General features: G+C 61.3%; 64 protein-coding genes and 2 tRNA genes (2 of these 66 cut by a window edge). 41 read left to right on the top strand and 25 right to left on the bottom strand.

Annotated features, from left to right (window positions below; genetic code table 11):
* The 4 genes in view from DH08_RS08240 to tgt are tightly spaced (each overlapping or abutting the next) and all read left to right on the top strand, a layout consistent with a single transcriptional unit that may run on beyond the window.
* Positions 1-170, top strand: partial view of a DMT family transporter gene (locus tag DH08_RS08240; RefSeq protein WP_192178847.1) — the end only. The gene continues 280 nt to the left of window position 1, outside the view; 170 of the gene's 450 nt are visible here — the last part of the coding sequence; the start codon falls outside the window, past its left edge; the stop codon is at positions 168-170.
* Positions 170-1258: a tRNA preQ1(34) S-adenosylmethionine ribosyltransferase-isomerase QueA gene (queA, locus tag DH08_RS08235; RefSeq protein WP_192178846.1), complete on the top strand. Its 1089-nt coding sequence runs from the start codon at positions 170-172 to the stop codon at positions 1256-1258. Before DH08_RS08240 ends, queA begins: the two co-directional genes overlap by 1 nt.
* Positions 1248-1517, top strand: coding sequence for a hypothetical protein (locus DH08_RS08230; protein WP_192178845.1), 270 nt, complete (start codon positions 1248-1250; stop codon positions 1515-1517). Before queA ends, DH08_RS08230 begins: the two co-directional genes overlap by 11 nt.
* Positions 1510-2640, top strand: a complete 1131-nt coding sequence (tgt, locus tag DH08_RS08225; RefSeq protein ID WP_192178844.1) for a tRNA guanosine(34) transglycosylase Tgt — start codon at positions 1510-1512, stop codon at positions 2638-2640. Before DH08_RS08230 ends, tgt begins: the two co-directional genes overlap by 8 nt.
* A 6-nt stretch (positions 2641-2646) precedes the next feature.
* On the opposite strand, the gene DH08_RS08220 is transcribed toward tgt, so the two are convergent.
* A complete protein-coding gene (locus DH08_RS08220; protein WP_192178843.1) occupies positions 2647-3066 on the bottom strand; it encodes a DUF4864 domain-containing protein in 420 nt (139 codons plus the stop codon).
* 208 nt (positions 3067-3274) lie between these two features.
* Between DH08_RS08220 and DH08_RS08215 the strand changes: the two genes are divergently transcribed.
* The 15 genes from DH08_RS08215 (at position 3275) to glpK (ending at position 19583) form a co-directional block, all read left to right on the top strand.
* Positions 3275-3511 carry an Lrp/AsnC family transcriptional regulator gene (locus tag DH08_RS08215; RefSeq protein WP_192178842.1) on the top strand — a complete coding sequence of 79 codons (237 nt, stop codon included), beginning with the start codon at positions 3275-3277 and terminating at the stop codon, positions 3509-3511.
* Between the two features lie 169 nt (positions 3512-3680).
* Entirely contained in the window at positions 3681-5093 is a 1413-nt protein-coding gene (locus DH08_RS08210) for a circularly permuted type 2 ATP-grasp protein (protein ID WP_192178841.1), read from the top strand.
* Positions 5094-5229: 136 nt separating this feature from the next.
* Positions 5230-6171 carry an alpha-E domain-containing protein gene (locus DH08_RS08205; RefSeq protein ID WP_192178840.1) on the top strand — a complete coding sequence of 314 codons (942 nt, stop codon included), beginning with the start codon at positions 5230-5232 and terminating at the stop codon, positions 6169-6171.
* Between the two features lie 44 nt (positions 6172-6215).
* Positions 6216-7010 carry a transglutaminase family protein gene (locus DH08_RS08200; protein ID WP_192178839.1) on the top strand — a complete coding sequence of 265 codons (795 nt, stop codon included), beginning with the start codon at positions 6216-6218 and terminating at the stop codon, positions 7008-7010.
* A 30-nt stretch (positions 7011-7040) separates the two neighbouring features.
* Positions 7041-7772, top strand: coding sequence for a proteasome-type protease (locus DH08_RS08195; RefSeq protein ID WP_192178838.1), 732 nt, complete (start codon positions 7041-7043; stop codon positions 7770-7772).
* Positions 7773-7877: 105 nt separating this feature from the next.
* Positions 7878-9290, top strand: coding sequence for a pyridoxal phosphate-dependent decarboxylase family protein (locus DH08_RS08190; RefSeq protein ID WP_192178837.1), 1413 nt, complete (start codon positions 7878-7880; stop codon positions 9288-9290).
* Between the two features lie 125 nt (positions 9291-9415).
* Positions 9416-10183 carry a DeoR/GlpR family DNA-binding transcription regulator gene (locus tag DH08_RS08185; RefSeq protein WP_006202078.1) on the top strand — a complete coding sequence of 256 codons (768 nt, stop codon included), beginning with the start codon at positions 9416-9418 and terminating at the stop codon, positions 10181-10183.
* 138 nt (positions 10184-10321) lie between these two features.
* Entirely contained in the window at positions 10322-11848 is a 1527-nt protein-coding gene (gene glpD / locus DH08_RS08180; RefSeq protein ID WP_192178836.1) for a glycerol-3-phosphate dehydrogenase, read from the top strand.
* A gap of 39 nt (positions 11849-11887) precedes the next feature.
* On the top strand, positions 11888-12967 hold the full coding sequence (locus DH08_RS08175) for an ABC transporter ATP-binding protein (RefSeq protein ID WP_192178835.1): 1080 nt from the start codon (positions 11888-11890) through the stop codon (positions 12965-12967).
* Positions 12968-12978: 11 nt separating this feature from the next.
* Positions 12979-14046, top strand: a complete 1068-nt coding sequence (locus DH08_RS08170) for an ABC transporter ATP-binding protein (RefSeq protein ID WP_192178834.1) — start codon at positions 12979-12981, stop codon at positions 14044-14046.
* Positions 14047-14913, top strand: a complete 867-nt coding sequence (locus DH08_RS08165) for a carbohydrate ABC transporter permease (RefSeq protein ID WP_192178833.1) — start codon at positions 14047-14049, stop codon at positions 14911-14913. It begins immediately after the preceding gene.
* 3 nt (positions 14914-14916) lie between these two features.
* Positions 14917-15840 carry a carbohydrate ABC transporter permease gene (locus DH08_RS08160; RefSeq protein WP_192178832.1) on the top strand — a complete coding sequence of 308 codons (924 nt, stop codon included), beginning with the start codon at positions 14917-14919 and terminating at the stop codon, positions 15838-15840.
* Between the two features lie 67 nt (positions 15841-15907).
* Positions 15908-16189 (top strand): DUF2160 domain-containing protein, encoded by a 282-nt coding sequence (locus DH08_RS08155; protein ID WP_192178831.1) that lies wholly within the window; start codon positions 15908-15910, stop codon positions 16187-16189.
* A gap of 78 nt (positions 16190-16267) precedes the next feature.
* Entirely contained in the window at positions 16268-17992 is a 1725-nt protein-coding gene (locus DH08_RS08150; RefSeq protein WP_192178830.1) for an ABC transporter substrate-binding protein, read from the top strand.
* A gap of 97 nt (positions 17993-18089) precedes the next feature.
* Positions 18090-19583 (top strand): glycerol kinase GlpK, encoded by a 1494-nt coding sequence (gene glpK, locus DH08_RS08145; RefSeq protein WP_192178829.1) that lies wholly within the window; start codon positions 18090-18092, stop codon positions 19581-19583.
* A 74-nt stretch (positions 19584-19657) separates the two neighbouring features.
* Here the strand turns inward: glpK and DH08_RS08140 are convergent, their stop codons facing one another.
* Entirely contained in the window at positions 19658-20116 is a 459-nt protein-coding gene (locus DH08_RS08140; protein WP_192178828.1) for a BA14K family protein, read from the bottom strand.
* A 304-nt stretch (positions 20117-20420) separates the two neighbouring features.
* On the opposite strand from DH08_RS08140, the gene DH08_RS08135 reads away from it, so the two are divergent.
* Positions 20421-20496: transfer RNA gene (locus DH08_RS08135), tRNA-Lys, on the top strand.
* A 146-nt stretch (positions 20497-20642) separates the two neighbouring features.
* Here the strand turns inward: DH08_RS08135 and DH08_RS08130 are convergent.
* Both DH08_RS08130 and DH08_RS08125 read right to left on the bottom strand, forming a co-directional pair.
* On the bottom strand, positions 20643-21236 hold the full coding sequence (locus DH08_RS08130) for a hypothetical protein (protein ID WP_192178827.1): 594 nt from the start codon (positions 21234-21236) through the stop codon (positions 20643-20645).
* The gene (locus DH08_RS08125; RefSeq protein ID WP_192178826.1) at positions 21233-21643 is read right to left on the bottom strand and encodes a hypothetical protein; all 411 of its coding nucleotides are present in this window, start codon (positions 21641-21643) and stop codon (positions 21233-21235) included. Before DH08_RS08125 ends, DH08_RS08130 begins: the two co-directional genes overlap by 4 nt.
* An 89-nt stretch (positions 21644-21732) precedes the next feature.
* Here DH08_RS08125 and DH08_RS08120 point away from each other — a divergent pair, with 89 nt between their 5' ends.
* The 4 genes from DH08_RS08120 to DH08_RS08105 all read left to right on the top strand — a co-directional run bounded on the left by DH08_RS08120 (position 21733) and on the right by DH08_RS08105 (position 24570).
* Positions 21733-21954, top strand: coding sequence for a helix-turn-helix domain-containing protein (locus tag DH08_RS08120; RefSeq protein WP_192178825.1), 222 nt, complete (start codon positions 21733-21735; stop codon positions 21952-21954).
* 164 nt (positions 21955-22118) lie between these two features.
* Positions 22119-22409: a hypothetical protein gene (locus tag DH08_RS08115; protein WP_192178824.1), complete on the top strand. Its 291-nt coding sequence runs from the start codon at positions 22119-22121 to the stop codon at positions 22407-22409.
* A gap of 1362 nt (positions 22410-23771) precedes the next feature.
* On the top strand, positions 23772-23999 hold the full coding sequence (locus tag DH08_RS08110; RefSeq protein ID WP_192178823.1) for a hypothetical protein: 228 nt from the start codon (positions 23772-23774) through the stop codon (positions 23997-23999).
* 331 nt (positions 24000-24330) lie between these two features.
* Positions 24331-24570 carry a hypothetical protein gene (locus tag DH08_RS08105; protein ID WP_192178822.1) on the top strand — a complete coding sequence of 80 codons (240 nt, stop codon included), beginning with the start codon at positions 24331-24333 and terminating at the stop codon, positions 24568-24570.
* Between the two features lie 322 nt (positions 24571-24892).
* Here DH08_RS08105 and DH08_RS08100 read toward each other — a convergent pair whose 3' ends face one another.
* Positions 24893-25075 carry a hypothetical protein gene (locus DH08_RS08100; protein WP_192178821.1) on the bottom strand — a complete coding sequence of 61 codons (183 nt, stop codon included), beginning with the start codon at positions 25073-25075 and terminating at the stop codon, positions 24893-24895.
* A 1231-nt stretch (positions 25076-26306) separates the two neighbouring features.
* On the opposite strand from DH08_RS08100, the gene DH08_RS08095 reads away from it, so the two are divergent.
* Positions 26307-26543: a hypothetical protein gene (locus DH08_RS08095; protein ID WP_192178820.1), complete on the top strand. Its 237-nt coding sequence runs from the start codon at positions 26307-26309 to the stop codon at positions 26541-26543.
* A gap of 260 nt (positions 26544-26803) precedes the next feature.
* On the opposite strand, the gene DH08_RS08090 is transcribed toward DH08_RS08095, so the two are convergent.
* The 15 genes from DH08_RS08090 to DH08_RS08020 form a co-directional block, all read right to left on the bottom strand.
* Positions 26804-27019 (bottom strand): DUF768 domain-containing protein, encoded by a 216-nt coding sequence (locus tag DH08_RS08090; protein ID WP_192178819.1) that lies wholly within the window; start codon positions 27017-27019, stop codon positions 26804-26806.
* Between the two features lie 1251 nt (positions 27020-28270).
* Positions 28271-29563 (bottom strand): DUF2460 domain-containing protein, encoded by a 1293-nt coding sequence (locus DH08_RS08085; protein ID WP_192178818.1) that lies wholly within the window; start codon positions 29561-29563, stop codon positions 28271-28273.
* Positions 29560-29952, bottom strand: a complete 393-nt coding sequence (locus tag DH08_RS08080; RefSeq protein ID WP_192178817.1) for a hypothetical protein — start codon at positions 29950-29952, stop codon at positions 29560-29562. The genes DH08_RS08085 and DH08_RS08080 overlap by 4 nt, the downstream gene beginning before the upstream one ends.
* Positions 29945-30358 (bottom strand): hypothetical protein, encoded by a 414-nt coding sequence (locus DH08_RS08075; RefSeq protein WP_192178816.1) that lies wholly within the window; start codon positions 30356-30358, stop codon positions 29945-29947. The genes DH08_RS08080 and DH08_RS08075 overlap by 8 nt, the downstream gene beginning before the upstream one ends.
* A 152-nt stretch (positions 30359-30510) precedes the next feature.
* A complete protein-coding gene (locus tag DH08_RS08070; RefSeq protein WP_192178815.1) occupies positions 30511-30762 on the bottom strand; it encodes a hypothetical protein in 252 nt (83 codons plus the stop codon).
* Positions 30759-31583 carry a hypothetical protein gene (locus DH08_RS08065; RefSeq protein ID WP_192178814.1) on the bottom strand — a complete coding sequence of 275 codons (825 nt, stop codon included), beginning with the start codon at positions 31581-31583 and terminating at the stop codon, positions 30759-30761. The genes DH08_RS08070 and DH08_RS08065 overlap by 4 nt, the downstream gene beginning before the upstream one ends.
* Complete coding sequence (locus DH08_RS08060) at positions 31580-32209, bottom strand: ATP-dependent Clp protease proteolytic subunit (protein ID WP_192178813.1); 630 nt, start codon at positions 32207-32209, stop codon at positions 31580-31582. The genes DH08_RS08065 and DH08_RS08060 overlap by 4 nt, the downstream gene beginning before the upstream one ends.
* The gene (locus DH08_RS08055; protein WP_192178812.1) at positions 32209-32805 is read right to left on the bottom strand and encodes a hypothetical protein; all 597 of its coding nucleotides are present in this window, start codon (positions 32803-32805) and stop codon (positions 32209-32211) included. The genes DH08_RS08060 and DH08_RS08055 overlap by 1 nt, the downstream gene beginning before the upstream one ends.
* Positions 32806-32815: 10 nt before the next feature.
* Positions 32816-33046, bottom strand: coding sequence for a hypothetical protein (locus DH08_RS08050; RefSeq protein WP_192178811.1), 231 nt, complete (start codon positions 33044-33046; stop codon positions 32816-32818).
* Positions 33036-33806 (bottom strand): helix-turn-helix domain-containing protein, encoded by a 771-nt coding sequence (locus DH08_RS08045; RefSeq protein WP_192178810.1) that lies wholly within the window; start codon positions 33804-33806, stop codon positions 33036-33038. The genes DH08_RS08050 and DH08_RS08045 overlap by 11 nt, the downstream gene beginning before the upstream one ends.
* A complete protein-coding gene (locus DH08_RS08040) occupies positions 33803-34678 on the bottom strand; it encodes a hypothetical protein (protein ID WP_192178809.1) in 876 nt (291 codons plus the stop codon). Before DH08_RS08040 ends, DH08_RS08045 begins: the two co-directional genes overlap by 4 nt.
* Complete coding sequence (locus tag DH08_RS36830; RefSeq protein WP_282595028.1) at positions 34675-35328, bottom strand: HNH endonuclease signature motif containing protein; 654 nt, start codon at positions 35326-35328, stop codon at positions 34675-34677. Before DH08_RS36830 ends, DH08_RS08040 begins: the two co-directional genes overlap by 4 nt.
* 63 nt (positions 35329-35391) lie before the next feature.
* Entirely contained in the window at positions 35392-35592 is a 201-nt protein-coding gene (locus tag DH08_RS08030; protein WP_192178807.1) for a helix-turn-helix transcriptional regulator, read from the bottom strand.
* Between the two features lie 65 nt (positions 35593-35657).
* Complete coding sequence (locus DH08_RS08025; RefSeq protein ID WP_192178806.1) at positions 35658-36194, bottom strand: hypothetical protein; 537 nt, start codon at positions 36192-36194, stop codon at positions 35658-35660.
* Positions 36191-37396 carry a tyrosine-type recombinase/integrase gene (locus tag DH08_RS08020; protein ID WP_192178805.1) on the bottom strand — a complete coding sequence of 402 codons (1206 nt, stop codon included), beginning with the start codon at positions 37394-37396 and terminating at the stop codon, positions 36191-36193. The genes DH08_RS08025 and DH08_RS08020 overlap by 4 nt, the downstream gene beginning before the upstream one ends.
* 128 nt (positions 37397-37524) lie before the next feature.
* On the opposite strand from DH08_RS08020, the gene DH08_RS08015 reads away from it, so the two are divergent.
* The 8 genes from DH08_RS08015 to DH08_RS07980 all read left to right on the top strand — a co-directional run bounded on the left by DH08_RS08015 (position 37525) and on the right by DH08_RS07980 (position 45361).
* Positions 37525-37591, top strand: a tRNA-Lys gene (locus tag DH08_RS08015).
* A 211-nt stretch (positions 37592-37802) separates the two neighbouring features.
* Positions 37803-37997: a hypothetical protein gene (locus DH08_RS08010; RefSeq protein WP_192178804.1), complete on the top strand. Its 195-nt coding sequence runs from the start codon at positions 37803-37805 to the stop codon at positions 37995-37997.
* Between the two features lie 689 nt (positions 37998-38686).
* Positions 38687-39829, top strand: a complete 1143-nt coding sequence (locus DH08_RS08005) for a hypothetical protein (protein ID WP_192178803.1) — start codon at positions 38687-38689, stop codon at positions 39827-39829.
* Between the two features lie 366 nt (positions 39830-40195).
* A complete protein-coding gene (locus DH08_RS08000) occupies positions 40196-41416 on the top strand; it encodes a glycosyltransferase family 2 protein (RefSeq protein WP_192178802.1) in 1221 nt (406 codons plus the stop codon).
* Between the two features lie 43 nt (positions 41417-41459).
* Positions 41460-42410, top strand: coding sequence for a glycosyltransferase (locus DH08_RS07995; RefSeq protein WP_345892368.1), 951 nt, complete (start codon positions 41460-41462; stop codon positions 42408-42410).
* Between the two features lie 19 nt (positions 42411-42429).
* Positions 42430-42927, top strand: a complete 498-nt coding sequence (locus DH08_RS07990) for a GtrA family protein (protein WP_192178801.1) — start codon at positions 42430-42432, stop codon at positions 42925-42927.
* Positions 42928-43004: 77 nt separating this feature from the next.
* Entirely contained in the window at positions 43005-43553 is a 549-nt protein-coding gene (locus DH08_RS07985) for a methyltransferase (RefSeq protein ID WP_192178800.1), read from the top strand.
* Between the two features lie 107 nt (positions 43554-43660).
* Positions 43661-45361: an ArnT family glycosyltransferase gene (locus DH08_RS07980; protein WP_192178799.1), complete on the top strand. Its 1701-nt coding sequence runs from the start codon at positions 43661-43663 to the stop codon at positions 45359-45361.
* Positions 45362-45533: 172 nt separating this feature from the next.
* Here DH08_RS07980 and dprA read toward each other — a convergent pair whose 3' ends face one another.
* From dprA to DH08_RS07960, 4 genes are read right to left on the bottom strand one after another with little or no spacing between them, the layout of a single operon-like run.
* Positions 45534-46670, bottom strand: coding sequence for a DNA-processing protein DprA (gene dprA, locus DH08_RS07975; RefSeq protein WP_192178798.1), 1137 nt, complete (start codon positions 46668-46670; stop codon positions 45534-45536).
* Positions 46667-47254: a glycerol-3-phosphate 1-O-acyltransferase PlsY gene (gene plsY / locus DH08_RS07970; protein WP_192178797.1), complete on the bottom strand. Its 588-nt coding sequence runs from the start codon at positions 47252-47254 to the stop codon at positions 46667-46669. The genes dprA and plsY overlap by 4 nt, the downstream gene beginning before the upstream one ends.
* A 57-nt stretch (positions 47255-47311) precedes the next feature.
* Complete coding sequence (locus DH08_RS07965; protein ID WP_192178796.1) at positions 47312-48598, bottom strand: dihydroorotase; 1287 nt, start codon at positions 48596-48598, stop codon at positions 47312-47314.
* Positions 48595-49560 (bottom strand): aspartate carbamoyltransferase catalytic subunit, encoded by a 966-nt coding sequence (locus DH08_RS07960; protein ID WP_192178795.1) that lies wholly within the window; start codon positions 49558-49560, stop codon positions 48595-48597. The genes DH08_RS07965 and DH08_RS07960 overlap by 4 nt, the downstream gene beginning before the upstream one ends.
* A gap of 117 nt (positions 49561-49677) precedes the next feature.
* On the opposite strand from DH08_RS07960, the gene DH08_RS07955 reads away from it, so the two are divergent.
* The 3 genes from DH08_RS07955 (at position 49678) to DH08_RS07945 (ending at position 52407) form a co-directional block, all read left to right on the top strand.
* Positions 49678-51348, top strand: a complete 1671-nt coding sequence (locus DH08_RS07955) for a DNA alkylation response protein (protein ID WP_210328572.1) — start codon at positions 49678-49680, stop codon at positions 51346-51348.
* A 157-nt stretch (positions 51349-51505) separates the two neighbouring features.
* On the top strand, positions 51506-52066 hold the full coding sequence (locus DH08_RS07950) for a hypothetical protein (protein WP_192178793.1): 561 nt from the start codon (positions 51506-51508) through the stop codon (positions 52064-52066).
* Positions 52066-52407 carry a DUF6105 family protein gene (locus DH08_RS07945; RefSeq protein ID WP_192178792.1) on the top strand — a complete coding sequence of 114 codons (342 nt, stop codon included), beginning with the start codon at positions 52066-52068 and terminating at the stop codon, positions 52405-52407. Before DH08_RS07950 ends, DH08_RS07945 begins: the two co-directional genes overlap by 1 nt.
* Here the strand turns inward: DH08_RS07945 and ruvX are convergent.
* A complete protein-coding gene (ruvX, locus tag DH08_RS07940; RefSeq protein ID WP_192178791.1) occupies positions 52325-52831 on the bottom strand; it encodes a Holliday junction resolvase RuvX in 507 nt (168 codons plus the stop codon). The two genes, DH08_RS07945 and ruvX, sit on opposite strands and share 83 nt — an antisense overlap.
* 117 nt (positions 52832-52948) lie before the next feature.
* Here ruvX and DH08_RS07935 point away from each other — a divergent pair, with 117 nt between their 5' ends.
* The 5 genes from DH08_RS07935 to DH08_RS07915 all read left to right on the top strand — a co-directional run.
* Positions 52949-53656: a metal-dependent hydrolase gene (locus DH08_RS07935; protein ID WP_192178790.1), complete on the top strand. Its 708-nt coding sequence runs from the start codon at positions 52949-52951 to the stop codon at positions 53654-53656.
* Positions 53657-53692: 36 nt separating this feature from the next.
* A complete protein-coding gene (locus tag DH08_RS07930) occupies positions 53693-54109 on the top strand; it encodes a hypothetical protein (protein ID WP_192178789.1) in 417 nt (138 codons plus the stop codon).
* 88 nt (positions 54110-54197) lie between these two features.
* Positions 54198-54485: an Asp-tRNA(Asn)/Glu-tRNA(Gln) amidotransferase subunit GatC gene (gene gatC, locus DH08_RS07925; protein WP_006202114.1), complete on the top strand. Its 288-nt coding sequence runs from the start codon at positions 54198-54200 to the stop codon at positions 54483-54485.
* A gap of 6 nt (positions 54486-54491) precedes the next feature.
* Complete coding sequence (locus tag DH08_RS07920) at positions 54492-54950, top strand: GNAT family N-acetyltransferase (protein WP_192179053.1); 459 nt, start codon at positions 54492-54494, stop codon at positions 54948-54950.
* A protein-coding gene (locus DH08_RS07915) for an amidase (protein WP_192178788.1) crosses the window boundary here: on the top strand, positions 54950-55013 show its beginning. 1502 nt of this gene lie beyond the right edge of the window; 64 of the gene's 1566 nt are visible here — the first part of the coding sequence; it begins with the start codon at positions 54950-54952; the stop codon falls past the right edge of the window. The genes DH08_RS07920 and DH08_RS07915 overlap by 1 nt, the downstream gene beginning before the upstream one ends.

The raw sequence follows: 55013 nt of genomic DNA, 5'->3' as shown, positions 1-55013 counted from the left end.
GCATCGGCGCCGCCGCCCTGATGGCGTTCCTGGTCGCCGGGCAGTTGCTGGCCGGCATGCTCATCGACCGCGCCGGCTTCCTTGGCGTCGCCGTGCGCGAGATTTCGCTCGGCCGTGTCGCCGGTGCGGTTCTGCTGCTGGCCGGAGCGCTGCTTATCCGGCTTTACTGATGCGCGTCGATCTCTTCGATTTTGAATTGCCGGAGGAGCGTATCGCGCTGCGACCAGCCGAGCCGCGCGACAGCGCGCGCATGCTGGTGGTCAGGCCCGTCGAGGGGCTTAATGACCGGACGGTGCGCGACCTGCCATCGTTTCTCGAAGCCGGCGACGTGCTGGTCTTCAACGACACCAAGGTCATTCCGGCGCAGCTGAAAGGCATCAGGCGGCGCGGCGAAGCGCAGGCGCAGGTCGAGGCCACGCTGCACATGCGGGTGGCGCCGGACCGCTGGCGGGCCTTCATGCGGCCGGGCAAGCGCATCGCTGCCGGCGACCGCATCCATTTCGGCCATGACGGCAATTCCTGCTTCCTCGGCCAGCTCGACGCCACGGTGATCGAGAAGGGCGAGGCCGGCGAGGTGCTGCTCGGCTTCGATCTTTCCGGCGCTTTCCTCGACGAGGCGCTGCACGCCGTCGGCCATATCCCGCTGCCGCCCTATATCGCCTCCAAGCGCGACGACGACGAGCGCGACCGCAGCGACTACCAGACCATCTATGCCAGGGAGGAGGGCGCGGTCGCCGCACCCACCGCCGGCCTGCATTTCACGCCGGAGCTGTTTGCAGCACTCGATGCCAAAGGCATCGAACGCCGCTTCGTCACCTTGCATGTCGGCGCCGGCACCTTCCTGCCGGTCAAGGCCGAAGACACCGCCGACCACAAGATGCATGCCGAGACCGGCTCGGTCGGCCACGAGACCGCCGAGGCGCTCAACGCGGCGAAGGCGAGGGGCGGACGCATCATCGCCGTCGGCACGACCTCGCTGCGCCTGCTGGAGAGTGCTGCGCGCGCGGATGGCACGCTCGTCGCATGGTCCGGCCCGACCGACATCTTCATCACCCCCGGCTACCGCTTCAGGACCGCCGACATGCTGATGACCAATTTCCATCTGCCGCGCTCGACGCTGTTCATGCTGGTTTCGGCCTTCTCCGGCCTCGAAACGATGCGCGCAGCCTATGCGCATGCCATCGAGAGCCGTTACAGATTCTACTCCTACGGAGATGCGAGCCTGCTTTACCGAGCGGAGACGAGCGATGGACGATGATCTCGATGGAATGGACCGCGACGCCCTGATCGCGGAAGTGAAGAAATTGCGCGCCGGCATTCGCCAGCATCGCGATGCCACCGGCCATGACCTCTGTTGGCATCATCCGGATCTGTGGGATCTTTTGCCGGAAAAGACCGAACCGGCGATTGCCGTGCCGCCCTGGCCAAAATTCATGCGCGGCTGCATCCGCTACCGGCAGTCGCTGGACAAACAGGCACCCGGCGCGCCGATGCACGACAAGGAATTCAATGGCTGAGGCTTTCTCCTTCAACGTGCTGGCGGCGGACGGCAAGGCGCGGTGCGGCGTGATCGATATGCCGCGCGGCGAGATCCGCACGCCGGCCTTCATGCCGGTCGGCACCGGCGGCACCGTCAAGACCATGTATATGGACCAGGTGCGCGACCTCGGCGCCGACATCATCCTGGGCAATACCTATCACCTGATGCTGCGGCCCGGCGCCGAGCGCGTGGCGCGGCTCGGCGGCCTGCATGAATTTGCCCGCTGGCCGCATCCGATCCTGACCGACAGCGGCGGTTTTCAGGTGATGTCGCTGTCGAAGCTCAGGAAGCTCACCGAAAAAGGCGTCACCTTCCGCTCGCATATCGACGGCGCCGCCTATGAGATGTCGCCCGAACGTTCGATCGAGATCCAGGGGCTGCTCGATTCCGACATCCAGATGCAGCTCGACGAATGCACGGCGCTGCCGGCCAAGGAGAAGGAGATCGAGCGCGCCATGGAACTGTCGCTACGCTGGGCCGATCGCTGCAAGACGGCGTTCGGCGACCAGCCGGGCAAGGCGATGTTCGGCATCGTCCAGGGAGGTGACGTGCCCTCGCTCAGGGTGCGCTCGGCGCAAGCGCTGAAGGCGATGGAGCTGAAGGGCTATGCCGTCGGCGGCCTGGCCGTGGGTGAGCCGCAAGCGGTGATGCTCGACATGCTCGACATCACCTGCGCCGAACTGCCTAAAGACAAGCCGCGCTATCTGATGGGCGTCGGCACGCCGGACGACATATTGAAATCGGTGGCGCGCGGCATCGACATGTTCGATTGCGTGATGCCGACCCGCGCCGGCCGCCACGGCCTCGCCTATACCAGGCGCGGCAAGGTCAATCTGCGCAATGCCCGCCATGCCGACGATCCGCGCCCGCTCGACGAGGAGAGCGATTGCCCGGCCGCGCGCGACTACTCACGCGCCTATCTGCATCATCTGGTGCGCTCGCAGGAGGCGCTGGGTGCGATGCTGCTGACCTGGAACAATCTATCCTACTACCAGAAGCTGATGCAGGACATTCGCGCCGCGATCGAAGCCGGCGCCTTCGAAGCGCGCGCGACGGAGATTTCCGAAGGCTGGGCGCGGGGCGATATTCCGACGATGTGACCGGGCTCAGGTGCTGACTGAGGTCGACGCGCGCAGGCTGCAGCCGGTGATCTGGAAGCTGCCGTCCGGCTGCTGCTCCAGCGTATAGACCGCCTCGTAGTCCTTGCCGTCCGGCCCGACGATCAGCACTTGCTGGACGATCGAGGTCGGACCCGTCTGCTGCACCTTGCCGAAGGAATAGTTCAGTGGCTGGCGCACCGGCGCGTAGCCATTGGTCACCATGTTCATGAAGGTGTCGACGGTCGGGAATATCCGCTTCACATTCGGCGCAGCGTAGCTGTAGGCGGTGGCGCCGTCATTGGCGATGAAGGCTTTCAGTTGGCTGTCGATGACCGTCTGCGCCGCCTTGATCTCGGCATCGCCGGCAAACGCCGAAGACACTAGAAGGAACGGAACGACTGCGAATGCCAGTAAGGTGCGGCGCATGGCCTGCCTCCGGTGTCCCCAGGGAAATCGCTGTTCGAAGACGACACACTATACCATACGCATTGCAGCGCTCCGTGGTTTCAACAAGGGCGGAACAATCGCAACGATACGCCAGCGGCGGCAGCCTGAGCGCCCAAATGCTTGAAAGCCGGGCGGCAGTCTGCCACAAGGGCCGCTTATTCGCGCAGAGACTAAGCAGGACCGGGCAATGAAGGCGTTTTTCGTGCAGATAAAGTGCGACCTGGGCAAGGCCTATGAGGTTGCCAGCGCGCTCGCCGATGCCGAGATCGCCTCGGAAATCTATTCGACCGCCGGCAATTACGATCTGCTCGCCAAATTCTACGTCGAGGACGAAGAGGACATCGGCCACTTCGTCAACGAGAAGGTGCAGATTCTGCCCGGAATCAAGGACACGTTCACCGTCGTTACCTTCCGGGCCTTCTGACCGAATCGAGGCTTGCCCGGGCGCAAGGCAGAGCCTGACCCGGCCCTGTCGGCGCTGCCTTAATCTTAGGCAGTTCTGACATACTGACCGCCGGCGTGCCCCAAATCACCGATTGCGCTTGATTTTCTCCGGCGACGCCAGTGAAATGGCGTCACAGGGGAGTATGCGATTGGCAGCGTTCGACGAAATGCTTCCGGAAGTTTCCGGATTGAGAAAACCGTATTCGGCTTACGACCGCTGGCTGAAGGAGCAGGATCCGGCCAGACTTACCGAGAAAATGCAGGATGCCGAGCGCGTCTTCCGCAAAACCGGCATCACCTTCGCCGTCTACGGCGAACAGGAAGCCTCCGAGCGGCTGATCCCCTTCGACATCGTTCCGCGCATCATCTCGGGCAATGAATGGCGCCGGCTGACGCAAGGCATCGAGCAGCGCGTGCAAGCGCTCAACGCTTTCCTCGACGATATCTATCACCGCCAGGAAATCCTGCGCGCCGGCCGAGTGCCCCGGGAGTTGGTGGCCAAGAACGAGGCCTTCCTGCCGGAAATGATCGGGGTCAGGCCGCCGGCCGGCGTCTACACCCACATTATCGGCGTCGACATCGTCCGCATCTCAGAGAACGAATTCTACGTGCTGGAGGACAATGCCCGCACGCCCTCCGGCGTCTCCTACATGCTGGAAAACCGCGAGACGATGATGCAGCTCTTCCCCGAGCTGTTCCAGCAGATCAAGGTGCGGCCGGTGGAAAACTATCCGCAGCTGCTGCGCCAGTCGCTGGCGGCGGTGCGACCGCAGAGCACCAAGGGCACCCCGACCATCGCCGTGCTGACGCCCGGCAGCTACAACTCCGCCTATTTCGAACACGCCTTCCTGGCCGACCAGATGGGCGTGCAATTGGTCGAAGGGCAGGATCTGCGCGTCGTCGACGGCCATGTCGCGATGCGCACGACCGAAGGCTACAAGCAGATCGACGTGCTCTACCGCAGGGTTGACGATTCTTTCCTCGACCCGCTGACTTTCCGTCCCGACTCGGCCCTTGGCGTGCCCGGCATCATGGATGTCTACCGCGCCGGCAACATCACCATCGCCAATGCGCCGGGGACCGGCATCGCCGACGACAAGGCGATCTATTCCTACATGCCCGAGATCGTCGAATTCTATACCGGCCGCAAGGCGATCCTCGGCAACATCCCGACCTGGCGCTGTTCGGAGGCGGACAGCCTGAAATATGTGCTCGAGCACATCCACGAACTGGTGATCAAGGAAGTGCACGGCTCCGGCGGCTACGGCATGCTGGTCGGACCGGCGGCGACCAAGAGGGAATGCCAGGATTTCGCCAAGAAACTCCAGGCCAAGCCGTCTAACTACATCGCCCAGCCGACGCTGGCGTTGTCGACCTGCCCGATCCTGACCGAAAAGGGCCTGTCGCCGCGCCATGTCGACCTCAGGCCCTATGTGCTGGTCTCCGACCGCATCCAGATCGTGCCCGGCGGATTGACGCGTGTGGCGCTGAAGGAAGGTTCGCTGGTCGTGAATTCCTCGCAAGGTGGCGGGACGAAGGATACGTGGGTGCTGGATGATTGAGATGAGTGAGTAGAAATAGTGAGTAGTCAGTAGGCAGTAGTAGAGGGACAGCGCAATGCCATATTCCATCGATATTCAAGCACATACTATTCACTATTCACTATTCACTACTCACTAGCCCGAAGGGCCTCTCCCCATGCTTCTCGGCCGCACCGCCAACGGGCTCTACTGGATGAACCGCTACATCGAGCGGGCGGAAAACATGGCCCGCCTGGTCGATGCCGGCCTGCGCATGGCGCTGACGCGCACCCAGAATGCCTCGGAAGAGTGGAATTCGGTGCTGCTCAGTGCCGGCGCGGACGTTGCCTTCACTCAAAAATACCAGGACTACACGGCAGCCAATGTCGCCGATTTCCTTTTGCGCGACACTTCGAACCCGTCGAGCACGATGTCGGCGATCGAGACGGCGCGCAACAATGCCCGCATGGTGCGCACGGCGCTGACCCGCGAAACCTGGGAAAGCATCAACGAAGCCTGGATGTCGCTGAAGCGCATGCTGGCGAGACCCATCGACGAACGCGACCTGCCAAGTGTTCTCGATGCGATCAAGCGCGAGACGGCGCTGATCCGCGGCTCGTTCTACGGCACCATGCTGCGCAACGAGATCTTCGATTTCTCGCAGCTCGGCACCTATGTCGAACGCGCCGACAACACGGCGCGCATCCTCGACGTGAAATACTACGTGCTGCTGCCGTCGATCTCCTGGGTCGGCTCGACGCTCGACAATTATCAATGGGAATCGATCCTGCGTTCGGTCTCGGCGCACCGCTCCTATCGCTGGGTCTACGAAGCCGACTACAAGCCGACCAACATCGCCGACTATCTGATCCTCAATGTCCGCATGCCGCGCTCGCTGACCTTCTGCTACCGCTTCCTCGCCGAACATCTGAAATTCCTCGGCGACGACTATGGCGAACGCCATGCCTGCCATGCGACCGCCGACAAGACCCAGGCCATGCTGAGGGCGGGCTCCATCAAGGATATATTCGACGCCGGCCTGCATGAATTCCTGGCCAATTTCATTCGCGACAACACCAGGCTCGGCGACGAGATCGCGCAGGATTACAAATTCTACTGAGCACGATCCCGCAAGATCATGCTCGCAAATGGAAAATGACGCCCATGCGGCTGAAGATCACCCACCGGACCGAATACAGCTACGACGCGCCGGTTCAGTATCTGCTGCAGCGCCTGCGCTTGCTTCCGCTCAGCGGGCACACGCAGACCGTGCTGTCGTGGGAACTGAGGATCGACGGCGCGCGCGAGGAAGTGCGCTTCACCGACCATTTCGGCAATGACACGCGGCTGCTGAGCGTCGAGGGCGAGCAGCATGCCATCACCATCGAAGCGTCGGGCGAAGTGGTGACGCGCGACACCACGGGCGTTTCGGGACCGCATCAGGGTTTTGCGCCGCTCTGGCTGTTTGGCCAGGAGACGACGTTGACCGCTATTGGCGAAGGCATTCGCGAACTTGCCGCCTCAGTGGGCAAGGGCACCGACATCGAGCGATTGCACAGGCTGATGGCCATCATCGGCGAGCGCGTCGCCTACAAGCCCGGGACCACCAATGTCATGACGCCGGCCGAGGACGCGCTGGCGCTCAAAACCGGTGTCTGCCAGGACCACAGCCATATCTTCACCGCTGCCGCGCGTGCCATGGGTTTTCCGGCCCGCTATATCAGCGGCTATCTGATGATGGACGCGATGGTCCAGCAGGCGGCCAGCCATGCTTGGGCCGAAGCGCATGTCCAAGGCCTGGGTTGGGTCGCCTTCGATGCCGCCAACGGTATTTCTCCCGACGAGCGCTATGTGAGAGTGGCAACCGGCCGGGATTATCGCGATGCCTCGCCGGTTTCTGGGATCAGGCTGGGACAAGCGCAAGAACAGCTTGCCGTCACCGTCACGGTAGAGCAGTAATTCCAACGGAATCGCTGCTAAAGAGAATCGATGACCTATTGCGTCGGCCTGAAGATTGATCGCGGACTCGTGTTCATGTCGGACACCCGCACCAATGCCGGCATGGATTCGATCTCGACCTTCAAGAAAATGCATGTCTGGGAGGAGTCGGGCGAGCGCGTCATCGTGCTGATGTCGGCCGGCAACCTGGCGACGACGCAGGCCGTCGTCAGCCTGCTCGACGAGCGCACCAAGGCGGTGGCGGATCGCCACGCGACGCTCTTGGAAACGCCGTCCATGTACCAGACGGTGCGGCTGGTTGGCGACACGGTCAAGGAAGTCATCGCCCATTCCTCGCCGGCAGGCGAGAAGGCGGATTCCTATTTCAATGCCTCCTTCATCCTCGGCGGCCAGATCAAGGGCAGCGCGCCGCGCCTGTTCATGATCTATCCAGAAGGCAATTTCATCGAATCGACTGACGACACGCCGTTCTTCCAGATCGGCGAGACCAAGTACGGCAAGCCGATCATCATCCGCGCCTATGAAAAGACGATGAGCCTGGCCGAGACCGTCAAGCTGCTATTGGTCTCGTTCGATTCGACGCTGAAGTCGAACCTGTCGGTCGGTCTGCCGCTTGACCTGCTGTTCTACGAGAAGGACGCCTTCAAGATCAGCCTGAAGAAGCGGATTGGCCAGGACGATCAATATTACCGCACCATATCGGATGGGTGGTCGAGCGCGCTGAAAGCGGCCTTTGCCAGCCTGCCTGACTTTCCCGGGTAGGGCGCTTTCGGCCTTACGGCTGGGTTGCATTATATTTAACGTGTTAATTAAAGCGGCGGAAGATGCTGGTTGGGAGCCGGCCATGATGCGTTTCGGGAGGATGCGATGAACAACGATGAATTCCGTGCGTGGTCGAGGCGCGCCGCCGATTGGGGCGCCGACTATCGCGACACATTGCGCGAAAGGCCGGTTCGGCCGGCGCTTTCGCCAGGTGCCATTTTCCGCAGCATCGAAGCCTCGCCGCCGGAAACGGCGGAGCCGATGGACAGGATCTTTGCCGATTTTGAGCAGAAGATCGTACCCGGCATGACGCATTGGCAGCATCCGCGCTTCTTCGCCTATTTCCCGGCCAATGCGGCGCCTGTCTCGGTGGTGGCCGAATATCTGGTCTCGGCGCTGGCCGCGCAATGCATGCTGTGGCAGACCTCGCCGGCAGCGACCGAACTCGAGACGCGCACCGTCGACTGGATGCGCCAGGCACTCGGCCTGCCTGACGGGTTCTCCGGTGTCATCCAGGACTCGGCCTCATCGGCAACGCTGGCGGCCGTGCTGACCATGCGGGAGCGGGCGCTCGACTGGCAGGGCAACAAACAAGGTCTGGCCGGGCAGGCAAGGGTGCGCGTCTATTCCTCCGACCAGGTCCATACCTCGATCGACCGCGCGATCTGGGTTGCCGGCATCGGCGAGGAGAACCTTGTCCGCATTCCTGTTGCCGGCCGGTTTCGCGCCATGGACACGGCAGCACTTGAATCGGCCATCATCGCCGACCGCAAGGCCGGTATGCTGCCTGCGGGCATCATCGCCAGCGTTGGCGGTACCAGCACCGGCGGCACCGACGACATTGCCGCCGTCGCCGCGGTTGCCAAGCGGCACGGGCTTTATTTGCATGTCGACGCCGCCTGGGCCGGATCGGCGATGATCTGCCCGGAATACCGGCATTTCTGGAGCGGCGTCGAAGAGGCGGATTCCGTTGTCTTCAACCCGCACAAATGGCTGGGCGCGCAATTCGACTGCTCGGTCCAGTTCATTCGTCAGCCCGAGGACCTGGTCCGCACGCTGGCGATCAAACCCGAGTTCCTGAAGACCCATGGCCATGACGGTATCATCAACTATTCCGAATGGACCGTACCGCTCGGCCGGCGCTTCCGGGCGCTGAAACTCTGGTTCCTGTTGCGCGCCCATGGGCTGGAAGGACTGCGCACCATGATCCGCAACCATGTCACCTGGAGCGAGGGCCTCGCCGCGCGCTTGGCAAGGGAGGCGGATTTCGAGATCGTCACCGAACCGATGCTGTCGCTGTTTTCGTTCCGGCATCGGGCAGCGGCGGGCGCCGATTCCGACGAGCACAATCTTAGCCTGGTCAACGCCATCAATGATGATGGCCGCATCTATCTCACTCAGACACGCGTGGATGGACGCGTCGCGATTCGCTTCCAGGCTGGCCAGTTCGAGGCGACGGCGGCCGATGTCGATGCGGCATTCGACGTCGTGACGGAAATTGCGCGCGGGCTTGCTTGAAGCGACGCCGGCAGCCGCGCGCGGGTTTGCCTTTGCAATCGGATCATGTTCATTAGCCGGCTTATGCCTTTTCATCGCTTTCGTTTTCAGGTATAGACAAGAAAAACGAAAACGGGAGGCTTTTGATGTATCTGTCGCCGCGCCACGCCGAAATCATCCAGATGGCCAAGGACCAGGGCCGCGTCCTGGTCGACGATCTGGCGACGCATTTCAACGTGACGCCGCAGACCATCCGCAAGGACCTCAACGATCTCTGCGATCAGCGGCTGCTTTCGCGCATCCATGGCGGCGCGCTTTTCCCGTCCGGCATCGAGAATATGGAGTATGAGGCGCGGCGCAAGATCGCTGCCGACGAGAAGGAGGCGATCGGCCGTGCGGCGGCCAGGCTGATCCCCGACAATGCCTCGCTGTTCATCAACATCGGCACCACGACCGAGTCGGTCAGCAAGGCGCTTTTGGACCACAACGGCCTCATGGTCATCACCAATAACATAAATGTTGCCAATAGGATGCGCGTGTATCCTTCGATCGAGGTGGTGATTGCCGGCGGTGTCGTTCGCGGCTCCGACGGCGGCGTGGTCGGTGAGGCGGCGGTCGATTTCATCCGGCAGTTCAAGGTCGACTACGCGGTCATCGGCGCCTCGGCCATCGACCATGACGGCGCGTTGCTCGATTTCGATTTTCGCGAAGTGAAAGTAGCGCAAGCTATCATCGCCAATGCCAGGCACGTCATCCTGGTCTCCGACCAGACCAAGTTCGAACGCACCGCGCCCGTTCGCATCGGTCATCTGTCGCAGGTCAATACCTTCATCACCGACCGTTGCGACATCCCTTCGGTACGCAAAATCTGCCAGGAGGCGGAGGTTCAGTTGATCGAGACGGCGCTCGGCTAGGCGGCTTTTGGGGCCGCATCACAGGCCTCTCACATGTCTGTGATATTTCGTTTGACATTCGTTCCTATTTCGAAATAATCCCGCAACGGTTTCGCAATAGACCAAAAATGCTGCAATGCGAAATCGCTGGAGGACTTCTTGGACGCATCTCCGATCCATGACATTTTCGTCATCGGCGGCGGCATCAACGGCTGCGGCATCGCCCGCGACGCTGCCGGGCGTGGCTTTTCGGTTTTTCTGGCCGAGATGAACGATCTGGCCAGCGGAACGTCGTCCGGCTCGACCAAGCTGATCCATGGCGGCCTGCGCTATCTCGAATTCTATGAGTTCCGCCTGGTGCGCGAAGCGCTGATGGAGCGCGAGGTGCTCTGGAAGAACGCGCCGCACATCATCTGGCCGATGCGTTTCGTGCTGCCTTACGCCAAGGGCCTGCGTCCGGCCTGGCTGATCCGGCTCGGCCTGTTCCTCTACGACCATATTGGCGGGCGCAAATTGCTGCCGGCGACGAAGACGCTGGACATGGCGAAGGACCCGGCTGGCAAGCCGCTGAAGCCGCTGTTTCGCAAGGCTTTCGAATATTCCGACGGCTGGGTCAACGATGCCAGGCTGGTGGCGCTTAACGCACGCGATGCCGCCGACCGCGGCGCAACCATCCGAACCCGAACGAAGGTGGTCAGCGCACGCCGCGAGGGCGATCTCTGGGCGATAAGGCTGGAAGACGTCCACACCGGGCAGGCCGAAGAGGTCAAGGCGCGGCTTCTGGTCAATGCCGCCGGCCCTTGGGTCGACCAGGTGCTGTCGGCGACGGTCGGCCTGAACGACGTGCACAATGTGCGCCTGGTGCAGGGCAGCCACATCGTCATCAACAAGAAGTTCGACGATCCGCGCGCCTACTTCTTCCAGAACAAGGATGGCCGCATCATTTTCGCCATCCCCTATGAGGAAGAATTCACACTGATCGGCACCACCGACCGGGATTATCCGGGCGATCCGCACGAGGTGAAGATCAGCGATACCGAGATCGACTATCTGTGCGCGGCAGCGAGCGAATATTTCGCGCAAGGCGTCAAGCGTTCGGACATCGTCTGGACCTATTCCGCCGTGCGCCCGCTCTATGACGACGGCGCCTCGAAGGCACAGGAAGCGACCCGCGACTATGTGCTGAAGGCCGACGGCGGCGAGGGCGCGGCGCCGATCGTCAACGCCTTTGGCGGCAAGATCACCACCTATCGCCGGCTGTCGGAATCGATGCTGGAAAAGATCGAGGCTTTCCTCGGCAAGCGCGGCAAGCCGTGGACCGCCAACGCTCCGTTACCCGGCGGCGATTTCCCGGCCACCGGTTTCGACGTCGAAGTGGCGAAGCTGAAGACCGCCTATCCGTTTCTCGATGCGCGCCTGGCCCGACGGCTGACCCGCCTCTACGGCACCCGCGCTCGCACGCTGCTCGGCCTCGCCAGGTCGAATGCCGATCTCGGCCGGAATTTCGGCGCCGATCTCTACGAGGCCGAGGTGCGCTATCTCGTTCAAAACGAGTGGGCGATGACAGCGGAAGATGTATTGTGGCGCCGGACCAAGCGCGGCCTGCAGTTGAGCCGCGAGCAGGCGGGTGCACTGGACGAATTCATGCGCGGAATAAGCCGGCGCCATGTCGCGGCGGCAGAATAAGGATGGCTGGCTGATGCAGAAAGCCTGGGAGGAGGCATCATGCTGGAACTGAGAAACGTCACCAAGACGGTCGGCGCCGCGGAGCATGTCCGTGACGTGTCGCTGACGCTTCAGCACGGCTCGCTCAACGTGCTGCTTGGACCGACACTGTCCGGCAAGACCAGCCTGATGCGGCTGATGGCGGGCCTCGACGTGCCGACCTCGGGCTCGGTCTGGTTCGACGGCAAGGACGTCACCGGAATGCCGGTGCAGAAGCGCAACGTCGCCATGGTCTACCAGCAGTTCATCAACTACCCGGCGATGACCGTCTACGAGAACATAGCCTCGCCGTTGCGCGTCGCCGGAACCGACCAGGCAAAGATCGACAAGGAAGTGCGCAACGCAGCAGCACTTCTGAAGCTGACGCCCTATCTCGACCGCACGCCGCTCAGCCTGTCCGGCGGCCAGCAGCAGCGCACGGCTCTTGCCCGCGCCATCGTCAAGAATGCCAGCCTGGTGCTGCTCGACGAGCCGCTCGCCAATCTCGACTACAAGCTGCGCGAGGAACTGCGCGCCGAACTGCCGAAGATCTTCGCCGCCGCCGGCACCATCTTCGTCTACGCCACGACGGAGCCGCATGAAGCGCTTCTGCTCGGCGGCAACACGGCGACGCTTTCGCAGGGCCGCATCACCCAGTTCGGGCCGACCATCGATGTGTTCCGCAAGCCGGTCGACCTGGTGACGGCAAAGACCTTCGCCGACCCGCCGCTCAACACCATCGTGCTGGCCAAGAAAGGCCCGGATTTCCTGCTCGAGGGCGGCGTCAAATTGCCGGTGCCGGCCGATCTCGCCGGCATTGCCGATGCCAACTATACGATCGGCTTCCAGCCGCACCACCTGTCGCTCGAGCGGCCAAACGTAGCCGCCGTGCCGGTGCGGGCAAAGGTCACCATCACCGAGATCACCGGCTCGGAGAGCTTCATCCATCTCGACTTTGCCGACGCGCGCTGGGTCATGCTGACCCACGGCATCCGCGATTTCGAACCCGACGCAGAGGTCGAGGTGTTCATCGATCCGCGCCACATCATGGTCTTCGACGAGCACGGCCGCGCCGTGGCCGCGCCGAAGCTGGCGGCATAGAGAGGCAAGCGATGGCGCGCATCGACGTCAACCATATCAGGCACTCCTATCTGCCGAACCCGCAGAAGGACGCCGATTTCGCCCTGAAGGAAGTGCACCACACTTTCGAGGATGGCGGCGCCTATGCGCTGCTCGGCCCGTCGGGCTGCGGCAAGACCACGCTGCTCAACATCATTTCGGGATTGTTGCACCCCTCGCACGGTCAGCTGCTGTTCAACGGCAAGGATGTGACCCGGCTGTCGACGCAGGAGCGCAACATCGCCCAGGTGTTCCAGTTCCCGGTCATCTACGACACCATGACCGTCTACGACAATCTGGCCTTCCCGCTGCGCAACCGCGGCGTGCCGGAGGCCGACGTCGATCGCAAGGTGCGCGAGACGCTCGACATGATCGACCTCGCGGAACTGGCGAAGAAGAAGGCGCGCGGGCTGACCGCCGACCAGAAGCAGAAGATCTCGCTCGGCCGTGGCCTGGTGCGCTCGGACGTCAACGCCATCCTTTTCGACGAGCCGCTGACCGTCATCGATCCACATATGAAGTGGGTGCTGCGCTCGCAGCTGAAGCAGCTCCATCGTCGCTTCGGCTACACCATGGTCTATGTCACGCACGACCAGACCGAGGCTCTGACCTTCGCCGATCGGGTCGTCGTCATGTATGACGGCGAGATCGTCCAGATCGGCACGCCGGCCGAACTGTTCGAGCGACCGCGCCACACCTTCGTCGGTTACTTCATCGGCTCGCCCGGCATGAACGTCATGCCGGTGGCGATAGACGGCAAGACCGCGACGATCGGCAGCCAGCGCATCGAACTGCCGGGCGTGCCCAAGGCGGGAGCAGGAGCCATCGAACTCGGCATCCGCCCCGAATATGTCAGGCTCGGCCGCGATGGCATGTCCGTCAAGATCAGCAAGGTCGAGGATGTCGGCCGCCACAAGGTGGTCCGCGCCAATCTTGAAGGCCGCGAGATCGCTGCGGTCATCGGCGAGGACGAGACGGTGCCGGCCGAACCAAAGGTGCGGTTCGACCCGGCCGGCATCAACATCTATGCCGATTCCTGGCGCGTCGAGATGGGGGCATAGATGGAAAAGACCTGGAACAACAAGGCCTGGTTCATGGTGCTGCCGGTGCTTCTGCTGGTGGCGTTCTCGGCGGTGATCCCCCTGATGACGGTGGTCAACTATTCGGTACAGGACACGTTCGGAAACAACGTCTTCTTCTGGAATGGCTCGGACTGGTACACCGAAATCCTTGGGTCGGATCGTTTCTGGCTGTCGATGGTCCGCAACCTGATCTTCTCCGCAATCATCCTCGTCATCGAGATCCCGCTCGGCATCTTCATCGCTCTCAACATGCCCAAGAAAGGCTGGGGCGTGCCGGTCTGCCTGGTGTTGATGGCCCTGCCGCTGCTCATCCCGTGGAACGTCGTCGGCACGATCTGGCAGGTGTTCGGCCGCATCGACATCGGCCTGCTTGGCTACACACTGTCGTCGCTCGGGATCGACTACAACTATGTCAACGACCCCACCGACGCCTGGGTGACGGTCATCCTGATGGACGTATGGCACTGGACGAGTCTCGTCGTTCTGCTCTGCTACGCCGGCCTCGTCTCCATACCGGATGCCTATTATCAAGCCGCCAAGATCGATGGCGCGTCGCGCTGGGCGATCTTCCGCTACATCCAATTGCCGAAAATGAACCGCGTGCTTCTGATTGCCGTGCTTCTGCGCTTCATGGACAGTTTCATGATCTATACCGAGCCCTTCGTCGTCACCGGCGGTGGTCCCGGCAATTCGACGACATTCATGTCGATTGACCTGGTTAAGATTGCCATCGGCCAGTTCGACCTCGGGCCGGCAGCCGCCATGTCGATCATCTACTTCCTGATCGTCCTGCTGCTGTCATGGGTGTTTTACACCGTCATGACCAGCGTCGATGCGGAGCACTGAGAGATGAGCGGCGCCAACGAAAGAACGACGAGGCAGGACCGAGTGAGTGAGACGACGGTTTCGGACGGGCTCGCCAGCACCCTGTCGCAGGACCAGATCGCGCGGCTGATGCGGCGGCGCGGCGAAGAATCCCGGTTCTGGTGGCTTGTGCCGACGATCTACATCATCGTTCTGATGTTGCCGATCTACTGGCTGGTCAATATGAGCTTCAAGACCAATCAGGAGATCCTGGGCGCCTTTTCGCTGTGGCCGAAGAACCCGACCATCGCCAACTACATGGTGATCTTCACCGACCCTTCCTGGTACAGGGGCTACATCAATTCGATCATCTATGTCGTCATGAACATGGTGATCTCGGTTTCGGTGGCGCTGCCTGCGGCCTACGCCTTCTCGCGCTACCGGTTCCTCGGCGACAAGCACCTCTTCTTCTGGCTCCTGACCAACCGCATGGCGCCGCCGGCGGTGTTCGCGCTGCCGTTCTTCCAGCTCTATTCGGCCTTCGGCCTGATCGACACCCATATCGCCGTGGCGCTGGCGCACTGCCTGTTCAACGTGCCGCTGGCGGTCTGGATCCTCGAAGGTTTCATGTCCGGCGTTCCGAAGGAGATCGACGAGACGGCCTATATCGACGGCTATTCCTTTCCGCGCTTCTTCCTGAAGATATTCATGCCGCTGATCGCCAGCGGCATCGGCGTGGCCTGCTTCTTCTGCTTCATGTTCTCATGGGTTGAGCTGCTGATCGCACGTACCTTGACGACGACCGCCGCAAAGCCGATCGCGGCGATCATGACGCGAACGGTCTCGGCCTCGGGCCTCGACTGGGGCGTGCTCGCCGCCGCCGGCGTGCTCACCATCCTTCCAGGCGCGCTCGTGATCTGGTTCGTCCGCAACTACATCGCCAAGGGCTTTGCCCTGGGGAGGGTATGATGAAACGAACGCAAGAGTTCGTGCGCAACACCATCGCCAAGGGCTTTGCCCTGGGGAGGGTTTGACCATGAATCTGACCTGGATGGCATGGACGCTACCGACGGCGCTGTTTTTCATCACGATCCTGGTGCTGCTGTGCGGCATGGCGGTCTGGGAATACGCCTCGCCGGGCGGCAATCCCCGTATCGGTGTCCTGCGCTTCGAGACGACGCGCGGCGATCGCCTCTTTGTTTCGCTGCTCGGCAGCGCCTTTATCCATCTCGCTTGGCTGGGTCTTGTCGGACCCAACCTGTGGTGGGCTCTCGCTCTCTCCGTGGTCTACGCCGTCGGCGTGTTCCGCTACGTATAGAGGGGGAAACTGTTGGAGCGGACGCGTGCCAGCGACCGCTCCAGATCGCACTTGAAACCTGAAAAGTGGAGGAAACTAATGCGAAGGCAATTTTTAACATCAACGACTGCGCTTGTCCTGCTCTGGGGAGCAGGCCAGGCCTACGCCGGAATGGATGAAGCCAAGACCTTCCTCGATACCGAAATCAAGGACTTGTCGACGCTCGATCGCGGCGCCCAGGAAGCCGAGATGCAATGGTTCATCGATGCCGCGAAGCCGTTCGCCGGCATGGACATCAAGGTCGTCTCCGAGCCAATCGCCACCCACGACTACGAAGCGAAAGTGCTCGCCCCGGCCTTTACCGCCATCACCGGAATCAAGATCACGCATGATGAGATCGGCGAGGGCGACGTCATTGAGAAACTGCAGACGCAGATGCAGTCGGGCGAGAACGTCTACGACGCCTATGTCAACGACTCCGACCTGATCGGCACCCATTGGCGCTACCAGCAGGCGCGCAGCCTGACCAAGTGGATGGCCAACGAGGGCAAGGACGTCACCAACCCGAACCTCGATCTCGCCGACTTCATCGGCACCAAGTTCACCACCGCTCCGGACGGCGACCTCTACCAGCTGCCCGACCAGCAGTTCGCGAACCTCTACTGGTTCCGCTACGACTGGTTCAATGACGAGAAGAACAAGGCCGATTTCAAGGCCAAGTACGGCTACGACCTCGGCGTTCCCGTCAACTGGTCGGCCTATGAGGACATCGCCGAATTCTTCACCGGCCGCGAGATCGACGGCAAGAAGGTCTATGGCCACATGGACTACGGCAAGAAGGATCCGTCGCTCGGCTGGCGGTTCACTGATGCCTGGCTATCCATGGCCGGCAATGGCGACAAGGGCCTGCCGAACGGTCTTCCGGTCGACGAATGGGGCATCAAGGTCAACGAGAAATCGCAGCCGGTCGGCTCCTGCGTCGCGCGCGGCGGCGACACGAATGGCCCTGCGTCTGTCTACTCTATCCAGAAATATCTCGACTGGATGAAGGCCTATGCGCCGCCGGAAGCCCAGGGCATGACCTTCAGCGAATCCGGCCCCGTCCCGTCGCAGGGCATGGTCGCACAGCAGATGTTCACCTACACCGCCTTCACAGCTTCATTCGTCAAGGATGGCCTGCCGGTGGTGAACGCGGACGGCACGCCGAAATGGCGCTTTGCCCCGTCGCCGCATGGCGTCTACTGGAAGGACGGCATGAAGCTCGGCTATCAGGACGTGGGTTCCTGGACGCTGCTCAAGTCCACCCCTGACGATCGCGCCAAGGCCGCCTGGCTTTACGCTCAGTTCGTGACGTCGAAGACAGTGGACGTGAAGAAAAGCCACGTCGGCCTGACGCTGATCCGCGAAAGCACGGTCCAGCACAAGAGCTTCACGGACCGCGCTCCGAAGCTCGGCGGCCTGATCGAGTTCTACCGCTCGCCGGCCCGCGTGCAGTGGTCGCCGACCGGCACCAACATACCCGACTATCCGAAGCTCGCCCAGCTTTGGTGGCAGGCGATCGGCGACGCGGCATCCGGGGCCAAGACGCCGCAGGAAGCAATGGACTCGCTCTGCGCCGAGCAGGAGAAGGTACTGGAACGCCTGGAAAAGGCAGGCATCCAGGGCGACATCGGTCCGAAGATGGCCGAAGAGCATGACCTCGCCTACTGGAACGCCGACGCGGTCAAGAACGGCCATCTCGCGCCTCAGCTCAAGATCGAGAACGAGAAGGAAAAGCCGGTCACCATCAACTACGACGAACTGGTGAAGAGCTGGCAGAAGTAGTTTTGGTGCTGGCGTACGCGCCGGCATCGCATAGATCGGGGGAGGCGGCATCTTGCCGTCTCCCCTGTTTGTGTAAAAGACTACCCCGGGAGGGACAATGACCGGATACATCCTTGCGATCGACCAAGGGACGACTTCGACCAGGGCGATCCTGTTCAACGACAAGATGAAGGTTGCAGGCACGGGCCAGCAGGAATTCACCCAGCATTATCCGGCCTCCGGCTGGGTCGAGCACGACCCGGAGGATATCTGGGGAAGCGTCGTCGCCACGGTGAAGGCTGCGCTGAAGAATGCCGGCCGCGCAGCTTCTGATGTGGCCGCCATCGGCATCACCAACCAGCGCGAGACCGTCGTCATTTGGGATAGGGCGACCGGCAAGCCGATCCACAACGCGATCGTCTGGCAGGACCGGCGCACCGCTCCGCTGTGCCAGAAATTGAAGAAGCAGGGGCTGGAGAAGACATTCACCAAAAAGACCGGCCTGCTGCTCGATCCCTATTTTTCCGGCACCAAGATCGCCTGGATGCTGGACAAGGTGAAGGGCGCCAGGAAACGCGCCGAGAAGGGCGAGCTGCTCGCCGGCACCATCGACAGTTTCCTGATCTGGCGGCTGACCGGTGGCAAGGTCCATGCCACCGACGCCACCAACGCCTCGCGCACGCTGGTCTACAACATCGAGAAGAATGTCTGGGACGACGAGCTGCTGTCCATCCTGCGCATTCCGGCCGCGATGCTCCCGGAGATCAAGGATTGTGCCGATGACTATGGAGTCACGGAGAAAAACCTGTTTGGCGCCGAGATAAAAATTCTCGGCGTGGCCGGCGACCAGCATGCCGCGACCATCGGCCAGGCCTGTTTCGAGCCGGGCATGATGAAATCCACCTACGGCACCGGCTGCTTCGCGCTGCTCAACACCGGCGCCGACCTGGTGCGCTCGAAGAACCGGCTGTTGACGACCATCGCCTACCGCCTGAACGGCAAGACCACCTATGCGCTGGAAGGCTCGATCTTCATCGCCGGTGCAGCCGTGCAATGGCTGCGCGACGGCATCAAGGTGATCGGCAAGGCCGAGCACAGCGGCGCGCTGGCGGCAAGCGCCGATCCGACGCAGGATGTCTATCTGGTGCCGGCCTTCGTCGGCCTCGGCGCACCGCACTGGGACGCTGAAGCACGTGGCGCCATCTTCGGCCTGACCCGCAATTCAGGCCCGGCGGAGTTTGCCCGCGCGGCGCTGGAATCCGTCGCCTACCAGACGCGCGACCTGCTCGATGCCATGCGCAAGGACTGGAAGGGCGCTTCGGCCAAGACGGTGCTTCGTGTCGACGGCGGCATGGTGGCGTCCGACTGGACCATGCAGCGGCTGGCCGACATCCTCGATGCGCCGGTCGACCGTCCGACCATCCTGGAGACGACGGCGCTCGGTGCTGCCTGGCTCGCCGGTTCGAAGGCGGGGGTGTGGCCGAAGGCCAAGGGCTTCGCCAGGAGCTGGTCGCTCGAGCGGCGCTTCAAGCCGGACATGGAGGCCACTGTCCGCTCGGCCAAACTCGCTGGCTGGCGCAATGCGGTGCGCAGGACCTTGAGTACGCAGTAGTTCTGCCGGCAAAACGCAAGCCCGCACCGTCGCCGGCACGGGCTTCCATCAGCCTCCCGTGTTCGATCCGCCCGCTAGTAAGGCGAATAGCACTGCTGACGCGGGCCGTCATAAGGCTGGAAGGTGTTGTCCGATGCGCGATAGCTTCTGTATCGGTCGTAGCACCACTGCACATGCGCGTCGCCGCCGCGATAGACCCGGTTCTGGTTGTTGATGATGGCGCCGGTGATCAATGCGCCAGTCGCAAAAGCAGCAAGCGGGAACCAGAAGTCGCCGTGACGGCGATAGCCGCGACGGTATTCCCGGTAGCCGCGATGACCGTTCCAATACATGCCGTCATTGCGGGAAAAGGTGCGGTTGCGGTTGAAGTTACGGTTTCTCCGCCATTCCTGGTACTGCACGGTCTGCACGTCCGATGAGAGCCCTTGCCCCATCGGCACATAGCTCGGCTGCGCATTGACCGGGACGATCTCGGCCGCAACGAACGAAGCGGACAGGGTTGTCGCCAGCAGACCCGATATGATCCTGTTCATGGTCTTCTCCTTGAAAGAGGCGGTTGACGTCCCTTGTGGCAAGGAAACGGGCAGGCCGGGCAATTGTTCCCGCCAGGATTGCAAGTGATTGTTTTCGCATGCGTTGCTTGCCGAGGCACAGGCCGCGAAACCACCGCTTCAGGCCCTGCCGCTGCCCGCGGTCTGGGCGGCACCCAAAGCCCGGTGGCACCGAGCCGAGCCCCGGGAAAATCCGCCTTCCATGCCCCGCTTTTTCCGGTTGACCGGCCGGTGCACTCTCCCTATGTTCCGCGCAATTTCGAGGGCGGCCTTTTCGCGCCCGCGGGAGCGCGTAGCTCAGCCGGTAGAGCAACTGACTTTTAATCAGTAGGTCTCGGGTTCGAACCCCGACGCGCTCACCACAAATTCCTAAGCGGAAACAACGAGATAAAGTTTCGCTTCCGAAACGACTTTCCTGCCGAAAACTGACAAGGCTAACGGAGGGCTAACAAAAAGCCCGCCACCGTGAGGCAGCGGGCTTGCGTGGTGGAAAAGTTTTCCGTGACGTTTACGGTCGGCCCTCATGGCTTGCGAGAGCTTCGTGGACGGGTTCCAGCAAGGCATATGCCAGCTTGAGCCCGGACCCTATGGCGTCCGCGAGCCCTGCGGCATTGCCTCCGCCATTCTGAAGCGCCCAAGCGGCAGTTTCGCAAAGGTGGATGATGGCCAACGCCTCGCAGCTGCAGTCCATGATATCTGCCGCTGTCATATCGCGGTGATCGACAAAACGGCTCATTGGCGACACCAGCATTTTTTGACTGTCCTGGATTTCCCGAAGCCGCTGCATTGCCTTTCTGGCCATGGGTGCTGCGGCGGGGTCGCGCTCGTCGCACGTCCCCATGTCATCCTCGTTGGCGCTATGGTCAGTCTCATCGCCGTTCGGCTCGGTGTCGCCGCCGTCCTCGTCGTCGCAGTTGTCCTGCTCCAATTCGTGATCCTCCTCGCGATCATCCATGAAGCGCGGGTCAAAGCCAGCGTGATCCGGCTCAAAGTTTTCGTCGCCGTCGATCTCGTCGAGCAGCCTGAGCAGGTTCTCGATCGTCGTTTCGATCCGTAGGCGCAGGGTCGGCGTCATGCCGATGAACACTGTCTGGTGTTTCATGACTGTGCCTCGAAATAGGCCAGCGCAGCGGCCAGCAACGGCTCCACCAACGGGCTACCGACGAACAGGCTATTCTCCTCGGCGATGAGCCGTAGGGCCTCCATGGCGCCCGCGCGGGTCGTTGCCGGCGCTTCCCACTCACCGAGCGCCGTCATGGGCGGTCCATAGGACTGGTCGGCATAGGCGTCGGCCGCATCGTCATCTTCGGGTGAATAGGCGTTGAAGTCGGCCAAGCCGGCGCGATAGGCGTTGATGGCGTCGAGCAGCGGGTCATGGCCCTCGGCTTGTGCCCTCGGTATGGCAGCAAGCGCTGCGGCGGCAGATAGCCCGCCCAAGAGGGCTAGGCGGCGGCTTAGGTTGATTGCGGGCATGCCTTCGGCGGCTGCCCGAACTTGTGTGTTCGGCATTGGATTTGCTCCCGTGTTATAAAAAGACTACACTGTTCTTTTAACGTCACGGCGTGATAACGTCAACCTAAAATGATAACGGGGTTATAATGCTGCCTGTTCAATGCAAGATGGCACGGGTTGCGCTAGGCCTGGGCGTGAGGGAATTGGCTGCTATCGCAAAGGTGGCGCAGGCCACGATTTCTCGGTTCGAAGCTGGCGAGGAACTGAAGGAAAGAACTGTTGAAGCCATCCGCCGCGCCCTCGAATCGGCCGGCGTCGAGTTCATCGCCGAGAATGGCGGCGGCGCCGGGGTACGGCTTAAGAAATGACCCAAACAGCGCAGTGCAACAGGAAGGGATAGGGATGCCGCAGCTATCGACCGCTGGCGGCGGCGCCGTCCGGACAGAGCCGGGGGCGCGGGACCTAGATTTGGAAATCACGGGCGGGGAGAGTATAATTTATCGCGGGTGGATGGCCAAAGGGAGGAATGGGCATGCACGCAATCGTAAGAACTTATTCTGGCAAGGGAGCGAAAGAGCTTTTCGACGTGCTGGAGAAGCGCAAGACGGAAGTTGAGAGCCTCATACGGTCGGTGAAGGGATTTGTGAGTTACTCGCTCATCCGCACGGCAGATGGCGGCATTTCCGTTACGGTCTGCACTAACAAGGCCGGCACGGATGAAAGCCTCCAGAAAGCGAGAGACTGGATCAAGGAGAACGCGTCCAACACTGGCGTCGGCGCACCCGCAGTCTCTGAGGGCTCGATCGTTCTGCAATTGAAGTAGCGCTACTAGCCTGGAGCCGAGACCCTGAAGAACGAAGAACTGTGTGGTCGAAGTGAGTGCTACGGCTGACACGCCGTCGTTCTAGGGCTCGCGCGCTCATGCTGAGACAAGCTGGCCGGCCGCCTTAGGTTCCTTCCTCGAAGTCCTGTCGCATGGCGTAGCGTGTGCTCGCCGCGAAGGAACTTAACCCGGCCGGTGATGCCTGGCTTGACCATTCGACTTCATCGGCAAAGGCGCTCGGCACCCGCTGCGCTGGCTTGGACGCCCTGGCCTCCTGCACACCCTCCGTCGCTTCGAGACCATGCCCTCCAGGCCCATCTGCTTCAACAGCTTCGAAGAACGCGGCGCTGTTGCCGGCGCATCTGGGCCGAACCGGTCGCGGAGCTTCACAGGGTCGAGCGGCTTGCTATGGTTCGACACGCATGGCAAGGGCGTAGCCATCATAAAAGGGAACGGCAACTACACGAGCCCCTGACCTTTGTTCACTGGCCGCCGGCCAGCAGTCGCTAGAATTGTACTAATTGAACATCTCTTTGATTAACGCCGGCAGCGCTATCTTCTGCCTGGGTTGCTCATGTGGGTAAGGACCATGCATGGTCGGGGTTGGGTCAGAGATCAGCGGCTCGCCGAAGCCGTGAAATTGCGAGAGCGGATAGCTTCGCTGCAATGCGAACTAACCGAAAAAGCGTCTTGTGCTGTCGGAATGTTCAAGATGGCCCAGCTTGGCCAACAGTTGCGTTGGCACAAGTTTCGCCTGGAGCTTCTCGAAGATTGTCTAGCCGGGCTGTCGGAGGCGCGCGCCATGACTTCGAAAGACTGCCTGGCTGACGAACCGTAGGGGAATGGCGCTATTTCACGGGCCCCGTCCCGTCCCATCTGATAGGACCGCGAAACGGATTGAAGCGCATATAGGCAGACTTCACCGACCCCCTTCACGCTTTATTCATGAATAGTCACCAACGTTAATCGGCCGGGCGCTTGATGACACTCTCGTTCGGCAAGCTAGGCCCGGCGTCCTCAAGTTCCTGGACGCCGGGCACAACGGCCCACCCACCTCTCGGCCGTGCTATATGATGCATGTTCGGACGTAAACTGGCGGGATCAGCAAGAGTCGGCGTAGGCAATGACCAAGACCACCAAGCGCTACAACATGCAACGAGCGCATAGCGGAACCGGCTGCCGGCGATTCTCGACGGCGTTCTGTTGGTCGGCCTGAAGCTGCTAGAGGCCGACGACATACTGCATAAGCTCAATACAGGCATCGGAAGCCCCGTTTATCTGCTTGCTCCCATCCCTTGCGGCCGAATATGATCCTCGACCGGCAGGCTACAAGCACCGGCCACTTTCATATCGGCGATGGTGATGCAGATTGCAGCCAAATTACTTGCAGAACTTGGCGATACCATTGAGGCTGTCAAAGCCCATCTCGCAAAAATGGACGACCACACGCTTAACAGCCTCCTAGAGGCCATGCCAGGAAAATCCCTAGCTGGAAGCGCCGAGATGGCGATGACCATTCTGATCTATCGCGAGATCGAAACCCGCAAGCGCGACGGCAACGTAGTACAATTTCCGATCACTCAGAGGTAGGCGAGCGAATTAAAAGGCCCCGGCGCTGGGTCGGTCGCCGGGGCCTGGCCATGAACGCGAAACCTTGGCATGTCCGTCATTAGCGTGACCTAATATAATGAACAAATGGTGAATCGCGGCTTACCCAGCCGTTAAGGGGAATGGCCGCCACAGCCGCTTGTCTGGCCGGCATGGGCGTCGATCTGCGGTTCCCCTGAAATGGCCCGCTGCTAGGGAAAGCAGCGGGCCTACCAACAAGGCTTGGCCGGAATGCGGGTGGGGCACACGCGAATTTTTGTTCCCGCGGCGCTGAGGCGTTTTTCTTCTACTGAAATTCCCTGTGAAATGGAACGTGACCCTTATCCAGCCCAAGCCGCACCTGTTCGGCTTGGGCGAAGTCTCTGGCATTTTCCCGAGAAAGGAAGCGCTTGACGCTTACCACGCCGTCTTCGATGACCCGAACATAATGCCTATTTCCGAGTTCCTCGATCTCGACCGAAGTCTTCCACGGTTGCGTGTTCATCAAATTGCCCCCTTTGCTTTGATGGTCGCTGAAACGTCATCACCGGGGGAAATGTTCCAGCGTCTTTAGGCCCCGGTCAACCAGGGCACTCAGTCGTAATTGAGCAATTTCTAATGTGCGATAGATTAATAGCGCTGGGGAATGGCCGGTGCGGTGCAAATAGACCTAGCTTCGAACATGCCCAAGACTGCACCGGCCGTTCGGCCTCCCTCTCCGGCTACTGGGCTCATCCAATTTGAGGGTAGACCGCCCCTCGTTTCGCCAGCAAAACAGCGATCCGTGACCGGCATAAACTTCGCCAGGCGCCGAAACCATCGTTTTCCGGGTTAGGCCCGGCGGTCGAAAGCCCAAGCCACCCAGCCCCCCAGCCGCCGGGCCGCTGGACGTGTGATTACTTCCGCACAATCCATTCCAGCAAGGCGGTCTCGACCGTCTCTACACCGGTAAAGTCGCGGACCATCTGCGAAGCGTATTCCCGCCATCGAGCTTCGGGGATTGCGTCTTCGATGACCGATTTGTGGAAGGCACTACGTAGGATATCGCGATCGAATGCCGACACCTTGGCGCCTGACACTTCAAGCCTCCTGCCTCTAGGGCGGAAGCACTGCCAGCTCCCAATCGTCCGCAATGCCGCTACTCGGTACGGGCGACGCGGGAATTATACGCCGTATCGGGGAATTGGCGAGTCACCAGCGCGGCGCTTCCGCTGGCCGCTCTCCTACACCAGAGAAGCGCCTCGCGCGTCCTGGCGGGCGCCTGCGAAGCTTGCGTTTTCCTTCGCGGGGAGGAAACTGTCGGGGTATGACACGCCGGTCTCGAAGAGCTTGAAACGCCGCCGACCGCATCGCGGACCCGGCGACGTTAACCAGTCGTAGACCGCGCTGTCCTATTCTGAGACAGCGCGGTCAAACTACTACCCCTGGCTGCGCAGGCGGCTCCGGCTAAACCCAGCCCTACGCCGGTCGGAGCCGCCACTCTGCAAATATACCAGCAATGGTTGAATCAACGGTTACCACACGTGCTTTCTAGTGCGCTTTCCCGATCGTTAGACTTTGATGCAACCGCGTTGAAAATCCCGAAAACATAAGCCGCTTGAAAATGCGAAGGAAAAAAGCCCGCTGCCTGGGGGGGTGGGCTGTTGGGGTTGGCAGCGGGCTCTGTTGCTAGGCAACGTCGAGACCATGAGCCGGCGCTAATGCGGAAGACCTTAACGGAACCCGGACAATTTTACCGATCGGCTGGCCGTCTGGGGATAAGCCAGGAACGGCCCGCTGCCGCGCGGCTGGAAATACCGGCCGCCGACACGCAAGAAGCCTTTGCACGACACGGTGGCGCCGATTGTCAATTAAAAGCCCGGCATTGCGGACGCATGTTCCTCCAGTGGAGCGGGACGGGGCCGGTGAGGTAGGGAGACCCTATCATTTTGGCTTAGTTGTGCGCTCGCTATAACGCACCGATAAATGAAACAGGGGTGGGGTAGTAGCGCGCCGGCATGCCGATCTCTGTTCGCTGTTCCGATCGGCAGCCGGCGTCCAAGTTGGCATCGACGCAAGTCGGCCTATAACCTCGCCAGCCGGTAGCCTTGCCGGCTAGGCCCGGCGGTCAACAAGCGCCCATCCCCGACCGTTGGGCCGCTTGACTAGCTGGCCGCAATGGGCCGCAACGTGCCAAGGACCTTCCAGTTCCGGAAATAAATGACTCGCTAGTGCATCTCCACAGGCGTACCCTAATTTGTCGCCCGCCTAGTACGGCACACGGGTGCTTGGAAGAGTCGATCACGCTTTCGCCCTATAGGGAGACGCGAGATGACCTTACGCGGAATAGCTGACGAAAAGCAGTTGGCAACACTCACCAGAATTCTAGACGATTATTGCGAGCAAGCCGGTATGGAGGGCACGCACCCAGCGCGGGAGCATTTGGCGCGTCGCCTGATCGCTCTTTTTAGCGGCGGCATCGACAGTCCCGATGACATAAGGATGGCGCTGGACGTTGTCTCAAGGGACTGGCACGGCACGTCCGCAGCGGGCCGTACCCAGCAGTAGACATGCAGTGCCCTGCAGCGTCTGGAAGGGCTCGCGGCCGATTGAGAACCCCGAAGTCGACCGAACGTGCGCCTCGCTCTGCATCATACCCCTTCGCTATGAGACCGCGTTGAAGCAACGCCCGCACTGCCTCAGCACGGTTCGGCAGTCTTTTCTCAAATCGCCAAGCGTCCAGGATAGCGAGTTCCTCGGCATTGAGCATGATCTGCAGACGATATGACCGCTTGAGGGCATTACTTTGTCAGCCCTCTCTCACTACCTCAATCCGTCAAGCCGTGATGAACGATGACGTCCAGGATCACCTCATAGACGCTCCCAGTCTCTTCCTCGATCTCGACGCTGCCGATCCCGATCGCCTTGGCGTCGGCAAATAGCTTTTGGGTCAATTCAGCGACGGAGATAATGTCGGCGCCGACTGTCTCCGGGACGTTGTTGGAAATCCACTTGTGCAGGAAGTTGACGGCGCGTGTGCTCACCCCTCAGCGCTCGTCGGCCCGAAACGCAACACCCCTAGGTACGGCATCGTTGGCAGGGAAGTCGATGTCTGAAGGCCTGTATGCCGGAGCGGGTTGTAGCGCGCTTACAATATCGATCCAGGCTTTCGACCGCGTCATCACCTTCAATAAAGCGGGGTGCAAGCCATCGCCGCGCGCTGCGGCAATTTCATGCAATGATCTAAAGAGCAACATAGGGCGCGTCCGTTATCCATTGTGAGACCTGGAAAAAGCAACGGCGCGTTCGAACCGATGTTCCAGCAGAAAACAAAAAAAGCCCGCCCGACCGCCGGGGCCCAGGGCTAGCCAGCTAGCAACCCTATCGCTCAACGGAAAGCCCGCCGCCTACTGGGAGCGCCGGCGACGGGCTTTGGTCTTCGTTGGGGTTTTAGCGGCTACATCCCTGAGGAATCGACCGCCACAGCTACAATTCAGGACGAGCGGGATAGTTCCAGACAATTTTAGACCCATATTAGCGATCGCTTGACCATCCCGGCCGCTCCAGACTCTGGATTATGGCAAGGGGCATCAACATCGGCGATGAGGTCGCAAAACCGCTGGTCGACAAGCCGACCTGAAACGCAACAGGCCCGCCGCCAAGAGGGGTTTAATGGCGGAAGGCCTGTTGCTTGGACGGTTCGATAGAATGCACCGCCTCCAACTAGAATTCAGGAAGCGCTAGAAAGTTCCCAACCGGCAAGGCCCCGCCAGCGCGCGTTTCGCTTGGCCGCCGTCCTACGTCGCCGAAGCGGCTCGCGCGTCCTTGCGCTGCCTTGGGGCCCGCGCAACAGGGGTTAGCCCGCGCCCATCAAGTACATCAAAAGGCCCAAAACAGCAGCCAGTGAGGCACCACCTATGAGCAGTGACCGGCGCCGCCGTTTGACGCGGAGGATCGGCTTGTTCCCCTTGGTAGTCTCAGCATGGGCAGCCTCGATAGCCATAGCAAACTTCGCGGCCTTGGTGGCCTTCGCGGTCCTAGCGGCGTCATGGGCGCTTTAGAGGCGCCGCCCGTCTTCCTCGAAGCGATCGCTGTTCGGATAGGCCTTCTTGGACCTCTTCGGCATCACTACGCCCCCATCTCCGTCAAGGCATACTAGCAATCCCTTGCTTTTAGAAAAGGGTGGGATCTGCTTTGACGTTGAGGAAGCCACCTTGGGGTAACGGTGGAAAGGCGACTGAAGGCGACTCGCCAGCGCCTGGGCGTCGGCCTCGGGATGGCGATCGCCGGCTAAATCACTGGAACGACATACCGGCTATCACCACGCTATCTCCGGAAGCCGTGGCCGTGAAATCTCGGCTGGTATCGTTTTCGGTTGTCGGTATGGAAAAAAGGTTCAGAGATCCGTTTTGATCACTTATCTGGTCAGTCAGATCGTGAATCGGGGTGTCCACGCCGCCCCATGAGTTGGAGTTGAGTTGAGGGGTGGCGGTGCGGCCGGAATCGACAAGGATCAAAGCCAATCCCTGTGTTTTCACTTCGAGGTCTGTCAGCATTGCTGATGTACCGGTCAAGGCAGTCACTGCGGTATCGACGGGCGTGCTGCTGGCGGGGAACAGCCGATACGTTCCAATCGCGCAGTTCTGCGTACCGTTGCTGAAGGTGACTACGAACGTCACGGTCGTCCCCGTAGGTATCACGCGGTAGAACCAGGCTATCGTGGGCTGACCTGAACTCCCCCCGGTAAAAGATGGTCCGGCCGTCATGGCACCACCGTCAGCGGTAACACCCGTAATGGACCTCGGAGTCCCGATGGAGGTCGGGCGAGTTTGAACCGCCAAAGCGATAACGCGACCCGCGCCTGCAGCGCCGACGTTCTTGGCCGCGAAGGTGTAAGTCGTCAGGTTCGAATTATCGAGCGTCGAGCCCTCGTAGCTGTAGACCATCGGCGTGGGCGGTGTGATACCAAGATCCGGCTTGGGGACGTGCCGTTCCAACAAAACAAATGGTCCAGCCGACGCGAAGGCGTTCGATGTGCCTGGACCGATCGGCAGCGTGAGGAAATTCTGGTCGGCCTCAAATCTGACCGGGATCAGAAAATCGCAACTGACTGTGATCGCCTTGCCGGCGGCGGGAGGATCATTCAGGAAACCGATCCAACCATCTTCGGTGTTGAAATCGACACTTTCGACTTGCGTGACGCCATCAACTTTCACGACGAGGTTGGAAACTATGGCAATCGGCCGCCGATATGGGCGATCGTCGTCAGCATAGGTTTTCTTGATTTGAAATTCGAGCGTGACGCCGTTGCCGGTCCCGATGTTTTCGTCGGTCAGCGTGTTGTCGAGCGGATCGCGCAGTGGGAAGACGTGCATTGAACCGCGCCGGCCTAGGAGGTGCGCCACGAAAGCCCTGATTTCAGCGATCGGTCGATTTCTAAGCTCGACCTCGTACTTCCACAGCGCGATAGGCCAGTCCTGGTTTCGATCCTCGTAGCCGCCCATCAATGGCGTGACGGTCGTTTGAAAGACCGGACCCATCCGCGCATCGAGAGCCCACTTGTCGTTGATGGCGACGGTGTCTGTCATCGCTTGGCCCTCATCAGTGCCGCCGCCGGGTCGGGCTCGAATTGCGAAATGCCTGCCTTCAACATCCGCCGGAGAAGGCGCCACGATTGCGGATCTTCCTTGCGACCATGAACCGGCGGGCTTTCCCACGGCTTCAGACGCAGTGAATCCACCTGGCAGCAGAATGACGCGAAGATTGCCGCCTCGAACCAGCCTCCATCATTGTTGGCGATTTTCCATGCGATCTGTTCGGCGCGGCCCGCGCGCTTATCCTGGCACGCTATTTCGATTGACCTCTCCAGTGCCTCACGATCGACTGCATCAAGGTGCGAGCCGTCCGCTTTCTCACCGGGCTTCAGAAAACCCGTCGGAGGAAGGTTCGGCGTGCGCTGGAGTCCCAGTTTAGTCATCGAAGAACTCGTCGGGCTGAAGGTCGTAAAATGAGGGCAGCATTCCGTTGCGGCGAGCGCGGCCGGCGGTTTTCGGGTCGACGCGACTCTGCGATGTCAGGCGCAGGCTTCGGGCGCAGGCCAGCATGGCGCGGCTCTCGACAGACCGCATTCGCAATAGCTTTTCGTAGCGAGCCAAACCGCCGTCGACTTTCAACCATCGCGGATTGAAGCGAGCGATCATTGTCGAGAGGTCGCGCGTCGAGACGGCGTGCCGGCAATAGGCCGCCAGCATCTCGGAAGCTTCTTTCGCGATGAAATCAGGGGGAAGGCACCGAACCACGTCCAGCCAAACGTCGGATTCGGCCTGGCTCAGACCCTCTGGCGGGAGCATGAACTTGCCGTCGACCTTGGTTGCGATCGACATTTCGGCGGTGGATTTTCTGCCTCTAACACCCATGGAAAATTTCACACCTCAAACTAAAATTCAGGACGTTATTGCGTGTTGTGGGGCGGGACCGGTCGCGGGTTTTGACTTGGGGAAATCGCCTTTGGCCCCCCGAGGGGTGTGCGCGGTCATCACTGCTGCCTCATCTCTGCGGGCTCGATGTTCTGCTCGGGCACGCCGTGATAGCGCTGCACTGCAGCCCAGATCATTTGGCTTTCGTTCTCTTCAGGCAGACGGCCAAAGCCTTCCTCGAACCGAGCGAGGCAACCGCGGAGCGTGGCGGCCAGGACTTGCGGATCGCCTGCCCAGTCCTGGCCTTTGCCTGTGATGTAGAAGGCGACGGGCTTGTTCGGGTCATTGTCGTTGACAGCAGTGTTGTTCATGGCCTTGCGTCCTTTCCGTTTTGGCCGCGCTTTACCATCAGCTGCCACATCGCTTGCCCGTCGCCTGGGCACACTCCGGTTACGCTCTCGATGCAGCAATGCCATGCGCTGCCGGCGTGGGTAGTGACATCACCTAGGCGGTAGGTGACATCGGCACGGAAGACGCCGCGATAGGTGAGACCAGGCCTGCTTCCGATCTCATCGACGCGCTTGTTAATTCTCGAACAGGCGCGATCTAGGATGGTTAAAACCTGTGCGACCAGGCTAACCGTCATTCGTGTTGAAAGCGGCCGGGCTAGATCTTCGAAACCTAGATCCTCGATAAGCGCGTTGAAGGTCTCATCCACCTCAGCCTGATAGACCTGCTCTTCCGCCTCGTCGGCCTCAGTCTTTCCCTTCGTTGCCTTGGTGCGTTTCTTGGCCTTTGGCGCTACCTGCCGTTGAACAACTGCCTCGGGCTCGGCAGGCGTCCCGATGATGGGTTGCCAGTCGTCAGACTTGGTTTCAGGCCTGTCCCATGTTGGCCGTCCGGCCTCCCAGACCACGCCGCTTGCATCGACCAGGACCGCGCCCTTTTGGTAGTGCTTGTCTTTCTCGTGCGTCGAAATTGGCGGTAGATCGGCGAGCAGCCGCGCCTTGAAACCCCGTAGGGTGTCTATTTCCCTGCGAATGAGCTTTGCCGCATCAATGTGGGCGCCGCTATTCCAGTGATTATATTCGAAGTCCTCGGCCTTGGCGGACAGCCGGTCGATCTCGGCTTGCACCGTGGCAAGCGTAAGCTTTGCCGGTTCGTTCTTTGCGAGAAAGTCCTTGAGGCTCACGCCGCTTCCTCCATCTCAATGATTTCGTGGACGAGGCCGACCCTGCGGCACCAGTCGAGCGAGGAATGGATTTCGTTACTGGCTTCCGCCGCGATCACTTCCGGATCGGCGCCGGTCCTTGCGACGATCAGCCGAATGATGTCGCGGTCTACATCGCGACACATGGCTGCGAGTTCCTCCAGACGCGCTGCCGTCAGCGTTCCGTCACAGGGGTTCGCTGCCGTGCTCGGATGCAAAAGGATTCGGGAATGCCGGTGAACAATCCGCCGATCGCCGGCCATGGCGACGACGAGTCCGCCACTCTCAGCCCGGCCAATAACGACGGTTGTCTTTTCCTCTGCCGGATGGCGCCGCAGGATCACGTAGGCATCGAAGACCGCCATGGCTTCTCCGCCGTTGCAATCGATATGCAAGGTGAGTTTCCGGGCGAAAGGCGCGGCATCAAGTTGCCCTTTCAGGATGTAATATTTTTCGCGGTTGAACTCGCCGCGAACCTCAATGTGACAGTGATCCGGTCCCGAGCCATTGGCGCGCGCCAGTTCTGCGGCCGCGCGGGCCGCTGCCATCTCCGCAGGGGTCGGGTCAAGGTTGGCGGGATCGTTCTCGGCGCACATTTTCAGGTACATCAGCGGCGCCAACTTGCGACGATTTTGCGGACCATCTCGACCAGGCCGCTATTCAACTTCGCCGCGCCCGATATGATCGGCTGTTCAAGTTCGATACTGGCCTGCAGGGCTTCCGCGTGCAGGGCAGATCCGATGTCGAGCAGCTCGCGCAACTCATCCAGCTTGAGCGACACTGCCACGTGAAAGTCGGCGGTCGCGCCGGCAAGGCTCGCCTTGGCGGTTGCCGCGTATTCGCCGCGCAAGCGGTCGCGCGTTGCCTTGGCCTCTGCCTCTGCCGCGACAAGCGGCTTTAGCTCGATGTCGATGGCGGCAACGTCGGCCGGGGTCCGTGAGGGCGTGCGCTGAAAGGGGCTGGTAAATCCGGCTTGCGCGATGTCGGCTAAGATGGCGTTTTTTTCTGACGTGACCATCTCGCGAGCATCGATGGCAGCCTGGTAATTTCGTTCTGCCTGCCGGTATTCTTCGGACGGTTCCGGGAGGTGCAAGACTGCACGGAAGTTTGCCAGTTTCCTCTCAGCGTCAGTCGTCTTAGCCAACATTCGGAAAGCCTCTGATTTCCATTTGAGCGGTTTTACCATGTCGACGAATCGGGCCATGAAACACGTTTCACAGGTCGCCCAGGACCTTCAGCAACGCCCTGTTAAGCGCGGCCTGGACGCGTTCCTCGTCGTCACTGTCCCACTCGTCCATCTTCTTGAGATCAACGAGACGATCGCCGATGTCTGCGGGGACATAGATCCGAATTCCCTTGAGACCCTGCCGCTTTAATTCGCGATGCTCTCGAACGCGCTCGGTGCTTTTGCGCTTGCTGGCGAGGTTGTTGCGCTCAGGCTGCATCGAGCATCCCTCCCAACTCCTCGAACAGCCGGTACGCTCGCCCATAGTTTGGGTCGTTGTTGGTGAGGGTCGCACGATCGCCGACAAGGCCGTCCAGCCAGTCAAACCAATAGTGAAGTCTTTCCTTCCCGGCGCCGTTCTTCATCGAGCGCTCGGCCATCGCCAACAGGGCGCCGACGCTGGTCGAGTTCGCCCGTTCGTTGCCCCTTTTTTTCCAGGGCTCCTGCGTCGATGACGCCGTTTCAACGGGATCTATTAAAACCGTTTCAACGGGATCTATTAAGGCTTCGCCTAATATATTATACGAAGCATCCGTTTGATTTTGTTCATAGTTTTCTGAAAGTTGGTTACCTATGGCGCCGTTCTCAGGAACGAACTGGTTACCTATCGGCGCGTCATCGGTAGCGAACTCGTTACCTGTGTAGGTAACAGGCTGGTTACCCTTGACGGTCTTCATGATGGCCTCATCCATCTCGTTGTAGATGACGAAGTAGCACCGCGATCTCGGGTTAAGAGGGTTCGCTCGGCCGCCGACATAACCGCATTCGGCAAGCGTCCTGATCGACCTGGAAAGGCTCTTCAGATGGCAGCCGACGAGGCTTGCCAATCGGCCATGACCGGCAGTGCAGCCGATGCCGTTCTTGCTGAAACGGTCGTGGAAGGAGATCGCCATCAACACCCGAATATCGAGCGACGAAAGCCGCTGATCCGCCATGGCGCGCGGCGGATCAGGGCAGAACACGGGGCTGGCCTTGGTCATGCCGTTCTCCAGCCCGACAGGATCGACTGAAGAGATTCCAGTTCGGCCGCGTTTACCGTTTCGCACCGCGCCCAGGCTTCCGGCTCTATGAGTTTTTCGATCTCCTGCTGCACGCACTCGCGCAGGTCGCGCGGGTCCATAGCGTCAAGTTCCCAACAATGCGCGCCGTGGTTCTGGACGAACCAGTCGTAGCGCTTGTCTGTGCGTTTGTCGGACGCAGGGAAATACGGAAGGCCTTGCGTCTGTTCTGGTGTCAGAGCGATACGCCGGAACCTGACGTGCGCGCCGCCATACTCGACAAGGCGGCGCGGCAGATCGGCCTCGGACATGTACATGCCGCTGGGATCGAAGTCCCCGGCGTAGAGGACAATCAACGGCCTCCCGTCATCGTCTGTGGCAATGTCGTTGACCGTGGTCGCGCTGGCGAAGCCATGCATGACGCGGAAGCCGACAGCATAATGGTCGAGCACCGGCTTCAGGACACCGCGAACGGTCCCTTTCTCAGACCATACTTCGACGCGATACGGCTGTTGATTCCAGAAGTCGCGACGGTAGGACCGTGCCACAGCGCGAGCGTACTGGGCAGGATCATCCCAGGTCGAAACCCGCTCCAACTCTCGGGTCTCGTCAACAATCCAGTCCCACGGAATGTCGCCCTGTTCTCTGGCGATCCGCAGGAGGCGATAGACCTTGGCCATGTCGTTGGTCGACATCGAGGGGATCAAGCCGGCCGTGAACAGCTTGTAGCCGATGCCGCGGCCGGTTATCGGCTGAACTGCCTCGGCGATCTTGTGCATCGCCTCGATCAGGTCGAGGGAGGCTTGCGCCATGCCCCGGACCTTTTTCAATCCCGGTTGAATTTGCTCGGTCATTCGGGGAGCCCTCCACCGGCGGCGAACTCTCCGTAGTGGTGCTGCTCGGCTTGGCGCCGGGCTGAGATAGCCTCATCCTTCTCGACAAATCGGCCAAGGCTGACACAACGGTTGTCGAGCCCGATATAGGCCTCCCAGCGCTGAAGGCTGGTGAGGTATGAAACGCCAACGGTGCCGCTGGAATTGCTCTTGCCCGGCCGCCTGTTCCTTGCGTTCTGCAAGGGCGTGGCCTCGCGGAGGTTCCGCCATCTGTTGTCCGCGCGCATGCCGTTGCGATGGTCGAGCAGCTGCTTCGGCCACTTCCCCGTTTGCATAAGCCAGATCACCCGGTGTGCGCGGTACAGGCGATAGTCAATTTCGACCTGGGTATATCCCTCAGACGTGCGCGTTCCGGCCAGCGCGCCGCGTTGGCATCCCCTGGGAACACGCCAAGTCAGGGCGCCCGTTTCGGGATTATAGTGCAGCAGTTCGCGTGCGCGTTCGGCTGTGAGCGCTGGCGCGCCGGCCCGGCGTTGGGCGATAGTTTCGGCTTGAGAGGTCTCGCGGAGCGGTGTAATAGTGTTACAGTCTAGGTTCGCCCCTGTGACTTCTCCTAAGGCCTGGCCGCTTGCCCTAGCGGCTGGGCTTTTAGTTTCAGGAGGTGGTCGCATCGACACCTCCCGAGCGGATCTGATTTGCCAATGCGATGGCGGCGCAGAGGATGATGTAGGCCATCATGCCGCCTCGCTTTCCGAGGAGGCGAGGGGACGCGAAGCCGTCCAGGCGTCAATCTCCTCGTCTGCCCAGACGCGAGTGTTGGGCCCGAAATATCTGCCGGGCGGGAAGCCTTCGTCCTTGATCCAGTCCAGCAACGTCGGCCAATTGCTGACGATGCCGCGAGCTTTCAGGTCTTTGAATCGGAGAAACGTAGTCATTAGGCGGTGTCCTCACTAGTTGAGAACACCCCAGATACACCGGGCTTAGCGGGAAATAAAAAGCTTTAAGTCGCGTTTTGAGGCGCAATTAATTCGAAATCTTCAAAGCGAAAGCGGTGTTCGCCGGCCGCCCTCGAATCTCGGACGATGATGTAACTTTTCTCGACCGCGTCCTGCGTCACCTCCTGCGCATATTTGTTTTTGCTCAGCAGCTGCATCGCCTCGCTCAACAGGCTGTCTCTGGTCGGTCCATCACCCCTGCTCTTGATAGACGGCCGGCCCTTCTTTGCCGGCTCTGGCAGTTCATCAAGCCCAGCAAGAAACAGGCAGCTTCTTACAGCAGACCATCGGAGATAGTGTGCATAGTCCTTGACCATCCGGCTTTTAAGGCGGGCGAGAGAGCCTTTAACCCCCGGCTTGGATGTGGTGTTGAAGTTGTCGATGATGAGGTTGAGAACCGCCAGCGATGCCCATTCGGGCAGGGGAATTTTCCATTCGCCGCACATGCCGACTGCGCTGAAAAGGACCGGAAGCAGTCCGGTTTCTTCCCAATGCTTTTTCCAATTATTGAGGCGACCGTCGAAAAACTCTTGGTGGTTCATTGTGCTGCCTTCCTGATCGGCACCACGTTGGCGCTCGGGTCGTTCTTGATGATTGTGTCGAGGAGGGCGCCTAGACGCTCCAGAGCGTCGCCCTTCTCGTCGCGGTAGGCGTGGCGATCATAGATCCCTTCGACGCCGCCGATGACGTGGCCTAGGACGCGCTCGGCGATGTCGGGGCGGACGCCAGCACGCGACATGAGCGAGCGGCCTGTTCGCCTTAGATCGTGGATCACCCACGGCGCTAGCTTCGCCTGCGCTTCTTCCTTCACTCGCTTGTCGAAGTTGATTTTTGCCCGCGACATGCCGTTGAAATGGCCGTCGCCGCGACCAGCGAAGACGTAGGGGTTTTTCCCAATGCGGCTTTGATTGCGGATGATTTCGAGGGCGAGGGCAGACAGCTTAAGGTCGCCGCCCGTTCCCTTCTCGCGGTCGTCGCTCGGGACGTGCCAGACGCCATCAATGGACACGTCGTCCCATTTGATCGTCATCAGCTTTTCGCGGCGCTGAGCGGTCGCGAGGGCAAGCTGCATCATCGCGCCGAAGGTGCCTTCCGAGTGCTTCCAGATCACCCGGATTTCATCATCGGTCAGGATGCGCTCACGAGCCCTGTCCTTCGGAACCGTGCGGCGCATTCCCCGGACGATCGGCGAGACATAGTTATCGTTGCGAGCGGCAAACCAGTTGCAGACGCCGCGCACGATCGCCAGCACCGAATCCGCCTGCCGGGCGCCGTTCTCGTCCTCGATCTTGTCGAGCAATGCGGCAACGTCGCCGCGCCGGATCGAGACAAATTCACGCTTGCCCCACTGCGGGATGACATACACGTCAAGGCAGCGGCGGATTTCATATTCTGAGAGCAAACCCTTGGCGACTACGTGGCGCTTCAGGTAGCCGTCCTGCACGTCATTGAAGGTCACCGGAGCGGCCTTTTGTTCGACGGGTGGCAAACCCTGGCGGATGCGCTCAATGGCGTCCCTTGCCAGCGTGCGCGCCTTCTCAATGCCCATCTTGTCGGCGGCGCCGATGGTTGCCCAAACCTGCTTGCCGTTGGGGTCGCGCGCCACGGCAACGAATGATTTCGCGCCGGACGGCATCACCCGAACGTAATGCCCGCGCATCTCGGGATCGGGGGAAGTGTAGCGCGCTGCCTTGGGCTTCAGCGCCTCAACGCCAGTGTCGGAAAACTTGCGCCTGCGGGTCATTGGAAAACTTCCTCCGGCTAACGGCTGGCTAACAATCGGTGCCGATAAGGACAACTAAAGTCAGCTAAGCTGGATTGAAGTATTATGCCTTTTCAGTAGGTTATGCAACGGGTACGTTAGCCCGGCTTAGCGCAGCTTAGTAATTATCCCCTGACTTTTAATCAGTAGGTCTCGGGTTCGAACCCCGACGCGCTCACCAAAACAATCAATCATTTTGCAGGCTGCCTAGTTCACAAAAACGCCCTCCGAAGCGGGTACTGTGAGGGCACATGGGACCGGCGTCCCCGATCAGCGCTATCGCAATTACAGGTTTGCCCTCGCGTGCGTTCAAGCGCGCGAGGGCAAAAGTGATTATGTCCTCAGCGCCAGACAGGTTACGCTACGTCAGCACGAAAGGGGAAAGACGATGAAAACTTTGCTGGCAATAGCCGCCGCACTTGGCCTCTCCATATCCGCTGCATCCGCAGAGTGCCCCGGGCATTCGAAGGTACAGGCATCGGTCGACACACAGACGAAGACTGCGAGCGTCGCGCCCGCCGATACAGCAACGACCGCGGATACTCAGACGATCAAGAAAGAAGTGCCGCCGGAGACCGAATAGCGGTTAAGCCCAGTCACCGGAGGCAGCGGCTGCACGGCTTCGGCCTGCAAGGCGGGACATGCTGGCTGCGCAGGTTCACGATGTCTTTGACGGCATTACCGGTCCGGGCACCTGAAGCCCCCGGGTGATTTCTCAAACGGAGGTCGCCAGGCATAAAGACCCACAGCAGATTTCACAGGCAGACTTGGAGTGCTTTCTGGCACACGCGGAACGGCTGCAGCCTCCCTCTCTACATTAGCAATCACTTGTATTTCCCTTGAATCAGGATCATGCTGAGCCAGGCGGTGTGGGGCCACTGGATCGGGGTTAGTGGGTTTGAAGGGATAAAGCACCATGGAATTCGCAAGTTGCTTCGACCAAAGCGGAACCGTTCTTGCGTCGACGATCTTCCTTAACGTCACAGCGGTTTTCATAATCCTGGCTGCATTCGCCGCTGCGCGTTTGATTACAACAACGTCAGGCGCAGGTTCAATCGAACGGCTTCGGACCGCGTAAAGCCAGCGAGGGACATCGCCACCGCGCGTTGCGGCGCCACGAGTGGTTGTCGGCCTCGACCCCGTGGGGCGGGCTAATCTGCAATCTGCTTTGCCTGTGATCGATTGGTCGCCCCGTCGGGAACGCTTGGCGCCCCAACCTTGTCGCCACACAGGTCGATGGCTAAACTCAGCCTTCCCAAGGGAGGCTCGAACATGGCACTTCACCTTTCGGCGGAAACTGTAGCTCCCAGAGCGGCGGCACCTCAAAAGTATCTCTTCGGCCCGGTTGCCGACTTCCTCATGCTCGGTGGCAGCGCATTTCTGATCCTGCCGTTTCTGTTTTTGGTGCCGCTCGAGTACGAAGGCGCTGTGGCCGCAACGATGGTCATTGTGGCCTACCTGATAAACTATCCCCACTTCGCCCACTCATACCAACTTTTCTACCGCAACTTTGGGCGCAAGGTGAGCGGGGATGGATACGACAGGAGCCTTCAACTTCGCTACATTTTCGCCGGCATCGTCGTTCCCGTCATCATGGGCGCGTTCTTTGCGTATGGCGCGGCGGCGGCGAACGCACGCCTGCTGGGATATGCAACCAATGCGATGTTCTTTTTCGTCGGCTGGCACTACGTCAAGCAAGGCTACGGCATGCTGATGGTGGATGCCGTCCTGAAGCGCAAATTCTTCGACGATCGAGACAAGAACGTGCTGCTGGTCAACAGCTATGCCGTGTGGATCCTGGCATGGCTTCAGACGAATACGGCAGTCACCCAGGGCAAATATTATGGCCTGGAATATTACACATTTGCAGCCCCGGCGTGGATCACCAACATTGCCGTGCTGACGGCGACTGCTTCCACGGCGGCCACGGTTCTGATGCTGATCAATCGCTGGCGGAAAAACGGCGGCAACCTGCCGTATAACGGCGTCGTGGCCTACGTCGCATCGCTTTACCTTTGGATTCTCATTGCGAGGATAAACCCGCTCTGGCTGCTTGTGGTGCCCGCGCTCCACTCGCTCCAGTACTTGGCGGTGGTTTGGCGCTATCAGACCAATGTCGAGCGCGACGATCCCGGCGCCGTCGGGGATCCGCCGCTGAAGCTCCTGGCCTTTCTTGGCCCGCTCTACAGGCTGCGGGTCTTGGGATTTATCGTCGGTGGTGCCGCACTTGGATATCTCGGTTTCTGGCTGATCCCGTTCGTGCTGACTGCCTTGATCCCGTACGACAGGCAGGTGCTCGGTTCATCGCTCTTCTTCTTCATCGTGCTGATTTTCATCAACGTGCACCACTACTTCCTGGACAACGTGATGTGGCGCCGCGGCAACCCGGAGGTGTCGAAGTATCTGTTCCGCTAGGCTGTTCGGCGGCAGCCCGCAAAGGGTTCGAATCCCATCGCGCCAACCGGAAATTCAAGATCGTCCGAAGGCGCCAGAAGACGGCTCGGAACTGCCGGTCAAGCGTATAGGAGAGGCCGGGTCCGGCATGGCCTCGGGGTGGCCAGCAACTGGATGGCATATCCAGAGATGCCGACCATTACGACGAGAGCGGGAAATTCCTCCCGCCAAGAAAACGAGATAACGCCCAACTCGCTCGACAGCGCGTGTCTGTTGATTACTAGCTAACTTATTCTAGCTATATATCGCGCGTGGGCAGCAGAAATGCGCGGGTTGCACGCCTTGAGTTGTCGGCATTGCTGACGACGGGCTGGAGCGGGTGGCACGATGGGTAACAGGTCAGATTTCGCGACGGTCCAAGCCGAACCGAGCAGCCTGAGCGCCGATGATGCGGGGGCTCCTGTTGTATCGGCGATTATCCCTTGCCTGAACGAAGAGCGCACGCTCGGCATCTGCATTCGCAAGGCTCTTGATGTCTTTGCCGCGCGTGGCATCAGCGGTGAGGTGGTCGTCGGAGACAATGGGTCAAGCGATCGGTCGGTTGAAATTGCCGAGTCCCTCGGCGCGCGTGTCGTGCACCAGCGGGTCAAAGGATATGGCGCGGCGATCAGTGCAGCGGCTGAATCCGCGCGAGGCAAGTACCTCATCATGGCGGATGCGGACGATTCCTACGACTGGAGCAAGCTCGGCGACTTCGTCGACGCCTTGGAGGGTGGTGCCGATCTCGTCATGGGCAATCGCTTTGCGGGCGGTATCGAGCCTGGCGCCATGCCTCCGCTGCATCGATATCTGGGCAATCCGGTGCTTTCAACGATTGCCCGCTGGCTTCACCACTCTCCGGTACACGATTTCCATTGCGGCATGCGGGGTTTCACCCGCGATGCGTTCCGCAGGATAGGCGCGCGCTCGCCCGGCATGGAATTCGCCTCGGAGATGGTCATCAACGCGCATCGCGCAGGCCTGGTGATCCGCGAAGTGCCGATCAAACTCTATCCCGACAAGCGAGACCGGCCACCTCATCTGCGCTCATTCCGTGATGGTTGGCGGCACCTGCGGCTGATCGTGGCCCATGCGCCCGATACCATGTACCTCATACCGGGCGTGAGCTTGCTGGTGCCTGGCACTGTTGGCCTTGCAATCCTCGCTGCCGGGCCTGTTCGCATCGGTGGGTGGTATTTCGGAATTCACTTCGTCGCGCTCTCCGCCATGGCGACACTGATTGGCCTTTCAGCCATCCTGTTCGGGATGCTGGCCAAGGTCGCGATCGCGATCTACCAACCAGTCCACGGAGGCAGACTTGTACCCATGCTGATGCGCGGTCGCCCGTTGGAATGGCTGCTTTTCTCAGGCGGCGTGCTTGCCGTGGCCGGCTTTGTCGCGGATGTATTACTGGCGCTACGTTGGATTTTTGTCGGCGGGCCAATGGAGCAGTCGGTGCACCTGACCTTTGTGATCACCACCGTCTGCGTGGCCGGCATGTCCATGGTGCTGTCCGGTTTCGTGCTCAAGCTGCTGCTTGATAATTTGGGTGACAAGCGTGCGTTCTAACCGTCCGACTGCCTTGCGAGCGGAAACTCGGGCAGGTAGCTGCGTGGCCGAAAAGCCATTTCTGTCCGTCGTCATGCCGGTCCATGAAGGAGCGGCATGGATTGGTGCGACACTTGACTCGCTGGCTGCTGAGCCGACCGACGGCCTCGAGATAATCGTTATCGACAGCAGCCCGACGAGCGCCACCGCTGCGATTGTCGAGCGATTTGTCCACCAATTGCCCCTTCGGCTGCTTCAGCGAAGGGACCTCGGGCAGTGGCAGACGAAGACCAACCTGGGCGTCGAGCTAGCGGCCGCCGATCACGTTTGCATACTCCCATCCGACGACCTGTGGCTGCCTGGACGCGTCGCGGCCGCTCGCCACTGGCTTGCAGACGCGCCCGAAGCCGCACTTCATTTGGCCCCAACCGCTATCGTCGACCGCAACGGCCGGCGAATGGGGCGCTGGAACTGTCCCTTGCCGGCTGACGAGGTGCTCGGAGCTGAATTCCTGCTGGAACGGCTGCTCGTGCAAAATTTTATCTCGGTGCCCGCGCCGGTATTCCGCCGAAGCGCTTGGCTGGAGTGCGGGGGCTTGGATGAGAGACTCTGGTATACGGCGGATTGGGACATATGGGCGAAGCTCGCCAGTACTGGACCAGTGACCTATCACGACCAGATCACGACGGCCTTTCGGGTTCACGGCAGTTCGCTGACTGTAACCGGATCCCGTGACGCGAGCGAGTTCCGGTCACAAATGCAGATTGTCCTGGAGCGCCATTTGCACCGGCTCCCGGCAAGCAGTCGCCGCCGGGTCGAACCGGCCGCTCGGGCGTCGATCAGCGTCAATGTGTTGCTGGCCGCTGCGTCGGGCGGCAACTTGAAGGCTTTGGTTCGCGCGACTGGTGTTGTGCTATCGCTCGGGCCGATCGGAATGAGGCGCTATTTGCGCGACTCGCGGTTGTGTGAGCGTACCGTGAGCCGACTTCGCGCGAAACTGACAGGAGCTTTCTGAGCCAATGCCCAGGACTGCTATGACCTCCGGTGAGCAGGCGGGGCAGGAGCGCCTTGCGGGTGCCCGTGAAAGACCGCTTTTGGAACGAGGATGGCGATACACACTGGTGGGGTTGGTGTGCGCCATTACGCACAACGCCATCATGATTGCGGTCGATCAGGTGGGGGTGCATTACCTGCTGGGCACCGTGATTTCATTCTTGGCAGTAACGCCGCTCGGATACGCACTGCACAGCCGCTTCACCTTTGCCGAGCCTCTTCGCTTGAAGGCATTCGCGCGTTTCGTAGGAGGCGTGGCCACGGCCTATCCAGTCTCGCTGGCCATGATGATGGTTCTCTGTTCCGGTCTCGGTCTTGGTGTTGCGATTGCGACTCCGATCGCTACCGTCGCTCTAATCGTCTGGAACTTTGTCGTTGCGCACTGGGCCATCCTGCCGCGGCTCTATCTGCAACCCGCAACCGTGCCGACGGCACCCTCCCGCCCGGCGAAGCAGCAATCAGTGGGAAATGAGGAATAAGAATGTTAGCACCAGGTCAGGTCGCGCGCAGGGTTCTCGGCCGCCATTTTGAGCCGGTCGGCAAGGTCTATCGCCGTGTGTTCGTCAACCTCAACATAATAGCGGATTTTCTCGATGGCGAACTGCCGAACGGCGCGAAGGTCTTGGATATCGGCGGAGGTGACGGCGCGCTTATCGAGCGGGTTCTAGATCGACGCCCTGACCTAGCGGTTACGATGTGCGATCCAGCTCCTGTAATCGGTACATTCCTAAGCAACGCAAATCGGGCGAGGGTTGAACTTCTGCCCGCGACTGATCTCACCTGTGTAACCGGATTTTACGATGTCGTTACGATTTGCGACGTCATCCATCATGTGCCGGTCGATCAGCGCGACGCCTTCTTCAAATCGCTGGCCGAAAGCTGCGAACGCTGGGCCTGCCGGAAGATCATCCTGAAGGACGTTGAGCCGGGAGCGATACGCGCCACGCTGTCGCTTCTTGCAGACTGGTACATTACCGGCGACAAGCATGTCGTGCTGTTTTCTCGCTCGGACTTTGCGACCATGGCGCGACGGCATTTCCCGAAAGCGCAGAGAGAATCGGCGGTACCGGACTGGCCGAACTATTGCGAAGTGCTGAGTTGGTAGTCTCTGAACTGATTGACCCGCGCGACGACGAAGTCCGCGAATAATGCCACCATTCCTTGCGCTATTGGGTGTGCGCTGGGAGTGAGAGTCACGGTTTGGGGGGTATCTTGAACACGCAGGAACCGGGACACGGACTAACCAAGCTATTTGGTCTCGAGCAGCGCCAGGCCGCGATATATTTGGGTGTCCTGATCGCACTCAAGATTATTTTGCTGTTCGCCTTGGCTTGGAACACTCGCTTCGTTATGGACGAATTCGTCCAACTCGGATGGGCCAAATATTTCTCCAACGGCCTGTTCGATACTATCTGGCATGCCAAGGCGGTCGGCTATGCGGTCTTTTACGAGATTGCCCATCTGATCGGCTGGGATGCCCCATCGATTCTGCTTACCGGCCGCATGCAGGCTGCGCTGCTGGCATGCGTGACCATCGCTTTCGTCTATGCATGCGCTCGCGCACTTGGCGAAGACCGCGTGCGCGCACTGGCAATCGTCCTCATCCTGCTCTGCTTCTCGAATTTCATGGAGCGCGTCTTTCGCACCATCGCCGAACCACTGGCGGTTTTCTTCGCCGTGGCGGCGCTGCTGGTTATCTTGCGGGCCCATGCGTTGAGCGCAAGGCAGCTTCTTGCCGCTGGCATCCTAAGCGGCTTGGCCTTCCTCGCTACTCAGAAGTCAGTCTACTTCAATGTTGCCCTTGGGCTTGGCTTGGTCGCTGACGCAGCTTTGCAGAGACGCTACGCAACAGGCATAGCCCGTGGAGCATGGCTCGTGCTGGGATGGGCTCTTCCTGTAATTGCCTATTGCTTCATCTTCGGTAGCGGCGACCCCGTTCCAATTGCCAAGAGCCTCGTATTCGGCCCGCTTGAGATTGCGATGCGTGGGGGCGGTGAATACGGGGGGCTGAGGCGCTTCGTGCTACAGACGCTGGCGCGGAACTACGCATTTTATGTCTTCTGTTTCTCGGGCATGGCTCTGTCTCTGATGCAGATCATGAAACTCGATGAACGAAGGCGAATTGCGCTGATCTTCTCTGTCATCATCACAGTGCTGGTTTTCGCTCACGACCAGCCGTGGCCCTACGTGTTCATCATGGCTCTGCCGTTCATGTCACTGTGGTCGTTGGTACTGCTCGACGGCATCGCAACCCATGCGCGTTACCTGCGCCTTGCATGGGTGGCGCTGATCACCAGCATGGCCATCAGCTACGTGAGCAATATCATTTACCTTCGCACCGACAACAATGCGGCCCAACTTGAGCTGGTCGCGCGTGCAGAGTCGTTGCTCGCACCCGATGAGCGATATTTCGACGGTATCGCGATGCTGCCCAATCGGAAGGAGCCGACAACTTTGTGGCTCGATAGGCACTATGTTTTCGCGACCTTGCGGGAAGGCAGGAATTCCGAGGTCTACAAAGTCTTTAGCAAGTCTCCGCCGAAGATGATCCTGTGGTCTTACCGGATGGACAATATCTATCCCGTGGTCGCGCCTCTGGTTGCGAACAGCTACGTCAGCGTCGCACCAAATCTCAGGATCGCCGGCTGCCGCCTTCAGCCCGGTGAGAAGAAGATTTTCAACGTCCCGATTGCCGGAAGCTATGCGCTCTACGGCGCAAGCGGGACACCCTTGCAAGGTTCGGTCGAAATTGACGGCGCCGTGCTTGATCCGCCATTTCACCTTGAGACCGGATCAAAGACCCTGACATTGAAAACCGATACAGGCGAAGCATTGCTGCTGCCGACAGGTTCGTACGCTGGACAATTCAAGGCGGGCAGTGACAACGATCTATTTGCCAAAATCTACGACTGAGTCGATTTACGGTCATCGGCAACAGCGCGTTGCCGCCGGGATCGACGGCCAATGCATTACCTGCAAGGATAATGTTCAGCCGGTTGCACAGCGGTTGGAATCCGAAGGAGCTCGCATTCCAGCATTCGCGGGGACGAGCCGGACCGGCAATGCGCCGCGCTCTCGATAGATTTCAGAAATTGCCGAAAACCAGCGAGACATTGCCGCCGGCGTGGCGCTCCAGCCGGCCGGCGAGGTCCAGCTCCAGCAGCACCATGGAAACCTGCGCGGCGCTGAGGCCGGTATGGCGGATGACCTCGTCCACCGCCACCGGCGTCGGGCCGAGCACTTCGAGCACACCCGCGCGCTCGTCCTCGCCGGGCGGCGGCGTTGCCGACAGTTCGGGCGGCTCGGCAAGCGGCGCCGTCCTTGGCGGCCGGATGCCGGCGAGCGGCGCGATCGCGCTTGCGATGTCGGCCGCTTCGGTAACGAGCGTGGCGCCGTCCTTGAGCAGGCCATTGGAGCCGGCGGCGCGCGGATCGAGCGGCGATCCGGGTACGGCAAAGACCAGCCGGCCCATCTCGCCAGCCAGCCTGGCGCTGATCAGCGATCCCGAGCGTTGCGCCGCTTCGATCACCACCAGCCCGAGTGCTGCACCCGCCACGAGCCGGTTGCGGCGTGGAAAATCCTGCGCGCGCGGCTGCCAGCCGAACGGCATTTCCGAAATGACGGCGCCGCCGCGCTCGGCGATCTCGTTGCAGAGACCGGCATTTTCGGGCGGGTAGGGCAGGTCGAGCCCGCCGGCAAGCACGCCGATCGTTCCCGTCGCAATGCTGCCCTGGTGCGCTGATGTATCGATGCCGCGCGCCAGCCCGGAGACGATCGCGTAGCCATCACGGCCGAGATCCGCCGCCAGCATCCTCGCCATCTTGATACCGGCAAGGGAGGCGTTGCGGGCGCCGACGATGGCGATCGCCGGCAGACGGAACACCGCGGCCTCGCCTTTCACCGCGAGCAGCGGCGGCGGGTTGTCCATGTTTTTCAGCAGGGGCGGGTAGTCGGCTTCGCCGATGCCGACGAAGCGGGCGCCGGCCTGGCCGGCGGCCTCCAGTTCCGCCTCCGCCTCGGCGACCGAAGGAATGCGGGCAATGCGGCTGGCGCCGCCGGAGATCATCAGCTCGGGCAGCATCTCGAGCGCTGCCTCTGCCGAGCCGAAACGGTTGATGAGCTGGCGAAAGGAGGCCGGGCCGACATTCGGCGTGCGGATCAGGCGAAGCCAGCTCAGCCGCTGCCGGTCGCTGAGGCGCGGCCCGACGGCAGGCTTGCTCACCCCTTGGCTCCGATCTTGCCCTCGGTGCCGGCGAGCAGCCGCGAAATGTTGGCATGGTGTTTTATGATGGCGATCAGGCTCATCACCGCGAACAGGCCGGCAATCTGCGGCGTGCTGAGAAAATAGAGTGCGATCGGCACCACCACGGCCGCCACCAATGCCGCCAGCGAGGAGTAGCGGAACAGGAAAGCGACGGCGAGCCACACGACGGCGAAGATCAGGGCCACCTGCCAGGCCAGGCCGATCAGCACGCCGAGATAGGTGGCGATGCCCTTGCCGCCCTTGAAGCCGAGCCAGGCCGGGAAGAGATGGCCGAGAAAGGCACCAAAGCCGGCCCAGAGCCCGAAGTCCGGCCCGAAGCGGGCGGCGATCAGAACCGCTGCCGTGCCTTTCAGCGCGTCGAGCAACAGCGTCGCCGCGGCGAGCCCCTTGTTGCCCGTGCGCAGCACATTGGTGGCGCCGATATTGCCGGAGCCGATCTTGCGGACATCGCCGAGGCCGGCGGCGCGGGTGATCAAAAGGCCGAAGGGAATCGAGCCGAGCAGATAGCCGAACACCAATGCCAGGATCGGGCCGTAACTCATTGTTTCCCCCCCACGTTTCCCCTACCGTTCGGAACAGCGCAATGCGCCGTGGCCGACCTAGGCCGAAAACACTGTGCGGCCCGCTACCATCGTTTGCAAGACCTTGCCTTGCAGCCGCGCGCCTTCGAAACAGGTGTTTTTCGAACGCGAGCGAAGGCCGCTTTCGCTGACGACCCACGGTTCGTCGAGATCGACGACCGCAAGGTCGGCAACCGCGCCCGGCTTCAGCGTGCCGCCGGGCAGGCCGAACAGCCTTGCCGGCGCGGTGGACAACGTCTCGATCAGCCGCAGCAGCGGCACGTCGCCATTGTGGTAGAGCCTGAGTGCAGCGCCCAGCAGCGTCTCCAGGCCAATGGCACCGGCAGCCGCGTCGGCGAAGGGCAGGCGTTTGGTGTCTACATCCTGCGGGTCGTGCGAGGATACGATAATATCGATCGTGCCGTCCTTGACCGCCTCGATCATCGCCAGCCGGTCCTCCTCGGCCCGCAGCGGCGGTGTCAGCCGGAAGAAGGTTCGGTATTCGCCGACATCGTTCTCGTTGAGCGACAGATTGTGGATCGAAACGCCCGCCGTGACATTGGCTCCGTCGGCCTTCGCTCGTGTCACAGCTTCCGCCGCCATCGCCGTCGAGATCTTGGCCGCGTGATAGGCGCCGCGCGTCAGCCGCGCCAGCGCCAGGTCGCGTTCCAGCGGGATCGATTCGGCCTCGCGCGGGATGCCGGCAAGGCCGAGCCAGCTGGCATAGAGGCCTTCATTCATGACGCCGGCCGAGGCGAGGTCGGCGTCCTGGGTCTCATGCGCGATGACGCCGCCGAAATCGCAGGCATAGGTCAGTGCCCGGCGCATCACCAGCGCGCTTGATATGGTATGGCGACCGTCGGTGAAGGCGACCGCTCCGGCTTCGCGCAACAGGCCGAACTCGGTCATCTCGCGGCCGGCAAGCCCCTTGGTGATCGCCGCAGCCGGGAAGATGTTGACTACGGCCGTGTCCTTGGCCGTGCGCAGCACGAACTCGACCAAGGCGACATTGTCGATCACCGGGTCGGTGTCGGGCATCATCACGATGGAGGTGACGCCGCCTGCCGCAGCCGCGACACTCGCCGAGGCAATCGTCTCACGGTGCTCGCCGCCGGGTTCGCCTATGAAAACACGGGCGTCGATCAGGCCGGGAATGAGCGCCTTGCCGGCGCAGTCGACGACGATGGCGCCCTCCGGCATGCCCTGGTTCAGGGCGGCCTTGCCTGCAGCAACGATCTTGCGGCCCTCGACGATGACGGTGCCGATTTCGTCGACACCGCGCGACGGGTCGACGATATGCGCCTTGCTGAAGACGGTCGTCGTCATGCGCCGCGCCCCTCATGGTTGCGGCGCGGGTCGAGCAAAGCTTCCATCACCGCCATGCGCACGGCGACACCCATTTCGACCTGCTCCTGGATGACGCTCTGCGGACCATCGGCGATTTCCGAGGCGATCTCGACGCCGCGGTTCATCGGGCCGGGATGCATGACCAGCGCATCGTCCTTGGCCGCCTTCAGCTTTTCGGCGTCAAGGCCGAAATAGCGGAAATACTCGCGGATCGACGGCACGAAGGCGCCTTCCATCCGCTCGCGTTGCAGGCGCAGCATCATGACAACGTCGGCACCCTTCAGGCCTTCGGCCATCGAGCGGGCGACGATCACGCCCATCCTCTCGATGCCTGACGGCAACAGCGTCGAAGGGGCGACGACGCGCACCTGCGCGCCGAGCGCATTCAAGAGCATGATGTTGGAGCGCGCGACGCGCGAATGCAGGATGTCGCCGCAGATCGCCACGATCAGCTTTGACAGCGGCCCCTTGGCGCGGCGGATGGTCAGCGCGTCGAGCAAAGCCTGCGTCGGGTGTTCGTGCGCGCCGTCGCCGGCATTGACCACCGAGCAGCCGACCTTCTGCGCCAGAAGCGCCGCCGCTCCCGCCGACTGGTGGCGGATGATCAATATGTCGGGGCGCATGGCGTTCAGCGTCATCGCCGTATCGATCAGCGTCTCGCCCTTCTTCACCGAAGAGCTTGCCACCGGCATGTTCATGACATCGGCGCCGAGCCGTTTGCCCGCAAGCTCGAACGAGGACTGCGTGCGGGTGGAGGCTTCGTAGAAGAGGTTGATCTGGGTGCGGCCGCGCAGCGTCGAGGTTTTCTTCTCCGGCTGCCGCGAAATGGCGACGGCCCGGTCCGCCCGGTCGAGCAAAAGCTCTATATCGGCGGGGGAAAGATCGCGGATGCCCAGAAGATGGCGGTGGGGATAGAGCGGCAGGGACGAAGCGTCAGTCATCTCAAGGCGCTGCTATAGGGTGCAGAATTCCCTGCTGCAAGCACCGGCTTTGGATTGCGGCCTTTCTCCCCGGTATTTTCGTCGCGCGCCTTGCGTGGCTTGGGCTATAACCCGCCGATGGCTTCGGATTCGACCGACCTGCGACGACAAGGACAAAGCGTGACCGACGACGTGACCAACCAGCCGCCGCCGCTGACGGGCGGCAACGCCTGGCGGGGCGATCCGTTGCTGATTCAGCTTGCCGAGCGGTTTTCCGATCCGGTGCGCAAGGATCTGGATGGGCTTGGCCGCTTCGTGCTGACGCAGGAAGCGCAGGAACTGGCCCGTCTTGCCAATGTCGAGACGCCGAAGCTCAGGACCCATGACCGCCAGGGCCGGCGCGTCGATCTGGTCGAGTTCCATCCCGCCTACCACGCACTGATGCGTCGTTCGGTCGCCAACGGACTGCATTCCTCGGTCTGGGAAAATGGCGACGCCGAGATCGGCCGCCGCCACCAGGTGCGCGCCGCCCGCTTCTACATCACCGCCGAGCTGGAGACCGGGCATCTGTGCCCGATCACCATGACCAGCGCTTCGCTGGCAGCGTTGATGGCAAGCCCAAAGCTGTTTCGCGAATGGGCGCCACGGGTGACAACGCGCAAATACGACCAGAGCCAGAAGCCGCCGGTTGAAAAGACCGGGCTGACGCTCGGCATGGGCATGACCGAGAAGCAGGGCGGCACCGACGTGCGCGCCAACGTCACCAGGGCCGAGCGCGCCGGCAGCGGCTTCTATCGCCTGACCGGCCACAAATGGTTCATGTCGGCGCCGATGTCGGACGCCTTCCTGGTGCTTGGACAGGCGCCGGATGGTCTTTCCTGCTTTCTCGTCCCGCGCATCCTCGGCGACGGTTCTGGCAACGGCTTCCGTTTCCAGCGGCTGAAGGACAAGCTCGGCAACCGCTCCAACGCCTCGTCGGAAGTGGAGTTCGTCAATGCCATTGGCGAGATGGTCGGCGAACCCGGGGCAGGGGTGAAGACCATCATGGACATGGTGACGCTGACCAGGCTCGACTGCGCCGTCGCCTCCTCGGCGATCATGCGCGCCGGCGTCGCGGAGGCCGTGCACCACACCCGTCACCGCCAGGTGTTCGGCGCCAGTCTGATCGACCAGCCGCTGATGCAGCGCGTCCTGGCCGACATGGCGCTCGACGTCGCCGCCGCCACCGCGCTGTCGTTCCGGCTGGCGCGCTCCTTCGACGAGGCGGCCAGCGATCGGGGCGAGGCGGCCTTCGCCCGCGCCATGACGCCGGTCGTCAAATACTGGGTCTGCAAGATCGCACCACCACTGCTCTACGAGGCCATGGAATGCCTCGGCGGCAACGGCTATGTCGAGGAGGCGCCGCTCGCCCGCTACTACCGCGAAGCCCCGGTCAACGCGATCTGGGAAGGCTCGGGCAATGTCATGGCGCTCGACGTGCTGCGCGTGCTCGGCCGCGCGCCGGGCCTGTTCGAGGAGGTGCTGGCCGGCATCGACCGCGACCTCGGCGCCGGCGGACGCGGCACCATCGGCGTGCTCAAGGCGGCCATGCAGGTGGCGGCGACCGACGAGGGCTCCGCCCGTCTGCTCACCGAGCAACTGGCGTTGTCGGCGGCCGCAGCCGAGCTTCGCCGGCTGGGGGCAGGGCGGATTGCCGATGCCTTCGTCGAGACGCGGCTCGCCGGCCAGTGGCGCAACACCTACGGCATGCTCGATTCGCGCCACGATGCGCGCATGATCATCGACACGCTCTATCCGCCGGTGAACTAGCGCCGACGCGGGCTTTTCGCGGTTCGCCTTGTCCTGTGGATAGGCGTTAACCTTAACAAATGGTTTCCGTTGCGGTGGCCGGCCGCAGAGCCCACAGTCCTGCTGGAGCAAGGATTGGTTAACCATAAGCCGCCTGTGCTCGCGAAGCAGGAACGCCATGCGGCACGTACTGACCTCTTTTCTGGCCTTGCACTGGGCGATCGTTTTCGCCTTGCTGGCCTTCATCTGCATCGACGGCAACCGCGGTGTCGCCGGCGCTCTCGGCGTGCTGGGCGTGGCTGTCGAGAACACTCACTTGGCCGGCCTGGATGACGCCGTCGTCGTCGCGCCTTTGGCCATCGCACTGCTGGTCGTGGCGGTGCTGTTCTGCTGGGCTTTCGTCGAGACCCTGCTCAACATCGCGGCAAATCCCGATGCCACCGACATCGTCGTGCGCATCGCCTTCATTTCCGCGTCCGGCGTCCTGTCGCTCATCCTGGTCGGTGGCGCCGCGCAAGGCATCGACGGACTGTTCATGGTCATTGCCGTGCAACTGACGGCGCTGCTGGCATCCTATGTTGCCGTGCTGGCCGAGCGCCGGTCGGCCTTGGCCACGACGGTCGCCGCCGAGAGCGAGATCCGTGCCAGAGCCAACGTCATGGCAAGAGGGGCAGCGCACAGTTCCTTGCTCAACCGTATTTCCGGCCGATCGGACACGAAGCATGGGGATGGCCGCTGATGCGCATTCTGTTCGCACTGTGGGCGGCCCCCATGGCCTTGTTCTGGGGCTGGTTCTATTTGTCGCTCAACGACATCAATTTCGGCTATGTGATGCTGAGCCGTCGGCTGCATGATTTGGTGTTCGAGCTCTACGGCCAGATGCTGGGCATCGATCCGGCAATCATTCCGGGCATGGTAGCCAAAACCTGCGTCTTCGACGGCTTCCTGCTGATGGCGTTGTGGGCATTTCGCCGCCGCCGCAACATTGCCGCCTGGGTCAGGAACCGCTGGATGAATCCGGTTCCGCCTGAGCGGATGGCCCGAGCGACTGAAGCCGGTCAAGGACTCCCTGCAGAATAAAGGCGGCCGCCGCCGAATCGATCTTGCCGGCGCGCTTCTTGCGCGAGAAATCCATCTCGATCAGTGTCCGCTCGGCCGCCACGGTCGACAGCCTCTCGTCCCAGAGCACGAAGGGCAGTTCGGACAGGGCAGCCATGTTGCGCACGAAGGCCCGCGATTTCTGGGCACGCGGACCCTCCGACCCGTCCATGTTGACCGGCAGACCGAGCGCAATGGCGCCGACATTGTCCTTCTGCAGCTGGGCAAGCAACAGGGCCGCGTCGAGCGAGAATTTCTTGCGCATAATGACAGGGCGCGGATGAGCGAAGGACAGGCCGCGGTCGGAAACCGCCACGCCTATTGTCTTGTCGCCGAGGTCGAGCCCGGCCAGTGTCCTGCCGCCGACAAGCCGTGCCGGCAATTCCTCGATCGCGATGATCCCCAACGGTTTTCCTTCGATGGAGCGTGACACGCTCTTTTGACCGGCAACGACACTATGGCACTTTCATTCTGCAGGAGGCGTTCTATCTTCCGGCGCAGCAAAAATCGAGGAACACGACTGATGAAACTGACCTGGTATGGACATTCGGCATTCCGCATCGAAACGGCGGACGCCAGTATCCTCATCGACCCCTATCTGGTCGGCAATCCGTCCTGGACGGGCGGCTGGGAAGGACCGGCGGAAGGGGTCACCCATGTGCTGCTGACCCACGGCCACAACGATCACGTCAGCGGCGCGCTGGAAGTCCTCAAGAAGAGCGGCGCCATGTTGGTCGCCAACTACGAGATCTGCATGTACCTCGTTGGCAAAGGCGCCAGCGGCGAAAAGATCAATCCCGGCAACATCGGCGGCACCGTCGATTGCGGCGCCTTTACCACCACCTTCGTGCAGGCGCTGCACTCGTCATCATTTGGCGGCGAGGGCGGTCAAAACACCTATCTCGGCAATCCCGGCGGGCTCGTCCTGCATTTCCCTGAAGAGAAAACGCTCTACCATATGGGCGACACCGACATATTCTCCGACATGGCGCTGATCAACGAATTGCACGAGCCGAAGATCGGCATCGTGCCGGTCGGCGACCGCTTCACCATGGGCGGCGCGGTGGCAGCCCTTGCCTGCCGGCGCTTTTTTCGCTTCGATACGGTCGTTCCCTGCCATTTCGGCACGTTTCCGATCATCGACCAGACGGCGGAAAAATTCGTTGCGGGAATGGAGGGATCAGGTGTGGACGTGGCGTTGCCGGGGATCGGCCAGACCATCACTCTCTAGAAAAACCGTCGCACTCTAGAAAAATGGAATGAAACCATGGCGTTGAGGCAGACTCTTTGCGTTTCGATGTTGGTCGCCGCATCTCCGGCGCCGGCGGCCGAGGATTTCATCGAAGGCGTCTATCTCCAGTCCGAGGAGCTCTGCACCAAGGCCAAGAAGGAGACGCTGCAGAGCGTGATCGACGCCGGCAACATCGTGCTGTCGGCCCACGGCCTGCAAAGCGTCGAATACAATTGCGAATTCCTTCAGGTCACCAAGGCAACGCTCTCGCCAAGCTGGGCGGTCACCGCCATTTGCCAGGAGCCGGGCTTTGTCTTTCCGGATGTCCTTTCGGTCACGCAGATGAGCCCGACTCAGATCGACCTGGTTTCGGTCCGCCCGGTCGTCGACGAAAGCGAGCAGGCCGGCAACGGCGGCAGTTACGTGCTGTGCGACGGTGTGGCTCTGCCTTGAGCCCAAAGTCTCAATTGCCCGCGTGACGATGCATGTTGCGCGGCAAGCGCCGCGCCGCTATAGCGCTGGTTTTCCCGAGGCAACAGAAATGTCCGTTGATCTTCAGACAGTGAAGCGCGTCGCGCACCTTGCCCGCATTGCGGTGAGCGAAGAGGACGCTGAGCGCATGACCGGCGAGTTGAACGCCATCCTTGGCTTCGTCGAACAGTTGAACGAGGTCGACGTCTCCGGCGTCGAGCCGATGACCTCGGTCACGCCGATGGAGATGAAGAAGCGGCAGGACGTCGTCACCGACGGCAGCAAGGCCACCGACATCGTCGCCAATGCGCCGGCGACCGATGAGAATTTCTTCCTCGTTCCCAAGGTGGTGGAGTAGGTGGCGGTGGCAGTCGAGATCGCCATCGAGACGCCGCTGCAGGACGACGTGCGCACCCTGGTCGAGGAGCTCAACGCCACGCTGCTCGAACTGACGCCGCCTGAACATTGCTACCACCTGACTGTCGAGCAGATGGCCGGCGAGGACACGAGCGTCTTCATCGCCCGCGACAACGGCCTGGCCATCGGCTGCGGCGCGCTGAAGCGCCATGAAGGCTCGGTCGGCGAGGTCAAGCGCATGTACACGCGGCCCTCGCATCGCGGCCGCAAGATCGGCGCCAAGATCGTCGAACGGGTCGAGGCGCTGGCGCGCAGCGAAGGGCTGAAGCGTCTGGTGCTGGAAACCGGCGACCGCCATCCCGCCGCCTGGACCGTCTACGAACGCGCCGGCTTCTCGCGCTGCGGCCCCGTGCTGGATTATCCCGACTCCGAGTGGTCGGTGTTTTACGAAAAGAGCCTTGCCTGATGAGCGACCTGACCCATCTGACGATTTCGCAGGCCCGTGCCAAGCTGCGCGGCAAGGAGATTA

Source organism: Mesorhizobium amorphae (assembly GCF_014843845.1).
GTDB classification, from domain to species: Bacteria; Pseudomonadota; Alphaproteobacteria; order Rhizobiales; family Rhizobiaceae; genus Mesorhizobium; species Mesorhizobium amorphae_A.
The sequence above is the reverse complement of the archived record's forward strand: the minus strand, read 5'-3'. Positions and strand labels throughout refer to the sequence as shown.

Bases quoted from the DNA above. Each gene is read 5' to 3' on its own strand.
- queA (WP_192178846.1), top strand. From the start codon at position 170: ATGCGCGTCGATCTCTTCGATTTTGAATTGCCGGAGGAGCGTATCGCG.
- DH08_RS08230 (WP_192178845.1), top strand. From the start codon at position 1,248: ATGGACGATGATCTCGATGGAATGGACCGCGACGCCCTGATCGCGGAA.
- tgt (WP_192178844.1), top strand. From the start codon at position 1,510: ATGGCTGAGGCTTTCTCCTTCAACGTGCTGGCGGCGGACGGCAAGGCG.
- DH08_RS08220 (WP_192178843.1), bottom strand. From the start codon at position 3,066: ATGCGCCGCACCTTACTGGCATTCGCAGTCGTTCCGTTCCTTCTAGTG.
- DH08_RS08215 (WP_192178842.1), top strand. From the start codon at position 3,275: ATGAAGGCGTTTTTCGTGCAGATAAAGTGCGACCTGGGCAAGGCCTAT.
- DH08_RS08205 (WP_192178840.1), top strand. From the start codon at position 5,230: ATGCTTCTCGGCCGCACCGCCAACGGGCTCTACTGGATGAACCGCTAC.
- DH08_RS08200 (WP_192178839.1), top strand. From the start codon at position 6,216: ATGCGGCTGAAGATCACCCACCGGACCGAATACAGCTACGACGCGCCG.
- DH08_RS08195 (WP_192178838.1), top strand. From the start codon at position 7,041: ATGACCTATTGCGTCGGCCTGAAGATTGATCGCGGACTCGTGTTCATG.
- DH08_RS08190 (WP_192178837.1), top strand. From the start codon at position 7,878: ATGAACAACGATGAATTCCGTGCGTGGTCGAGGCGCGCCGCCGATTGG.
- DH08_RS08185 (WP_006202078.1), top strand. From the start codon at position 9,416: ATGTATCTGTCGCCGCGCCACGCCGAAATCATCCAGATGGCCAAGGAC.
- DH08_RS08175 (WP_192178835.1), top strand. From the start codon at position 11,888: ATGCTGGAACTGAGAAACGTCACCAAGACGGTCGGCGCCGCGGAGCAT.
- DH08_RS08170 (WP_192178834.1), top strand. From the start codon at position 12,979: ATGGCGCGCATCGACGTCAACCATATCAGGCACTCCTATCTGCCGAAC.
- DH08_RS08165 (WP_192178833.1), top strand. From the start codon at position 14,047: ATGGAAAAGACCTGGAACAACAAGGCCTGGTTCATGGTGCTGCCGGTG.
- DH08_RS08160 (WP_192178832.1), top strand. From the start codon at position 14,917: ATGAGCGGCGCCAACGAAAGAACGACGAGGCAGGACCGAGTGAGTGAG.
- DH08_RS08155 (WP_192178831.1), top strand. From the start codon at position 15,908: ATGAATCTGACCTGGATGGCATGGACGCTACCGACGGCGCTGTTTTTC.
- DH08_RS08150 (WP_192178830.1), top strand. From the start codon at position 16,268: ATGCGAAGGCAATTTTTAACATCAACGACTGCGCTTGTCCTGCTCTGG.
- glpK (WP_192178829.1), top strand. From the start codon at position 18,090: ATGACCGGATACATCCTTGCGATCGACCAAGGGACGACTTCGACCAGG.
- DH08_RS08140 (WP_192178828.1), bottom strand. From the start codon at position 20,116: ATGAACAGGATCATATCGGGTCTGCTGGCGACAACCCTGTCCGCTTCG.
- DH08_RS08130 (WP_192178827.1), bottom strand. From the start codon at position 21,236: ATGAAACACCAGACAGTGTTCATCGGCATGACGCCGACCCTGCGCCTA.
- DH08_RS08125 (WP_192178826.1), bottom strand. From the start codon at position 21,643: ATGCCGAACACACAAGTTCGGGCAGCCGCCGAAGGCATGCCCGCAATC.
- DH08_RS08120 (WP_192178825.1), top strand. From the start codon at position 21,733: ATGCTGCCTGTTCAATGCAAGATGGCACGGGTTGCGCTAGGCCTGGGC.
- DH08_RS08115 (WP_192178824.1), top strand. From the start codon at position 22,119: ATGCACGCAATCGTAAGAACTTATTCTGGCAAGGGAGCGAAAGAGCTT.
- DH08_RS08110 (WP_192178823.1), top strand. From the start codon at position 23,772: ATGCAGATTGCAGCCAAATTACTTGCAGAACTTGGCGATACCATTGAG.
- DH08_RS08095 (WP_192178820.1), top strand. From the start codon at position 26,307: ATGACCTTACGCGGAATAGCTGACGAAAAGCAGTTGGCAACACTCACC.
- DH08_RS08085 (WP_192178818.1), bottom strand. From the start codon at position 29,563: ATGACAGACACCGTCGCCATCAACGACAAGTGGGCTCTCGATGCGCGG.
- DH08_RS08080 (WP_192178817.1), bottom strand. From the start codon at position 29,952: ATGACTAAACTGGGACTCCAGCGCACGCCGAACCTTCCTCCGACGGGT.
- DH08_RS08075 (WP_192178816.1), bottom strand. From the start codon at position 30,358: ATGTCGATCGCAACCAAGGTCGACGGCAAGTTCATGCTCCCGCCAGAG.
- DH08_RS08070 (WP_192178815.1), bottom strand. From the start codon at position 30,762: ATGAACAACACTGCTGTCAACGACAATGACCCGAACAAGCCCGTCGCC.
- DH08_RS08060 (WP_192178813.1), bottom strand. From the start codon at position 32,209: ATGTACCTGAAAATGTGCGCCGAGAACGATCCCGCCAACCTTGACCCG.
- DH08_RS08055 (WP_192178812.1), bottom strand. From the start codon at position 32,805: ATGGCCCGATTCGTCGACATGGTAAAACCGCTCAAATGGAAATCAGAG.
- DH08_RS08050 (WP_192178811.1), bottom strand. From the start codon at position 33,046: ATGCAGCCTGAGCGCAACAACCTCGCCAGCAAGCGCAAAAGCACCGAG.
- DH08_RS08045 (WP_192178810.1), bottom strand. From the start codon at position 33,806: ATGACCAAGGCCAGCCCCGTGTTCTGCCCTGATCCGCCGCGCGCCATG.
- DH08_RS08040 (WP_192178809.1), bottom strand. From the start codon at position 34,678: ATGACCGAGCAAATTCAACCGGGATTGAAAAAGGTCCGGGGCATGGCG.
- DH08_RS36830 (WP_282595028.1), bottom strand. From the start codon at position 35,328: ATGCGACCACCTCCTGAAACTAAAAGCCCAGCCGCTAGGGCAAGCGGC.
- DH08_RS08030 (WP_192178807.1), bottom strand. From the start codon at position 35,592: ATGACTACGTTTCTCCGATTCAAAGACCTGAAAGCTCGCGGCATCGTC.
- DH08_RS08025 (WP_192178806.1), bottom strand. From the start codon at position 36,194: ATGAACCACCAAGAGTTTTTCGACGGTCGCCTCAATAATTGGAAAAAG.
- DH08_RS08020 (WP_192178805.1), bottom strand. From the start codon at position 37,396: ATGACCCGCAGGCGCAAGTTTTCCGACACTGGCGTTGAGGCGCTGAAG.
- DH08_RS08010 (WP_192178804.1), top strand. From the start codon at position 37,803: ATGAAAACTTTGCTGGCAATAGCCGCCGCACTTGGCCTCTCCATATCC.
- DH08_RS08005 (WP_192178803.1), top strand. From the start codon at position 38,687: ATGGCACTTCACCTTTCGGCGGAAACTGTAGCTCCCAGAGCGGCGGCA.
- DH08_RS08000 (WP_192178802.1), top strand. From the start codon at position 40,196: ATGGGTAACAGGTCAGATTTCGCGACGGTCCAAGCCGAACCGAGCAGC.
- DH08_RS07990 (WP_192178801.1), top strand. From the start codon at position 42,430: ATGACCTCCGGTGAGCAGGCGGGGCAGGAGCGCCTTGCGGGTGCCCGT.
- plsY (WP_192178797.1), bottom strand. From the start codon at position 47,254: ATGAGTTACGGCCCGATCCTGGCATTGGTGTTCGGCTATCTGCTCGGC.
- DH08_RS07965 (WP_192178796.1), bottom strand. From the start codon at position 48,598: ATGACGACGACCGTCTTCAGCAAGGCGCATATCGTCGACCCGTCGCGC.
- DH08_RS07960 (WP_192178795.1), bottom strand. From the start codon at position 49,560: ATGACTGACGCTTCGTCCCTGCCGCTCTATCCCCACCGCCATCTTCTG.
- DH08_RS07955 (WP_210328572.1), top strand. From the start codon at position 49,678: ATGGCTTCGGATTCGACCGACCTGCGACGACAAGGACAAAGCGTGACC.
- DH08_RS07950 (WP_192178793.1), top strand. From the start codon at position 51,506: ATGCGGCACGTACTGACCTCTTTTCTGGCCTTGCACTGGGCGATCGTT.
- DH08_RS07945 (WP_192178792.1), top strand. From the start codon at position 52,066: ATGCGCATTCTGTTCGCACTGTGGGCGGCCCCCATGGCCTTGTTCTGG.
- DH08_RS07935 (WP_192178790.1), top strand. From the start codon at position 52,949: ATGAAACTGACCTGGTATGGACATTCGGCATTCCGCATCGAAACGGCG.
- DH08_RS07930 (WP_192178789.1), top strand. From the start codon at position 53,693: ATGGCGTTGAGGCAGACTCTTTGCGTTTCGATGTTGGTCGCCGCATCT.
- gatC (WP_006202114.1), top strand. From the start codon at position 54,198: ATGTCCGTTGATCTTCAGACAGTGAAGCGCGTCGCGCACCTTGCCCGC.